The 55,734-nt window shown below is 73.7% G+C and carries 47 protein-coding genes and 3 pseudogenes (1 of these 50 cut by a window edge); 22 read left to right on the forward strand and 28 right to left on the reverse strand.

Annotated elements, in window-relative coordinates; genetic code table 11:
- Positions 1 to 62: 62 nt before the first annotated feature.
- Positions 63 to 968 carry an NAD-dependent protein deacetylase gene (locus ABTZ58_RS27685; RefSeq protein WP_351362128.1) on the forward strand — a complete coding sequence of 302 codons (906 nt, stop codon included), beginning with the start codon at positions 63 to 65 and terminating at the stop codon, positions 966 to 968.
- Positions 969 to 1,000: 32 nt separating this feature from the next.
- Here ABTZ58_RS27685 and ABTZ58_RS27690 read toward each other — a convergent pair whose 3' ends face one another.
- Positions 1,001 to 1,267: a DUF6199 family natural product biosynthesis protein gene (locus ABTZ58_RS27690; protein ID WP_351362131.1), complete on the reverse strand. Its 267-nt coding sequence runs from the start codon at positions 1,265 to 1,267 to the stop codon at positions 1,001 to 1,003.
- A 133-nt stretch (positions 1,268 to 1,400) separates the two neighbouring features.
- Between ABTZ58_RS27690 and ABTZ58_RS27695 the strand changes: the two genes are divergently transcribed.
- Both ABTZ58_RS27695 and ABTZ58_RS27700 read left to right on the forward strand, forming a co-directional pair.
- Entirely contained in the window at positions 1,401 to 3,386 is a 1,986-nt protein-coding gene (locus tag ABTZ58_RS27695; protein ID WP_351362134.1) for a protein-arginine deiminase domain-containing protein, read from the forward strand.
- A gap of 174 nt (positions 3,387 to 3,560) precedes the next feature.
- Positions 3,561 to 4,715: a serine hydrolase domain-containing protein gene (locus tag ABTZ58_RS27700; RefSeq protein WP_351362137.1), complete on the forward strand. Its 1,155-nt coding sequence runs from the start codon at positions 3,561 to 3,563 to the stop codon at positions 4,713 to 4,715.
- Between the two features lie 2 nt (positions 4,716 to 4,717).
- Here the strand turns inward: ABTZ58_RS27700 and ABTZ58_RS27705 are convergent, their stop codons facing one another.
- Both ABTZ58_RS27705 and ABTZ58_RS27710 read right to left on the reverse strand, forming a co-directional pair.
- Entirely contained in the window at positions 4,718 to 5,953 is a 1,236-nt protein-coding gene (locus ABTZ58_RS27705; protein WP_351362139.1) for a PP2C family protein-serine/threonine phosphatase, read from the reverse strand.
- 186 nt (positions 5,954 to 6,139) lie between these two features.
- Complete coding sequence (locus ABTZ58_RS27710) at positions 6,140 to 6,511, reverse strand: STAS domain-containing protein (RefSeq protein ID WP_351362142.1); 372 nt, start codon at positions 6,509 to 6,511, stop codon at positions 6,140 to 6,142.
- Positions 6,512 to 6,648: 137 nt separating this feature from the next.
- Here ABTZ58_RS27710 and ABTZ58_RS27715 point away from each other — a divergent pair, with 137 nt between their 5' ends.
- A complete protein-coding gene (locus tag ABTZ58_RS27715; RefSeq protein ID WP_351362145.1) occupies positions 6,649 to 6,978 on the forward strand; it encodes a helix-turn-helix transcriptional regulator in 330 nt (109 codons plus the stop codon).
- A 17-nt stretch (positions 6,979 to 6,995) separates the two neighbouring features.
- Here the strand turns inward: ABTZ58_RS27715 and ABTZ58_RS27720 are convergent, their stop codons facing one another.
- Positions 6,996 to 8,399 carry a 3-hydroxybutyrate oligomer hydrolase family protein gene (locus ABTZ58_RS27720; RefSeq protein ID WP_351362148.1) on the reverse strand — a complete coding sequence of 468 codons (1,404 nt, stop codon included), beginning with the start codon at positions 8,397 to 8,399 and terminating at the stop codon, positions 6,996 to 6,998.
- 350 nt (positions 8,400 to 8,749) lie between these two features.
- On the opposite strand from ABTZ58_RS27720, the gene ABTZ58_RS27725 reads away from it, so the two are divergent.
- A complete protein-coding gene (locus ABTZ58_RS27725) occupies positions 8,750 to 10,234 on the forward strand; it encodes an extracellular catalytic domain type 1 short-chain-length polyhydroxyalkanoate depolymerase (protein ID WP_351362151.1) in 1,485 nt (494 codons plus the stop codon).
- A 38-nt stretch (positions 10,235 to 10,272) separates the two neighbouring features.
- Here ABTZ58_RS27725 and ABTZ58_RS27730 read toward each other — a convergent pair whose 3' ends face one another.
- The 4 genes and pseudogenes from ABTZ58_RS27730 to ABTZ58_RS40265 form a co-directional block, all read right to left on the reverse strand.
- A complete protein-coding gene (locus ABTZ58_RS27730) occupies positions 10,273 to 10,836 on the reverse strand; it encodes a snapalysin family zinc-dependent metalloprotease (RefSeq protein ID WP_351362154.1) in 564 nt (187 codons plus the stop codon).
- 124 nt (positions 10,837 to 10,960) lie between these two features.
- On the reverse strand, positions 10,961 to 13,018 hold the full coding sequence (locus ABTZ58_RS27735; RefSeq protein ID WP_351362156.1) for a glycosyltransferase: 2,058 nt from the start codon (positions 13,016 to 13,018) through the stop codon (positions 10,961 to 10,963).
- Positions 13,019 to 13,207: 189 nt separating this feature from the next.
- A pseudogene (locus ABTZ58_RS27740) lies at positions 13,208 to 13,592 on the reverse strand (nuclear transport factor 2 family protein).
- A gap of 327 nt (positions 13,593 to 13,919) precedes the next feature.
- Positions 13,920 to 14,237, reverse strand: coding sequence for a hypothetical protein (locus tag ABTZ58_RS40265; RefSeq protein ID WP_502996135.1), 318 nt, complete (start codon positions 14,235 to 14,237; stop codon positions 13,920 to 13,922).
- 426 nt (positions 14,238 to 14,663) lie between these two features.
- Here ABTZ58_RS40265 and ABTZ58_RS27750 point away from each other — a divergent pair, with 426 nt between their 5' ends.
- Entirely contained in the window at positions 14,664 to 15,374 is a 711-nt protein-coding gene (locus ABTZ58_RS27750; RefSeq protein ID WP_351362159.1) for a GAF and ANTAR domain-containing protein, read from the forward strand.
- A gap of 49 nt (positions 15,375 to 15,423) precedes the next feature.
- On the opposite strand, the pseudogene ABTZ58_RS40270 reads toward ABTZ58_RS27750, so the two are convergent.
- Positions 15,424 to 15,534 (reverse strand): annotated as a pseudogene (locus ABTZ58_RS40270) (dihydrofolate reductase family protein); the annotation flags it as partial.
- Positions 15,535 to 15,552: 18 nt separating this feature from the next.
- Positions 15,553 to 16,344, reverse strand: a complete 792-nt coding sequence (locus tag ABTZ58_RS27755) for an SDR family NAD(P)-dependent oxidoreductase (protein WP_351362162.1) — start codon at positions 16,342 to 16,344, stop codon at positions 15,553 to 15,555.
- A gap of 147 nt (positions 16,345 to 16,491) precedes the next feature.
- Between ABTZ58_RS27755 and ABTZ58_RS27760 the strand changes: the two genes are divergently transcribed.
- Both ABTZ58_RS27760 and ABTZ58_RS27765 read left to right on the forward strand, forming a co-directional pair.
- The gene (locus ABTZ58_RS27760; protein ID WP_351362165.1) at positions 16,492 to 17,148 is read left to right on the forward strand and encodes a LysE family translocator; all 657 of its coding nucleotides are present in this window, start codon (positions 16,492 to 16,494) and stop codon (positions 17,146 to 17,148) included.
- A 68-nt stretch (positions 17,149 to 17,216) separates the two neighbouring features.
- Positions 17,217 to 17,642: a DUF6003 family protein gene (locus ABTZ58_RS27765; RefSeq protein ID WP_351362168.1), complete on the forward strand. Its 426-nt coding sequence runs from the start codon at positions 17,217 to 17,219 to the stop codon at positions 17,640 to 17,642.
- Positions 17,643 to 17,682: 40 nt separating this feature from the next.
- On the opposite strand, the gene ABTZ58_RS27770 is transcribed toward ABTZ58_RS27765, so the two are convergent.
- The 5 genes from ABTZ58_RS27770 to ABTZ58_RS27790 form a co-directional block, all read right to left on the reverse strand.
- Positions 17,683 to 18,648, reverse strand: coding sequence for a YihY/virulence factor BrkB family protein (locus ABTZ58_RS27770; protein ID WP_351362171.1), 966 nt, complete (start codon positions 18,646 to 18,648; stop codon positions 17,683 to 17,685).
- 203 nt (positions 18,649 to 18,851) lie between these two features.
- Positions 18,852 to 20,057, reverse strand: a complete 1,206-nt coding sequence (locus tag ABTZ58_RS27775; protein ID WP_351362174.1) for a glycoside hydrolase family 64 protein — start codon at positions 20,055 to 20,057, stop codon at positions 18,852 to 18,854.
- Positions 20,058 to 20,208: 151 nt separating this feature from the next.
- Positions 20,209 to 27,567 carry a non-ribosomal peptide synthetase gene (locus ABTZ58_RS27780; protein ID WP_351362313.1) on the reverse strand — a complete coding sequence of 2,453 codons (7,359 nt, stop codon included), beginning with the start codon at positions 27,565 to 27,567 and terminating at the stop codon, positions 20,209 to 20,211.
- Between the two features lie 50 nt (positions 27,568 to 27,617).
- Positions 27,618 to 31,166, reverse strand: coding sequence for a type I polyketide synthase (locus ABTZ58_RS27785; protein ID WP_351362177.1), 3,549 nt, complete (start codon positions 31,164 to 31,166; stop codon positions 27,618 to 27,620).
- On the reverse strand, positions 31,163 to 32,425 hold the full coding sequence (locus ABTZ58_RS27790) for an MFS transporter (RefSeq protein ID WP_351362180.1): 1,263 nt from the start codon (positions 32,423 to 32,425) through the stop codon (positions 31,163 to 31,165). Before ABTZ58_RS27790 ends, ABTZ58_RS27785 begins: the two co-directional genes overlap by 4 nt.
- Positions 32,426 to 32,658: 233 nt before the next feature.
- On the opposite strand from ABTZ58_RS27790, the gene ABTZ58_RS27795 reads away from it, so the two are divergent.
- Positions 32,659 to 33,507: a restriction endonuclease gene (locus ABTZ58_RS27795; protein ID WP_351362183.1), complete on the forward strand. Its 849-nt coding sequence runs from the start codon at positions 32,659 to 32,661 to the stop codon at positions 33,505 to 33,507.
- A 35-nt stretch (positions 33,508 to 33,542) separates the two neighbouring features.
- On the opposite strand, the gene ABTZ58_RS27800 is transcribed toward ABTZ58_RS27795, so the two are convergent.
- From ABTZ58_RS27800 to ABTZ58_RS27810, 3 genes are all read right to left on the reverse strand, one after another.
- Positions 33,543 to 33,926 carry a hypothetical protein gene (locus tag ABTZ58_RS27800; protein WP_351362186.1) on the reverse strand — a complete coding sequence of 128 codons (384 nt, stop codon included), beginning with the start codon at positions 33,924 to 33,926 and terminating at the stop codon, positions 33,543 to 33,545.
- A gap of 142 nt (positions 33,927 to 34,068) precedes the next feature.
- The gene (locus tag ABTZ58_RS27805; protein ID WP_351362189.1) at positions 34,069 to 34,443 is read right to left on the reverse strand and encodes a TraR/DksA family transcriptional regulator; all 375 of its coding nucleotides are present in this window, start codon (positions 34,441 to 34,443) and stop codon (positions 34,069 to 34,071) included.
- A 50-nt stretch (positions 34,444 to 34,493) separates the two neighbouring features.
- The gene (locus ABTZ58_RS27810; RefSeq protein ID WP_351362192.1) at positions 34,494 to 34,805 is read right to left on the reverse strand and encodes a TraR/DksA family transcriptional regulator; all 312 of its coding nucleotides are present in this window, start codon (positions 34,803 to 34,805) and stop codon (positions 34,494 to 34,496) included.
- Positions 34,806 to 35,329: 524 nt separating this feature from the next.
- Between ABTZ58_RS27810 and ABTZ58_RS27815 the strand changes: the two genes are divergently transcribed.
- From ABTZ58_RS27815 to ABTZ58_RS27835, 5 genes are read left to right on the forward strand one after another with little or no spacing between them, the layout of a single operon-like run.
- Positions 35,330 to 36,283: a HAMP domain-containing sensor histidine kinase gene (locus tag ABTZ58_RS27815; protein WP_351362195.1), complete on the forward strand. Its 954-nt coding sequence runs from the start codon at positions 35,330 to 35,332 to the stop codon at positions 36,281 to 36,283.
- 2 nt (positions 36,284 to 36,285) lie between these two features.
- Positions 36,286 to 36,966 carry a response regulator gene (locus ABTZ58_RS27820; protein ID WP_351362198.1) on the forward strand — a complete coding sequence of 227 codons (681 nt, stop codon included), beginning with the start codon at positions 36,286 to 36,288 and terminating at the stop codon, positions 36,964 to 36,966.
- A 2-nt stretch (positions 36,967 to 36,968) separates the two neighbouring features.
- Positions 36,969 to 37,487 carry a hypothetical protein gene (locus ABTZ58_RS27825; protein ID WP_351362201.1) on the forward strand — a complete coding sequence of 173 codons (519 nt, stop codon included), beginning with the start codon at positions 36,969 to 36,971 and terminating at the stop codon, positions 37,485 to 37,487.
- 51 nt (positions 37,488 to 37,538) lie between these two features.
- A complete protein-coding gene (secD, locus tag ABTZ58_RS27830; RefSeq protein WP_351362204.1) occupies positions 37,539 to 39,743 on the forward strand; it encodes a protein translocase subunit SecD in 2,205 nt (734 codons plus the stop codon).
- Between the two features lie 58 nt (positions 39,744 to 39,801).
- Complete coding sequence (locus ABTZ58_RS27835) at positions 39,802 to 40,485, forward strand: acetoacetate decarboxylase family protein (RefSeq protein ID WP_351362207.1); 684 nt, start codon at positions 39,802 to 39,804, stop codon at positions 40,483 to 40,485.
- 31 nt (positions 40,486 to 40,516) lie between these two features.
- On the opposite strand, the gene ABTZ58_RS27840 is transcribed toward ABTZ58_RS27835, so the two are convergent.
- Positions 40,517 to 41,758 (reverse strand): glycosyltransferase, encoded by a 1,242-nt coding sequence (locus ABTZ58_RS27840; protein WP_351362210.1) that lies wholly within the window; start codon positions 41,756 to 41,758, stop codon positions 40,517 to 40,519.
- Between the two features lie 93 nt (positions 41,759 to 41,851).
- Positions 41,852 to 43,363 carry a HEAT repeat domain-containing protein gene (locus tag ABTZ58_RS27845; RefSeq protein WP_351362213.1) on the reverse strand — a complete coding sequence of 504 codons (1,512 nt, stop codon included), beginning with the start codon at positions 43,361 to 43,363 and terminating at the stop codon, positions 41,852 to 41,854.
- 129 nt (positions 43,364 to 43,492) lie between these two features.
- Here ABTZ58_RS27845 and ABTZ58_RS27850 point away from each other — a divergent pair, with 129 nt between their 5' ends.
- The gene (locus ABTZ58_RS27850; protein ID WP_351362216.1) at positions 43,493 to 44,356 is read left to right on the forward strand and encodes an LLM class flavin-dependent oxidoreductase; all 864 of its coding nucleotides are present in this window, start codon (positions 43,493 to 43,495) and stop codon (positions 44,354 to 44,356) included.
- 145 nt (positions 44,357 to 44,501) lie between these two features.
- Here the strand turns inward: ABTZ58_RS27850 and ABTZ58_RS27855 are convergent, their stop codons facing one another.
- From ABTZ58_RS27855 to ABTZ58_RS27865, 3 genes are all read right to left on the reverse strand, one after another.
- On the reverse strand, positions 44,502 to 45,623 hold the full coding sequence (locus tag ABTZ58_RS27855; RefSeq protein WP_351362219.1) for a DUF7638 domain-containing protein: 1,122 nt from the start codon (positions 45,621 to 45,623) through the stop codon (positions 44,502 to 44,504).
- 128 nt (positions 45,624 to 45,751) lie between these two features.
- Entirely contained in the window at positions 45,752 to 46,756 is a 1,005-nt protein-coding gene (locus ABTZ58_RS27860; protein WP_351362222.1) for a trypsin-like serine peptidase, read from the reverse strand.
- Between the two features lie 254 nt (positions 46,757 to 47,010).
- Entirely contained in the window at positions 47,011 to 47,493 is a 483-nt protein-coding gene (locus tag ABTZ58_RS27865) for an SRPBCC family protein (RefSeq protein WP_351362225.1), read from the reverse strand.
- 171 nt (positions 47,494 to 47,664) lie between these two features.
- Between ABTZ58_RS27865 and ABTZ58_RS27870 the strand changes: the two genes are divergently transcribed.
- Complete coding sequence (locus ABTZ58_RS27870) at positions 47,665 to 48,093, forward strand: hypothetical protein (protein WP_351362228.1); 429 nt, start codon at positions 47,665 to 47,667, stop codon at positions 48,091 to 48,093.
- A gap of 155 nt (positions 48,094 to 48,248) precedes the next feature.
- Here ABTZ58_RS27870 and ABTZ58_RS27875 read toward each other — a convergent pair whose 3' ends face one another.
- Positions 48,249 to 48,527 carry a zinc-ribbon domain-containing protein gene (locus ABTZ58_RS27875; RefSeq protein ID WP_351362231.1) on the reverse strand — a complete coding sequence of 93 codons (279 nt, stop codon included), beginning with the start codon at positions 48,525 to 48,527 and terminating at the stop codon, positions 48,249 to 48,251.
- A 157-nt stretch (positions 48,528 to 48,684) separates the two neighbouring features.
- Between ABTZ58_RS27875 and ABTZ58_RS27880 the strand changes: the two genes are divergently transcribed.
- Positions 48,685 to 48,885: a DUF5949 family protein gene (locus tag ABTZ58_RS27880; protein ID WP_351362234.1), complete on the forward strand. Its 201-nt coding sequence runs from the start codon at positions 48,685 to 48,687 to the stop codon at positions 48,883 to 48,885.
- A gap of 37 nt (positions 48,886 to 48,922) precedes the next feature.
- Positions 48,923 to 48,976, forward strand: a complete 54-nt coding sequence (locus ABTZ58_RS27885; protein WP_351362316.1) for a hypothetical protein — start codon at positions 48,923 to 48,925, stop codon at positions 48,974 to 48,976.
- A 55-nt stretch (positions 48,977 to 49,031) separates the two neighbouring features.
- Here the strand turns inward: ABTZ58_RS27885 and pgm are convergent, their stop codons facing one another.
- Together pgm and ABTZ58_RS27895 are read right to left on the reverse strand one after the other, a co-directional pair.
- The gene (gene pgm / locus ABTZ58_RS27890) at positions 49,032 to 50,672 is read right to left on the reverse strand and encodes a phosphoglucomutase (alpha-D-glucose-1,6-bisphosphate-dependent) (protein ID WP_351362237.1); all 1,641 of its coding nucleotides are present in this window, start codon (positions 50,670 to 50,672) and stop codon (positions 49,032 to 49,034) included.
- 230 nt (positions 50,673 to 50,902) lie between these two features.
- The gene (locus ABTZ58_RS27895; protein WP_351362240.1) at positions 50,903 to 51,331 is read right to left on the reverse strand and encodes a hypothetical protein; all 429 of its coding nucleotides are present in this window, start codon (positions 51,329 to 51,331) and stop codon (positions 50,903 to 50,905) included.
- Positions 51,332 to 51,469: 138 nt separating this feature from the next.
- Here ABTZ58_RS27895 and ABTZ58_RS27900 point away from each other — a divergent pair, with 138 nt between their 5' ends.
- Positions 51,470 to 51,619, forward strand: coding sequence for a hypothetical protein (locus tag ABTZ58_RS27900; protein ID WP_309096045.1), 150 nt, complete (start codon positions 51,470 to 51,472; stop codon positions 51,617 to 51,619).
- A 108-nt stretch (positions 51,620 to 51,727) separates the two neighbouring features.
- The gene (locus ABTZ58_RS27905) at positions 51,728 to 52,606 is read left to right on the forward strand and encodes an SCO4651 family lipoprotein (RefSeq protein ID WP_351362243.1); all 879 of its coding nucleotides are present in this window, start codon (positions 51,728 to 51,730) and stop codon (positions 52,604 to 52,606) included.
- Positions 52,607 to 52,624: 18 nt separating this feature from the next.
- On the opposite strand, the pseudogene ABTZ58_RS27910 reads toward ABTZ58_RS27905, so the two are convergent.
- Positions 52,625 to 53,311: pseudogene (locus tag ABTZ58_RS27910) on the reverse strand (DUF1731 domain-containing protein); the annotation flags it as partial.
- A 139-nt stretch (positions 53,312 to 53,450) separates the two neighbouring features.
- Here ABTZ58_RS27910 and ABTZ58_RS27915 point away from each other — a divergent pair.
- A complete protein-coding gene (locus ABTZ58_RS27915; RefSeq protein WP_351362246.1) occupies positions 53,451 to 53,777 on the forward strand; it encodes an antibiotic biosynthesis monooxygenase family protein in 327 nt (108 codons plus the stop codon).
- Between the two features lie 78 nt (positions 53,778 to 53,855).
- On the opposite strand, the gene ABTZ58_RS27920 is transcribed toward ABTZ58_RS27915, so the two are convergent.
- Positions 53,856 to 55,208 (reverse strand): diacylglycerol/lipid kinase family protein, encoded by a 1,353-nt coding sequence (locus tag ABTZ58_RS27920; protein WP_351362248.1) that lies wholly within the window; start codon positions 55,206 to 55,208, stop codon positions 53,856 to 53,858.
- Between the two features lie 311 nt (positions 55,209 to 55,519).
- Here ABTZ58_RS27920 and ABTZ58_RS27925 point away from each other — a divergent pair, with 311 nt between their 5' ends.
- Positions 55,520 to 55,734, forward strand: the start of a protein-coding gene (locus ABTZ58_RS27925; RefSeq protein WP_502996136.1) for an SRPBCC family protein. It continues 241 nt past the right edge of the window; 215 of the gene's 456 nt are visible here — the first part of the coding sequence; the start codon lies at positions 55,520 to 55,522; its stop codon lies beyond the right edge, outside the window.

Raw genomic sequence — 55,734 nt, forward strand, 5'->3', positions numbered from 1 at the left:
CACCCGGTCACGGCGCAGACCGCGCCGCCCCGCCGGGGGCCGCGGTTCCGTACCCTGACGGCATGCGCATGCGCCCCACCCTGAGCTGGACGCCCGGCGAGGACCTGCCGCCGGGCAGCACGGACCTGGAGCCGGTCGCCGACGCGCTGGGCACCGGCGGTGTGCTGGTGCTGAGCGGTGCGGGTCTCTCCACCGAGTCGGGCATTCCCGACTACCGGGGCGAGGGCGGGAGCCTGAGCCGGCACACGCCGATGACCTACCAGGACTTCGTCGCCGGGGCGCAGGCCAGGCGCCGGTACTGGGCGCGCAGCCACCTCGGCTGGCGCACCTTCGGCCGGGCCCGCCCCAACGCCGGGCACCGGGCCGTGGCCGCGTTCGGGCGGCACGGCCTGCTCTCGGGCGTCATCACCCAGAACGTGGACGGCCTGCACCAGGCCGCCGGCAGCGAGGACGTCGTGGAACTCCACGGGGCCCTGGACCGGGTGGTCTGCCTGTCCTGCGGCGCGCGCAGCCCGCGCCGTGAGCTGGCGCGGCGCCTGGAGGAGGCCAATCCGGGGTTCGAGCCCGTGGCCGCCGGCATCAACCCGGACGGCGACGCCGACCTCACGGACGACCAGGTCGCCGGTTTCCGGGTGGTGCCGTGCGCGGCCTGCGGCGGCGTCCTCAAACCGGACGTGGTGTTCTTCGGCGAGGCCGTTCCGCCGCAGCGCGTCGAGCACTGCCGCGAGCTGGTCCGGGCTGCGTCCTCGGTGCTGGTCCTGGGGTCCTCGCTGACGGTGATGTCCGGGCTCCGCTTCGTCCGTCAGGCGGCGCGGGCCGGAAAGCCGGTGCTGATCGTCAACCGGGACCCGACCCGAGGCGACCAGCACGCTCTCACCCGGGTCTCCCTTCCGCTGGGCACGGCCCTGACGAGCGTGGCGGACCGGCTGGGCATCGCCGTCGACCAGCAGGCGGCGACCGGCCCGTGACCGGTGCGGGGTTCAGCACGGCTCGCCCGTGCTCACACCGCCCGCACCAGCATCCAGACGGCCATGGCGAGGAAGAGCACCCCGACCACGCGCTCCATGGCGTACCCCTTGGCCGTGGGTTCGGCGGCCTCCGGGTTCTTCACCCAGCCTCGCTGGAGCCGGCTGTTCAGCCGCCAGAGCAGTTGGGGGCGTATCACCTGGACCAGGCCCATGACGAGGAAGAGACACAGGATCGGGACGAGGGCGGGACTGGAACCGCCGTCCCCGGAAGCGGCCTGCACCATCGACTCGTGAGACATGGACGGCGGATGTCCTGATTTTCCGTCAGGAAACCGAAGTCGCGGAAGGTAGGCAACTCCGGCCCCACAGTGAACGCACAGCCACTCCCCCTCCTCTTTCAGGGCGAAAACCCGCAACTGAGAGGAACGTGCTGTGCGTTCACGTATACGTATACGTCCGCGCCTGTACCCGGCCGGATCGGTGGTGCTGGCCATCGCCGCCGCGGGGTCCGTACTGGCCGGTCCGGCCGGACCCGCGTCCGCCGCCGACGCGGCGGGACGTGCCGACCTACGGGCGGATGTGAACCGCGACGGGCGGGTCGACGTCACCGGTGGCAGCGACAAGAGGGGTGAGGACGGCTGGTCCGTCGAGCGTGGCGCCGTCTTCCTGCCCAACATCGACGACGACGCCAAGCGGTGCCCGGTCACCGGGCCCGGCGGCAGCCCGCTGTCCGACGCGAAGCTGGCCGCGTGCGACGACGGTTCCGACACGCAGGTCAACGGCACCGCGGACGCCGCCGACCTCGCCCGGGTCCGATCCGTGCCCCTGCCGGGCCTTCCGGCGGACGCCAAGGGCACACTGAAGATCACCACGGGAGGGGACCACGCGCATCTCTTCCTCAGGCGTGCCGGGAAGTGGGTGCCGGTGACGGCCCGGACCCGGCTGACCGCAGCCGAGTTGCGTGCCGGGGCGGAGTTCGGTGTCGAGGCCACCGACGTCGTCCGGGACAGAGCCAGGTGGGACGGCCGCGCGGTGGTCCGGCTGACGGTGACGTCCGGCGGGAGAACCACCTCCGACGCCGTGACCCTGCGCGTCGCACCGCTGCTGACCCACCATCACCTGCAGAACACCCAGCAGGTGATGGTCACGGAGGTCCAGGGCCAGGGGCCGTACAGCCGGCTGCAGCAGAAGTTCGTCGCCGAACTCGCGAAGGAGGTCGGGAAGGCCGGGATCACCACGCCGCTGGTCAAGTTCACCAAGTACGCCGACCCCTGGGCCCAGGACTTCGTCGAACCGGCCTATGTCAGCATGACCGGGCCGGGCGGCCGGCGGCACGTGATGCGCGTGATGCTGCGCTCCGCCCAGCCGGACCGCGACGCCGGCCGGGAGCTGTTCGAGAAGGTGCGCGGCCGGGACATCGGGGTCGTGCAGGTCACCGACCGGGCGGAGCCCGACGACTGGTCGCTGAACTCCATGGGGAACCTGGAGACCATCCCGCCCTACACGCACAACGGCCGCTCGTTCCCGGCCGGGCGGATCATCATGGGCGAGCGCAGGGACAGCGGGGCGCGGCCGTCGAAGGTGATGCGGACGCTGCTCGCGTCGCAGGGCATGCAGGACCCGTTGCTGCTGGACACCTCCTGGCTGGGCGTGGGCCACGTCGACGAGTTCGTGCAGTTCCTGCCCGCCGACACCCCGCGCGGCTGGCGCCTCGGCGTCGCGGACCCGCGGGCGGGGCTGCAACTGCTGCGCGACGCCCAGCGCGACGGCCACGGCAGCACGAAGATGTTCTCCGTCCCCGGCCGCAGTGACAGCCCGGCGCCCGAGGAGACCATCGACCAGGCGCTCGCCTCCCGCCACCTGGTGGCCGACAACGAGATGGCGGCGCGGCGCATCGCGGCCAACCTGGAGGTCCTCAAGCGTGAGACGGGGGTCACCGACGAGGAGATCGTCCGCGTGCCCGCCCTGTACACCCGTGACTCGGAGGCCCTGACCGCCGACGGCCGGGAGGTTCCCGTGCCTCGGCTGACGCGCATGGGCGCCGGCTCCGGCCTGGTGGACAGCCTCAAAGACTTCGGCCAGCAGAAGTGGCTCGCCGAGAACCCGGCCGGCCGGCGTGTGGCGGCTCCGGACACGGTGACGACCAGCGCGTACGTTCCGGGCGCGGTCAACGGCGTACTCCTGACCCGCGACCGCTACCTCGCCCCGCGCCAGTGGGGACCGGTCGTCGACGGCGAGGACGTCTTCACCGAGGCCGTGTCCGCCGCCTACCAGCGGACCGGCATGCGGGTGTCGTACATCGACGACTGGTACACGTACCACCTCGGTATGGGTGAGGTGCACTGCGGCACCAACACCCTCCGGGACGCGACGGCCGCCTGGTGGCAGCGTCCGGCGGCGCACCCCGACGGGGCGTAGGCGACGGGCGGTTCAGCCCGGCGGTCCCGGGCCGGATCCGCCGTCGGCGTCGCCGCGGCCGATCCGGCCCGGGTGGTGCCAGGTACACCCCGTCTTCGGTGCCCAACCCCAGTGATCTCGGCGGTAGTTCCTGGAAACGTCTCCGGTGCCGAACCCGACGACGGAGGAACGCCGATGAACCGGAAGATCACCTCGAGGCTGCACAAGGCCCTGTTGGCCACGGCGGCGGCGGTCCTGGTGGGCGCCACCGTGACCGACGCGGCGGTGGCACGCCCGCCGTCCGCGTCGCCCCTGCAGAAGAGCATCGACTCGCTGGTGAGCGAGGAGAAGTTCCCTGCCGTGATGGCCTGGGTGAACAAGGACGGCCGGACGAGGTCGCTGGTGGCCGGGTCCGCCCGGCTGGGCGAGCGCGCGCCGGTGCCCCGTGACGGCTACGTCCGGGCGGGCAGCAACACGAAGACGTTCACCGCGGTCGTGGTCCTGCAGCTGGTGGCCGAGGGCAAAGTCCGCCTGGACGAGTCCGTCGAGACGTACCTGCCCGGTCTGGTGCGCGGCAGGGGCATCGACGGCCGCCGCATCACCGTGCGGCAGCTCCTGCAGCACACCAGCGGCCTCCCCAACTACACCGACCACCTGGGGCTGGAGGACTTCGCGAAGGTCCAGCACAGGTTCTTCCAGCCCCACGACCTGCTCGCCGCCGCCCTGGCCCACCCTGCGGAGTTCGCCCCCGGCACCCGGTGGAAGTACAGCAACACCAACTACCTGCTGGCCGGGCTCCTGATCGAGCGCGTCACCGACCGCCCGGTGCAGGAGCAGATAGCCGAACGCGTCATCAGCAAGGCCGGGTTGCGCCACACCTACTGGCCGCAAGCGGGCGACCAGACCCTCCGCCGGCCCCACGCGCACGGCTACGCCCTGAGCGACCCGCACAGCCGCAGGGTCATCGACGTGACCGAGATCGACCCGTCCTGGGGCGGGGCAGCCGGCCAGTTGATCTCAACGCCCGGCGATCTGGCGAAGTTCGCGCGTGTCCTCATCGAGGGCAGGCTGCTGCCGGCCCGGGAACTGGCCGAGATGCGCAGGACGGTCGACGCCCCGCTGCTCCCGGGCTGGCGGTACGGGCTCGGCGTGTTCAGCGTCCCGCTCAGCTGCGGGGGCGTCTACTGGGGGCACGGCGGCGACATCGACGGGTACGAGACCCGTGGGGGCGCCACGGACGACGGGCGTTCCGTCGGGCTCGCGGTGACCGCCCTGCCGGGGACCTTCGGCGACGCCACGAAGGGGGCCCTGGCGGTGATGAAGTCCGTGGACACCGCGTTCTGCGGCTGAAGTCAGCGGGGCTGCCGGGGCGCGTGGACGGCGAGGACGGCGGCGTCGTCCTCCACGCCGGGGCCGAGGTCGGCGAGAAGGTCGCGGACGGCTGCGACGGTGTGCCGCGCGGTGGTCGGCGCCAGCGCCCGGACGAAGTCGAGAAGGGCGTCGTCACCGTAGCGGTCGCTGCCGTTCGCGGCGGTGTGCGCCTCGGTGAGGCCGTCGGTGTACAGGAGCAGGGTGTCTCCGGGGGCGAGGCGGAAGGCGGTGGTGGCGATGTGGGCGTCGGGGATCACGCCGATGAGCTGGCCGCCGGGGGTGGGCAGATGGTCGGCGGTTCCGTCGGCGCGGAGCAGCAGAGCGGGCGGGTGGCCGCCGCCGGCCAGGGTGATGTGGAAGCCGCTGCGGTCGTCGTCGGGGGTGAGCAGGCCGAAGACGACGGTGCAGAACCGGGGGTCGTCGGCGCTGGAGTACTCGTGGTGGAGGACGGTGTTGAGGGTCCTCAGCACGGCGGCCGGGGAGGGGTCGTAGACGGCCGCGGCGCGCAGGGTGTAGCGGGCCAGGGAGGTGACGGCCGCGGCGGTGGCGCCCTTGCCGCAGACGTCGCCCAGGAAGAGGCCCCAGGCGCCCGCGGCGAGCGGGAAGAGGTCGTAGAAGTCGCCGCCGACCTCGTCCGCCGAGGCGATGTGGTAGTAGGCGGCCACGTCCAGGCCCGGCACGTTCTCCAGGGCCGGTGGCAGCAGCGTCGCCTGCAGGGTGGCGGCGAGCTGCTTGAGCCGTTCGCGTTCGCGCTCGGACTCCTGGCGGGCGCGCAGCAGCTCCTCCTCGTAGGAGCGGCGGTCGCGGGCGTCGAAGACGGTGGTGCGGATCAGCAGGGGCTCACCGTCGCTGCCCCGCTTGACGGTCGAGGTCACCAGCACCGGAAGCCGGCTGCCGTCGGCCGCCCTCAGCTCCAGCGCGATGCCGCTGATCTCGCCCTGCATGCGCAGCAGCGGCGCGAAGTGCGTCTCGTGGTACAGCCTGCCGCCGGCGGTGAGGAGGTCGGCGAAGGTCCGGCGGCCGACCAGGTCCGCGCGCCGGTAGCCGAGCCAGTCCAGCAGGGTGGTGTTGACCTTGGCGATCTTTCCGTCGAGCAGGGTGGAGAGGAACCCGCACGGGGCGTTCTCGTACAGGTCCTCGGCGCTCTCCTCCAGCAGGGCGGAGAACGTCCGGTCGTCGGGCTCGGAGCCCGGGGCGTCGCCGGTCGCGCCCGTCATCGGAGCACTCCGCAGGAGACGGTGACCGCCCGGGAGGACGCCACCGCTCCCGGATCGGGCTCACGGCAGAGCTCCAGCACGTCCTCCACGGTAACCGTAGGGGCCGGGGGACCGCTCCCCGGTCCGCGGCGAACGGTTCCGGCCCGCTCTCCCTGCGGGCCGATCAGTGCTCGGCCCGGGCCGCGCTCAGGAGGCGACGGCGTCCTCGACGGTGGCTCGCAGCTCCAGGAGGCCGTCGACCCCGGTGATCTCGCAGAGCCGCCGCACCTGGGGGGACGGTGCGACCACGCGCAGGGTGCCCGCCTGGTGGGTGAGGATCAGCAGGTTCAGGAACGTCGAGTCCGCGAAGGTCACGCCTGAGGCGTCCAGGATCACCTTCGGATGCTTCCGGGCCGCTTCCCGCAGCGCGTCGGCCAGGGGCGTGATCGAGTCCATGTCGTAGGCCCCGCGCGCGACGACGACGCAGGCCTCTCGGTGTGCGTACCGCTCCACGGCAGTCCCGGACGTGGCGGGCCCGGTGCGCTGCTCGGGAAGGGACGCCCCACTGCGGTTGCTCATGACTGCCGGTGCGGCGGCTTCCTCCCAGGGCACCTCGGGCTCCTCCCTGCGGCTCCCTCACGGGAGCACGACATCTGTTGCCGGAAAAGTATGTCATGTATCTGCGTTCCGGCAACGCCCCCCTTAAAATGCCGGGCATGGTTGGAGTGCCCGAATCACACACCGGATGGACGTTCATCACCAGCCACGCGCGGGTCCTGGCGGCCATCGCCGACAACCCGAACATCCGCATCCGCGAGATCGCCGCCCGCTGCCGGCTCACCGAGCGGGCCGTGTCGCGGATCATCTCCGATCTGAAGCAGGCCGGGTACCTCTCGCACACCCGCGAGGGACGCACCAACACCTACCGAGTCGAGCCCGACAAGGTACTGCGGCACCCGGCCGAAGCCGGCCTCCCGGTGGCGTCCCTGCTCTCCCTGCTGGTCCAGGACGAGAGCGAGCGCACCAGGAAGCCGGTCGCTCCCTGAGGGCGACGGCCCGGCGATCACGTCAGGGAGCAGCTGTTCGCCAGGGTCGCCGGGTCGCTCCCGGGGGGCCGGGGGACCGTGCGGGAGGCGGGTGGGCGGTGCCCTGAGGCGAGCCAGTCCTCCAGCGCGGTGAAGGCCGACCGGTGGCACGGAGTGAGCGGGCGCAGGCGGTCCGGGTGGGTGTCGGCCAGGGCGTCGGTGTGGGTGCCGCCCTCGATGCGGTAGTAGCGGTGCGCAGGCCCGCGGCCCGCCTCGCGCACCATGCGGGCGTAGACGTCGGAGTCGCGGCTGATCGGCAGCAGGACGTCCAGGGTGCCGTGCAGGGTGATGAGCGGCTTGCCGATCCGCCCGGTCAGCCCGATCCTCGCCACGGCTGCTCTCACCTCGTCGGGCCGGGAGGCGTAGTCGTAGTCGGCGTCACAGGCCGGTGTGCCCGGCGCGCAGAAGGGTGTGCCGGCCTCGGCCGGCCCGTCGAAGCCGGGGTCCAGTTCCTCGCGGTAGAGGCGCTGGGTCAGGTCCCAGTACACCTGGTGGTGGTACGGCCACAGGAACTCCGACCCGGCCGGGAAACCGGCGGCGTGCAGGGCCGCGCGCGCCGGGCCGGTCTGCGCTCCCCCGGCGGCGTACCCGGGGTAGTGGCGCAGCGCCAGCGGCAGGAAGTCCAGGAGGGTGGGGCCGTCGGAGCGCCACAGGGTGCCCTCCCAGTCCACTCCCCCGTCGTACAGCTCGGGGTGGTTCTCCAGCTGCCAGCGCACGAGGTAACCGCCGTTGGACACGCCGGTCACCAGCGTGCGGGCCGGCGGGCGGTGGTAGTGCCGGGCGACCGTGGCGCGGGCGGCCCGGGTGAGCTGGGTGAGCCGGTCGTTCCATTCGGCGATGGCGTCGCCCGGCTTCCTTCCGTCCCGGTGGAAGGCGAGGCCGGTGTTGCCCTTGTCGGTGGCCGCGTAGGCATAGCCGCGGGAGAGCACCCAGTCGGCGATGGCCCGGTCGTTGGCGTACTGCTCGCGGTTGCCGGGGGTGCCCGCGACCACCAGGCCGCCGTTCCAGCGGTCGGGCAGGCGGATGACGAACTGGGCGTCGTGCCGCCAGCCGTGGTTGGTGTTGGTGATCGAGGTGTCGGGGAAGTAGCCGTCGATCTGGACGCCGGGCACCCCGCTGGGGACGGCCAGGTCCTTCGGTGTCAGTCCGGCCCAGTCGGCCGGATCGGTGTGCCCCGAGGCGACCGTGCCGGCCGTGGTCAACTCCGCCAGGCAGGACGCCCGTTGGTGCTCGGCTCCCGGTACCCGCACGCCCGGGGGGTGGGCGCAGCGATCCGGTGCCGCCGTGGCGGGCGCGGGGGTGAGGGCGAGGGCGGCCAGCGCCAGGGCTGCCGCCGCCCACCGTCCCCGGGGGCGGGGCAGTGGGCGGATGGAACGATGCATGCGGGTGCCTCCGCGGTCGCGGTCTGCGTACAGGGATGCGCGGGAGGCTATGACGGCGATCCGCCGCGACCTATGGGCCCGGCGACCACCTTCCACCGCCACACCATGGGTGCCGGCGCCAGGGCGGCTCGCCAGCGGGGAGATCCTTCGCCCAGGTGCTCCGGCCCTACACGACCGGTCACCGACCGGGCCATAGAGCGCCGTCACACAGGTCCCCGCCACACATGGTGGTCCGGCCCATGTCGACGCCGGCGAGCGCGCCCCGATGATGCACGGCACGCCGGTCCTCCGGGCCTCTCCCGGACCGGCGACGCGAAGCGTTTCCCCCCACCAGGAGGCAGGCAGTCGTCATGGGACAGTCGCACACCGCGTTCCGCTTCTCCGGAAGCCGCCGCGTCATCGCAGGCGTACGCCGCTGGGTCACAGCCGTCGCCGGGGCTCTGGCCCTGACCGGCGGCCTGATCGCCGCGGGTCCGCAGGCATCCGCCGCGGGTCTCACCCAGGTCACCGGCTTCGGTACCAACCCCGGCAACCTCTCGATGTACACCTATGCGCCCGACGGGCTGCCGGCGGGCGCTCCGCTCGTCCTCGCGCTGCACGGCTGCACGCAGAGCGCCCAGGACTACTACGCCCACTCCGGCTGGCCGAAGCTCGCCGACGCGTACGGCTTCGCGCTGGTCTTCCCGCAGACGAGCGGTGCCAACAACGCCAACTCCTGCTTCAACTGGTTCGAGCCGGGCGACAGCGGGCGCGGCCAGGGCGAGGCCCTGTCGCTGCGGCAGATGGTCGACAAGGCCCTGACGCTGTACGGCGGCGACCCCCGGCGGGTCCACATCACCGGCCTGTCCGCGGGCGGCGCCATGACCGCGAACATGCTCGCCGCCTACCCCGACGTGTTCGCGGGCGGGTCCATCGCCTCCGGGCTGCCCGCGCGCTGTGCGAGCAGTGTGTCGGCGGCGTACACCTGCATGTACGGCCCGCCGGACAAGAGCCCCGCGCAGTGGGGGGACCTGGTGCGCTCCGCCGCCCCGGCCGGCACGGGATCCTGGCCGCGCGTCGCGATCTGGCAGGGCACCGCCGACACCACCGTCGTCCCCGCCAACGCCGGTGAGTTGCGCGACCAGTGGACGAACGTGTGGGGCCTCGGCCAGACCCCCTCACGCACCGAGAGCCTCGGCGCGGGCACCTCGCGAAGCGTCTACGACGACGCCTCGGGCCGTCCCGCCGTCGAGGTCTACTCGGTCTCCGGCATGGGGCACGGGCTCGCGGTCGACCCGGGCAGCGGCCCCGGGCAGTGCGGCAGCACCGGCACGTACTACCTCGACACCGTCTGCTCCAGCTACCACACCGCACGGTTCTGGGGACTCGACGGCGACGAGGGCAGCGGCGCCCTGCCCGCGCCCACGGGCCTGACGGTCACCCGGACCACCGACTCCGCCGTCTCCCTGAGCTGGCAGGCGGTCGACGGCGCCGCCTCGTACGTCGTCCACCGTGACGGCACGCGGGTGGGCACCACGACCTCGGCCGCCTACACCGACACCGGCCTGGCCACGGGCACCACGTACCGCTACAGCGTGGCGGCCGTGGACGCGGCGGGTGCGGCGGGCGGCGTCTCCCCGGTGGTGTCCGCGACCACCACCGGGTTCACACCCACCTGCCACACGGCCAGCAACTACGACCACACGGTCGCCGGACGGGCCTACCAGAGCGGCGGCAACACGTACGCCAAGGGTTCGAACCAGGCCATGGGGCTGTGGAACACGTTCACCCGCCACACCCTCAGGCAGACCGCGCCCGGCCACTACGTGGTGGACGACACCGGCTGCCCGGTCTGAGCAGCGCGGCGTCGTCCACCGGTGGGCAGCGGTGCGCGTCAGTCCACGACGAGCTCGGCGCGGAGGGCCGGGGACCGCCCGGCGAGGGCGCCGCTGAAGTTGCCTTCGACCTCCGCCTTCTCCGCCGCGTTCGGATACGGGTTCGTGCACGAAGTCCCCGCGCTGGAGCCGGACATCAGGCTGGAGCACGGTCCCGGCTTGCGGTCGGGCAGGCCCAGGATGTGGCCGAGTTCGTGGGACGAGATCCGGATCGTGTCGTAGCCCTGGTTCACGGCTTGGCGCCCGATGTAGACCGTGCCGTTGCCCAGGGTGGTGGGCAGGGCGCGCGGCCAGCCGTTGTCCGCCAGGACCCGGATGTTCGCGCGTTGTCCGGCGGCTACGGGCCGCAGTTCGACGGAGTCGACACTCGCGTTCCAGATCGCCGCGCCCCGGTCGACGGCGGCCTTGAACTCCGCGGCGCCGGCGGCGTCGTAGGTCAGGACCCGGGCGGCGAGGGGCGCCGCGGCCTGGCCGGGGGAAGCGGCCGCGGCCTGGCCGCCCGTCAGGGACAGGGTGATCAGACAGGCGGCGGCCAGGCCGCCGGTCAGCGTGCGCACGTGCATGATCGACCTCCTTGTGGGGGAAGGGCAGTCGTGCTCATGACATTCACGGTGCTCACTGCCCAGCGGCGAGCGAGCTGAATCCGTCAATTCGCGCAATGAACCACCGTGCCCGGCCGGGGGAAGGTCAGTTCAGGAGCCCTCGGACACGCCGGCGCAGGGCGGCCGCCGGCCTGACCGGCGCCACGCGCAGCACCAGGGCGCCTTGTGCGGCGTGCGGCAGGGGTTTGGCGTAGTAGGGGCGGCCGAGCCGGGAGGCGCGGAACCAGTGTGTACCGGTGAGGGTTGGCGTGGGCGGGACGGGAATCCGGCCGCTCGGGTCGTCCGCGCCGTGCGCTGTTCCGGTTGTGAGGGTCAATGTCCAGCGTCCCGGGGGCAGTTCCCTGACCGGAAGCCGGGCGGTGAAGACGGTGTGGCCGTCGGCCGGGGCGAGGCGCAGGGGCGTCTCCCGCACCCGTCCGGTGCCGTCCTCCGCTCGTAGCGTCATGGCCTCGGGGTTGCGGGCGGCTTCGGCAGTCAGGCGTCCGCCGACGACGAGCGTGCCGGGGGCGGTCGGGTCCCAGGCGACCTGGGTCACGCGGCAGGGCGGTTCGACGGGCGTGGGCCGGATCTCCACGGAGAGGTTGCCGTGCGGGGTGAAGAAGGGCCGCGCGGTGACGGGGTCCCGCCCGTGCCGGGAGGCGGCCGGCAGCTCTCGCGGGGGCGGTTCCGCCCGGCGGCCGTCGCCGTCCGTCCGGGCCTGCCGGAGCCTGACGGTCCGGGCGACCCCGTCGGCGCGCACCTCCAGGTGCAGGTCCCAGACGCCCTCGCCAAGCGGGGCGCCGGCGTCCACGGTGCCGAGGTCCAGGACGGCGGTGAAGTCGCCTGGCGGCTCCGCGTTTTCGCCCGGCCGCGCGTCGAGCCGGTGCGGGACGGCGCCGACGATCACGGGCAGGCGGAGGTCGGGGTGTGGGCCGCCGCGCGGGCGCAGGATCAGGCGGGTGGTGGGCTCCAGCGGGCCGAGGGACTCGATGCGGGCGTGGCCCGACAGGCGGAGTCGGCCGCCGGCGCCCGTCCATGCCGCTTCGGTCAGTTCGTGGTGGACCGGCAGCCTGTCCGTGACGTCGAAGCAGGCGTCCGGTACCGCCTTCGCGGGGTCCCGGAAGAAGGGATGGAGCCAGTAGACGCGTCCCTTGTCGACGACGTGGCCGCGCGTCTCGTCCTCCTCGGCGTGCCGGGCCACGGTCATGAGGTCCTCGTACCGGTCGGCGCGCAGGAGGTGGACGATCAGCCGGTCGGGCGGGGCGATCCGCTGGAACACGCCGTCGGTCACGTAGCGCACGGCCCACTCCCGGAACTGCGGGTAGAACCGCTCCCGCGCCTCCCGCTCGTCCTCCCGGGGCAGCAGGGCGCGCAGGGGGCCGCACAGTTCCCACTCGACGTGGCGGCGCATGATCTGGTCCCGGCGCGGGCCGGGTTCCACGTAGCGGGCGACCGTCTCGAAGCACAGCCGGGTGCCGTCCATGCGGTGGACGAGGCCGGCGGCGGTGCGGGTGAGGTTGTTGCCGTTGCCGCGGTCGCGCGAGTAGTAGCAGTCGTAGTCGGCGACCACGGAGATGCCGTCGGCGTTGAGGTAGGCCGCGGCGGTGAACGGCTTGTCCTCGCAGTTGCGGTACGGCGGGAAGCGCAGCCCCAGCCGCTCGATCAGGGAGCGCCGGAACAGCTTCCAGCAGCCCAGGGTGCGGTAGGCGAGGGAGGAGAAGACGTCGGTGCGGGGCTGGTTGTGCGAGAAGACGGCCGTCGGTACGGCCCGTCCGCCGACGGACACCATCTTGCCGAGGACGACGTCGGTGCGGTTCTCGTCCGCCATCGCGACCATGCGGCGCAGGGCGTCGGGGCCCAGGTAGTCGTCGGAGTCGAGGAAGAAGACGAAGTCGCCGGTGGCCAGGTCGAGGCCGGTGTTGCGCGGGGCTCCGGCTCCTTTGCTGTTGGCCTGGTGGACCACGCGCAGGTTGGAGCAGGTGCGGGCGAGCCGGTCCAGTTCGTCCGCAGTGCCGTCGGTGGAGCCGTCGTCGATCGCGATGATCTCGGTCCGGTCCGGGCCGAGGGTCTGTTCCATGGCGGAGGTGACGCACGTGGTCAGCTCCGGCATGGAGTTGTACGCGGGAATGATCACGCTGACGCGCGGCGGGGTGGTACGCGACATGATCACTCCCGGGCCGGTGCTTTCCGGTGGTGGAGGCCGTCGGGTGCCGGCCGCTCCTCACGCCGAGTCTCCGACGGGGCTCGGTGGCGCCGCCCGGCGTGCGGGGTGCTCGTTACGCCGTCGGGGGTACGAACCACCGGTTCGGGCGTGCCGGGCACCGGGCGGCGGCCGGTCCGGGCGGCACCTTCGCTAGTCGCTCTCGGGCGGGACGGGAGTGGCCTGGTGGTAGTACAACCGCCAGCCCGTGCCGTCACCCGGCTTGCGCCAGAGCGAGCTGCGGCGCGCCCGTCCGCCGTCGAGCAGCGTCTCGTACGTGAGGTGCACCAGCCCGGGGGCGAGGGCCACGCCCCTGATCTCCGACGGCCGGTAGCGGGGGCCCTCGTCCGAGCCGCCCGCTGTCCGGCAACGCGGCGAGCAGTTGCTCCCTGGTCCACCGCCGGCCGGAGGCACCGACCTCGACGAACTCGGGGTCCAGCAGTTCCGCCGCCTGGGATCGCGCGGCCCTCACCCGGGGGTCGACGAGCCGCAGTTCGGCCGCGATCGCCTGGCTGACGTCATCTGTCGCACTGTTCATGCGCACATCGTCACCGGATGCGCCGACCCCGCCGCAACCGGATTCCGCCGGGCCTTCGGCAGGGGCCACGGCCGGGGCGGGAAGCGCGATGGCCCACGCCCGCTCGGCGGCGTCGCGGGCTGCTGCCGGGGGCATAGCGCGGGTCCGGGCGAGGGCGATGCCCTGGCCGTGGACGAGGAGGTCGCGGAGCGGCTCCTGGGGTCCGCACGGCACCCGCCTGACCGAACTCGCCGAGCAGGCGCCGCCGGTCCGGTGCCCGCCGGGTTCCGGTCGCGGACGGACCGCACGGACCGCCGGCGGACGCATCGCCCGAGGACGGGAACGGGGTCACAGGGTAGTGGCTCGGTAGAGGTACAGCAGCTCGTGGTACTCCACGAGCTGCCCTCCATCAACGCGCAGGGCGTTGACCGCCTTCTTCGACCCGTTGCCGCCGATCCGGTCGTCGAGGAAGGAGGCCAGGGTGTACTGCGCCGAAGCGGAGCGGTCGAGTATGGCCCTGCGCAGCTGCGGGCCGCCGCCCGACGTCTCGAACTGCTCGCTGCGCCGGTCCGCGCGGACGGCCCCGACGATCGGCACCGCCGGCTCCGGGAAGCCGGTCAGCAGCAGGAGCGCCGACACGCGGTGGCCGGCGAGCGCGTCGCACACGGCCGTGGGGGTGAGCGCGCGGGCTGTCGAGTTCGAGCACGGGACCGGCTGCTTCTACGAGCCGTCCCACAGCCCGAGCCGCATGCCAGGCGGGTGAACCCCCGGCCCGGCGGGCTGCACTGGTCGGCGCTGACGGCTCGCCCGGAGAGGAAGCGGAGCCGCGTGCCGTCGGTGGGCATCGACCCCTGAGCACTCCGGGCCCTGCCCCAGGGGTGCGCCGACGGCACCTTGTGCGGTGGTCACCCGAGGTCGAGGAGTCGCGAGCCCGCCGCCCTGTGGCGGGCCCGGGCGGTGCCCAGGCGCTCGGCGGCGGTCCGCCCCGGCACCCCGAGCCGTGGTCCGGCGGCATCGCCCCGGCCGGGCTGGGTACCTCGCCCGCATGGTCTTTCATGAACACGAGCGGTTCCCGGCGTACGGGGAGGCCGGATGACCGCCGCGGACAAGGCGGCACGGATGGTCGTCGAATCCGCGGCGAACGCGCCCGCCGAAGAGGTGCCGCGACGGGTGTGCGAGGCCGTGTGCGAGGGGCTCGGCATGGACGGAGCCACCCTCGCGCTGCTCACGGACACCCCTTCCCGGCAACTGCTCGCCGCGTCGGACGACGCCGCGCTCACGCTGGAGGACATCCAGTTCACCCTGCTGGAAGGACCCTGCATCAGCGCCGCGCGCAGCGGTGAGCCCGTGGCGGTGCACGACCTGCGCCACGACGTCACGCCGTGGCCCCTGTTCGGCGCGACCCTGCGCGAGAGACTGCCCCGGGTCGTGTCCGTGTACGCCCTGCCCCTCTTCTTCGGCGACTACGTCCTCGGCACGGTCGACCTGCTGGCGCTCCGGCCCCACGCGCTCGACGAGGAGGCGCTGGAGCAGGCCTCCGGCGTGGCCGACGCGGTGACGGCCGCCCTCATGACGACCCGCGAGATGCTCCTCACCGGATCGCGGGCACCGGCCTGGGAACCGCAGGACGTCGTCCGTGCCCACTGGTTCGACACGGCGCGTGCCGTCGGCGCCCTGGTGGCGCGGCAGGGGATCAGCCAGGAGGACGCGCTGGCCCTGATGCGTGCCGAGGCTTTCCGCACCGGCAAGCCGCTGGCGGACATCACCACGGACATCCTGCGCGATCCGCCCAGACGGCCATAGGGAGCCTCCGCCGCCGGGCCGGGCCCTTGCACGGTGGCGTGCTCTCCCGTCACAGGACGTCGTAGGTCAGATGCGTCGCCGTGGTCGTCGGGACGACGCTCCGCTGCACCAGGGTGCGGGACGCGCCGCCACTGAAGAGGGGCGTTCCGGCGCCCAGCACCCGATCCCCCGCCCGGACTCATCGCTCGGGCCGGAGCGCCTGGTGGAATCCGGTGCTGACGGCGGTGAGGCCGCCGTCGACGACCAGGGTGGTGCCGGTGATCCAGGACGCGTCGGACGAGGCGAGGAAGGCGACCGCCGCCGCGATGTCCTCCGGCTCGCCGACCCGGCCCAGCGGGTACAGCCCGCGCACCGCCTCCAGGTCCTCGTCGCGGCCCTCCCAGGCGCTGGTGCGCACCGTGCCCGGCGCGACCAGGTTGACACGGACGCCACGGCCGGCGGCGTGCCCCGCGAGCGTGCGGGTGAGGGAGCCCAGGCCTGCCTTGGCCGCGCTGTAGGCGTGGTTGCCGAAGTCCTGCAGGCCGTTGACCGAGCCGATGGAGACGATCGCGCCGCGGCCTGAGGCGGCCAGGTGCGGCAGTGCGGCACGGCAGCAGCGGTAGGCGCCGGTCAGGGTGACGTCCAGGTCGCGGGCCCACGACTCGTCCGGTCCGTCCTCGAAGAGGGGCGCGTCGGGCGAGCAGTGGGCGGCGCAGTTGACCAGCACGTCGAGCGAGCCGAACGCGTCCACGGCGTGGGTGACGGCGGCCTCGACCGCCTCCCGGTCGGCCACGTCGCACGCGATCCCCTCGGCGTGCAGCCCCGCCTCGCCCAGTGCCCGCGCGGTCCGGGTCGCCGCCGCCGGGTCCCGGTCGGCCACCAGGACCCGCGCTCCCTCCCGTGCCAGCCGCCGCGCGGTGGCGGCGCCGATGCCGCGGGCCCCACCGGTGACCAGTACCCCGTACCCCTCGAAACGTCTGGTGTCCGTCATGCGCCGACCGTACAAGCCCGCGGGCGAGGCCGGTTCCGGGAGCGCGGGCCGGGCCTGTCGTTCGGCAACGGCATGTCCATGCTGCCCGTCCAAGATGGGGGTACTCGACCCGGCCGTCACCTCACGGGCGGCGAGCGGAGGCTTCGGATGACGGTCGACCTGGTCGGTTTCCTCGGTGTGGTGCTGGTCGCCTATGTGGTGCCCGGGCCCGATTTCCTCGTCGTCGTCAGATCGGCGGCGGAGGATCCCTCGAAGGGCAGGGCCGCGGCCCTGGGCGCCCAGACCGGGCTGTGTGTGCACATGCTGGCCGCTGCCGCCGGGCTGTCGGTGGTGGCCACGCGCTCGCCGCTGGTGTTCGACGGGATCCGGCTGCTGGGTGCGGCCTATCTCGTTTTCCTCGGTGTACGGGCCGTGCTGGCGGCCCGCCGGGCCGCACGGGAGCACACCCGTGCGCCCGGTCCGGCGGAGCCGGCGTCCGCTGCGGCTCCGGCGGACGGGTCGGGGCCGGGGCGCCGACGGGCGGCTTTCACGCAGGGGTTTCTCACCAACGTGCTCAATCCCAAGGCAGCGCTGTTCTTCCTGAGCGTGCTCCCCCAGTTCGTCGACGGCGACGCCTCCGTGGCGCGCCAGATCTTCCTGCTGGGCGTCCTGGACATCGTGATCGGCGTCGGGTACTGGTTCGCGCTCGTGGGCGTCGCCGCGCGGCTGCGTGCGGTGCTGGCCAGGCCGCGGATCCGGCACCGGTGGGAGCTGGGCACCGGCTGGCTGTTCATCGCCATCGGTGTCACGGTCGCAGCCGTGTGAACCGGGCGGTAATCCGGGCGCGGCGGGGTAAGGGGACGTCGATCACATCCCGTTGGAAGGAGCCGAGGATGACCGACGACGCCTACCTGTTCCTGCTGGACGACCCGTCCGTGCCGCTCGGGGTGGCCCCCGCCGCCGTCGGTGATGTCGCGTGCATGGAGACGCCCGCGGTGCGTGCCTGGCTGGACGCCCACGGCAGCGCGCCGACCTCCCCGCAGCTGCGCCTGCTGCCGCCGGAGGAGACGGCGGCCGTGCCCGAGGAGGCGGAGCGGCTGCCCGTGCCGCTGAGCGACGAGGAGCTGAGCCGGGTGCGTCACCGGATGGCGCCGGAGTCGCTCGCCGGGATCGAGGAGGAGCTGCTGGCCTACCGCGACTGCGCGGACGGCCGGGACGGTCTGATCGGACGGGCGCTGGCCGCCGGTGTGCCCCCGCACCGCGTCGTCGAGCTGACCGGCGTGGATCCCGCGACGGTGACCGCGGCGGCCGGCCGCTGAGGGCCGGGGTCCAGGCGAGCGGCCCGCGTCCGTCCTCCCCTCACCTGCCCGGCCCGGGATCCGGCCGGACGGCTGAGGTGATGCCGGCGCGGGCCGCTTCCAGCTGGGCGGCGAAGGCGATGCCCAGAAAGAGGGCGACGGCGGTGAGATTGGCCCACAGCAGCAGCGCGATGAACGCGGTGAGCGGCCCGTACACGGCGCCGAAGGCACCGCTCTCCTCGACGTAGAACGCGAGCAGCCAGGTCGCCGACACCCACAGCAGCAGGTGCACGGCCGAGCCGAAGGCCAGCCAGGTGTAGCCGGGCTGGACGCGGCGGGGTGACCAGCGGAAGATCACGGCGGAGGCGATCCAGGCGAGCGCGAGTCCCACGGGGATGTCGAGCACGCCCCACCACGGCAGGGCGCTGTCCTCCCAGCCGGCGGTGTCCGCCACCGCGTCGCCCACGGCCTCGCCGGCGACGAGCACGACGAAGCCGAGGCCCAGGGGCAGACCGGCGGCGAGCGCGAGCAGGATCGCCCGCCCGTACTTGCGCGGGAAGGGCCGGTCGCGCTCGATGCCGTAGATGCGGTTGGCGCCGCGTTCGATCTGGCCCATCGCCGAGGCGAGGTTCAGCAGGGCGAAGCCCAGGCCGAGGCAGAGCGCCACGGTGCCCCAGACGTCGCCGTGTGCGGTGCGCCGCGTCCCGTCGAAGGCGTCCTGGACGATCTCCGCGCTGGCGCCCGGCACGATCCGGCCGAGGGTGAGCTCGACGACCCGGCCCACGCCCTCGGTGTGCGCGGACGTGGCGAGTCCGACGAGCGCCACCGTGCAGGGCACCAGTCCGAGGACCACCTGGAAGGCGAGGGCCCGTGCGTTGGTGAACCCGTCGGCGTAACGGAACCGGGCGAAGGAGTCGATCAGCAGCCGCAGTCCCCCGTAGTGGCGCAACGCGGTGAACGCCTCGTCTCCGGAGAGCTCCTCCCCGATCATGTCCCGGGTCTGGGGGACGTGGACGGCAGTTCCCATGGCGTGGACGCTCCCTGGTCGTACGGCTGCTCCCTGTGCGGTTGCCCCGTAAGCCTTCCCGTGCGACCTCGGAGTTCCGACGACTTGGCGGGCCGGTCCCCCGGTTGCGCCCCCGCGTGTCCCTGACACCCTCGATGCCCCCGCCGCAGCGCACGGCAGATGGCCGGCTGCGCCTGCGGCGAGGGCACTGCAGGAACGGGACGTCAGTTGAGGGGGTCGAGGGTGAGGTAGGCCTGGCGCGGGTTGCCGTCGTGGACGAGGGACTCGTGGTGGCCCACGTCGTCGAAGGCGAACGCGTAGGCCTTGCCGTCGGCCATCTGGGCGTGGATCTTGCGGGCGTAGTGGTTGGTGACGTTGTCCTGGTAGAAGGCGGCGGAGCTGGTGTCCGGCTGGTTGGGGTTGGTCAGGAGCGTGGATCGGTTGAAGCCGGCGCACAGGGTCCGGGAGATCGGTCCGCGCACCTGGTCGTTGGGCGCGTCGAGCAGCCGGTGGCAGCCGAAGACGGAGGACGCGTCAGGCTTCTGGAAGCTGGTGACGACGGCGTCGGCGCTGTTGGTGAAGTTCATGACACCGCCGGAGACGCGGCCGTAGTACTTGGTGCCCGGCTGGTCGGCGAAGGGGGTGACCGTCAGCGTGGAGGTGGAGTACTTCTGCCAGACACGGTTGATGTAGTCGTCCATGACGTTGGCGGGCAGCGCGCCGGTCTCCAGGCCGTACAGCGGCGACAGGGCACGCAGGACGGTGCCGTCGGAGCGGGTCTGGATCAGGTTGGCCCAGCCTCCGGGCTGCCCCCTCAGGGCGTTGAAGAAGCCGTTGTAGCCGCCGGGCTTCAGCCGGCCGGTGGTCGCGGTGGTGCCGTCGGAGCGCTGCACCCCGACCGCGTACGGCACGGAGAACATGTCGACCTGGGTGCTGTTGATCCACAGCCCGGAGTCGTTGAGCGTGTACTCCGACCAGTTGAACAGGATGTTGCGGTTGGGGTCGGTCGGGTTCTGCACGGCGGGCTGGACGAGGCCGCCGGTGGTGAGCTTGAAGACCAGTTTCTGGCCGTAGGAGAAGTACACCCGGCCGGAGAACTTGGGGAGGCGGATGGTGGTCGACTGTCCCGCGGCCGGGCCGGGGATGGAGGCGTCGGGGGCGGGCGTCGGGGGGTTTCCGCCCGCGGGCCAGGGGTGGAAGGTGCCGTTGGCGTCGGCCCAGCCCTGGCGTCCGGTCGCCAGGTCCGTTCCGAGGTTGTAGATGTACACCTGCTCGCCGCGGGCCGAGTTGTTGGTGATCTTGAAGGGGATGGTCGCGGGGACCGCGGCGTGGGCCGGTGTGCCTGTTCCGGCCATGAGCAGGGAGCCGGTGAGGGTCGCCGCCAGGGCGAGGCCCATGGCTCTGACCCGGTGTCCGAGTGTCCGTAGCACGCTCTGTCTCCATTCGACGAGTGGGGCGTTCCAGGAGTTTTTGAGAGCGCTCTCAGAGTTGCGCTTTGGTCCGGACCTGTCAATGGCTTGAACCATGCCGTGGTGGAGGTGCGCCGGTGTCGGCGCACCTCCGGGCGGCGGCGCGGCGGGGTCAGTCCTCCGGTGCCCCGTCGGTCTCCTCACGCAGGAGGCCGACGTAGTCGCGGGTCCAGCCCTCGATCGTGGCGCGGTCCCACAGGTCGGACGAGTACTCCACGAAGCCTCGCAGTTCGTCGCCTGCCGGGACGAGGCCGAAGGTCAGTTCCGTGCGGGCGGCGGCAGGGGCGAGATCCTCCACGGCCGTGGTCAGGCCGGGCAGTTCGACCTCGGCGTCCAGGGAGCTCTGGTAGGCGAAGCCGACGTCGAGCCGGTCCGGCACCTCGGTGCCGGTGCGCTCCCTCAGGGCGGGGGCGATCCGGCGCACCGGCAGGGCGTGGTCCATGCACTCCACCGCCGTGCGGGCCAGCCGGTCCGTCAGGGCGGTGAACGGACCGGCGGCCCCGTCCCGCACGGGCAGGGCGAACCCGGTGATCGTGCAGGCCAGCAGGGACTCGAACGCGCGGCGCTCGCGGTTGGCGTAGGAGACGTTGAACACGACGTCGGCCTGTCCGGACTTGCGGGCCAGCAGCCGGCCCAGGGCCGCCGCCGTGACCACGAACGGTGTCGTGCCCCGCCCGCGCGCCAGTCGCTCGACGGCGGCCCGCACCTCGGCCGGCACGGTGAAGGGCACGGCTCCGCCCCGGCCGCTCGGGGTGTCGGGCCTGGGACGGTCCAGGGGCAGCCCGACGGTGAACGGCACCGAGTCGAGTTCACGCAGCCAGAACTGCACCTTTCGCTCCTCGGCCGCCTCGTCGGCCCGCTCCCGCTGCCAGCGGGCGTATGCCACGGGCTGGCACTCCACCTCCGGCAGCGGGTCGGGCTCGCCCTGCCGGGCGGAGCCGTAGAGGGCGGCGAGTTCCTTCAGCAGCAGGCTGACGGACCAGCCGTCGCAGGCGGAGTGGTGCAGGACCAGAAGCAGGACCCAGCTGTCGTCGCCGGTGCGCAGGAGGCGCAGGCGCATCGGCGTCCCGCGGGTGGGGTCGACGGGTGTCTCGGTGGCCTCCGCGCTCGCCCGGTCGAGGGCGGCCCGTCGTTCGGGTGCGGGCCGTGCGGTGAGGTCCTCCAGGGGCAGGTGCACGGGGCCCGGCCGCAGAACCTGCTGCTCCCAGCCGTCAGCGACCGCCGCGAGGCGGGTGCGCAGTCCCTCGTGCCGCTCGACGAGCCGGGTCAGGGCGGTGCGCAGGGCCGGTACGTCCAGGGCGCCGGTGAGGGTGATCCGCAGGGCGACGTTGAAGACCTGGGGCAGTCGGTGGTCGGCGTGCACCGTGGCGAAGCGCGCCTGCTGGAGGGTGGCGGGTGCCCGGCGCTCGACCGCACCGGGGACGTCGCCGGGCTCGGGTGCCGCATCATCCGGCGCCGCCGCCGCGGCCGCCGTGGTCAGGTGGGCCGTCATGGCCCGCAGGGTGGGCTCCTGGTAGAAGCTCAGCATCGGATACTCGGTGCCGAACTCCTCCCGGACCTGGTTGACCAGCCGCATCGCGGTGATCGAGTGACCGCCCAGGTCGAAGAAGGACGCGTCCGCCGTGAGGGCGTCGGCGTCGATGCCGAACTCGGCCGCCCACAGCGACCGCAGGCGCCGTTCGACGTCCGCCGGGTGACCGGCCGGCGGCTCACCGGTGGTGACGGGAGCAGGGGCGGGCGCCGGGGCCGTGGAGACGAGGTCGGGTGCCGGCAGCGCGGAGCGGTCCAGCTTGCCGTTGCCGGTCACCGGCATGGCGGGCAGGATCCGCCAGGCGCGCGGCACCAGGTACTCCGGCAGACGGGCCGCCAGTTCCCCGGCCAGCAGGTCGGCGCACGCCTGCCGGCCGTCGGCCGCCGCTCCGACCGGGTCGGCGGGCACCGCGTAGGCCGCGAGGTAGGCCTCGCCGTGGTCGTTGCGGCGGGCCAGGACGGCCGCCTCCCGCACGGCGTCCAGGGAGTTGAGGACGTGGGAGACCTCCTCCGGTTCGACCCGGAAGCCCCGGATCTTCACCTGGTCGTCGACCCGGCCCCGGAACTCCAGCGCCCCCTGAGCGGTCCAGCGGACCAGGTCGCCGGTGCGGTACCTGCGGGCGTCGGGGGCGCCGTCCGGGTCCGGCGTGAAGCGCTCGGCCGTCAGCCCGGGGCGGTGCAGGTAGCCGAGGGCCACACCGGGGCCGCCGACGTGCAACTCCCCCACGGTTCCCACCGGCACCGGGCGGCCGGAGACGTCGAGGACGCTCAGCGTCACGTTGTCGACGGGGCGTCCGATCGGGATGGGCGCGTCGGGCTCCGGGACCGGGTCGACCGTCTGCGTGGTGCACAGCACGGTGGTCTCGGTCGGCCCGTACACGTTCACCGTCTCGTACGGCGCCTCGGGCCGCGGCCGGGCGCGCAGGACATCGCCGCCGAGCAGCAGCTGACGCAGCGGCGGCTGGTCGGCCGGGGGCAGGCGCAGGACCTGTTCGCCGAGGGCGGTGGGGAGGATGGAGAAGGTGACGCCCTGCTCGGCGTACCAGCGGGCCAGGGCGAGGGGATCCCTGCGCAGGTCGTCCCCGGCGATCGTCACCGACGCGCCCCCGGTCAGCGCCGGCCAGATCTCCAGCAGGGAGGCGTCGAAGCTCTGGCTGCACACGGCTGCGCTGCGGTCGGCCGGGGTGAGCGCGAAGCGGCGGTGCTGCCAGGCGCACAGGTCGACGATCCCGCGGTGCGGCACCACGACGCCCTTGGGAGTGCCGGTGCTGCCGGAGGTGTAGAGCACGCAGCACGCGGAGGCCGGGCCGATGGCGGGCGGAGTGCTGCCCGGCGTCCGGCGTGGCGTCGCGTCGGGCGGCAGTACGGTCACCGCTCCGGGCAGCGTCAGGACGGCGGCCGCCTCCGGCGTGGACACCACGACCCGGGCTCCGCACTCGGCGATGACCTGCTCGGCCCGGGCCCGGCCGAGAGACGGGTCGAGCGGCACGTAGGCGCGGCCCGCCTTCAGTACGGCGAGCATGGCGACCACGAGGCCGGCGGAGCGCGGCAGCCACAGCGCCACCGGCGACTCCTCGTCCGGGGCGAGCCGTTCCCGCAGGGCGGCGGCCAGCCGTCCGGCCTGTTCGTCCAGTTCGCGGTAGGTCAGCCGGCGGTCGCCGCCGACGACGGCGGTGCTGTCGGGCTGGGCGGCGGCCCGCCGGGAGACCAGCTCGTGGACGGTGCTGTCCGCGACCGGGCGGACCGGGCCGTGCCGCCAGGACGGTGGTACGGGGTCGCTCTCGGCCGCGGTCGCCACGGGGTCCGGGGCGAGCCGTGACAGCGGTGCCTCGGGCGTGTCGGCCGCCGCCGCGAGGAGGTCCCGGAACGTCGCGAAGAACCGGTCGACGGTGCGCCGGTCGAACAGGTCGGTGTTGTACTCCAGATGGCAGCGGATGCCGTCCGGCTGGTCGGTGAAGTAGACGGTGAGCTCCGTCAGGGACTTGTCGGGCCCGGCGTCCAGCGGGGTGGCCTCAATGCCGGGCAGGTCGAAGCGGAACGGTTCGGCGCGCTGGAACTCGGCGAACGCCTGGAACACCGGAGTCCGGTCGACCGCCCGGTCCGGGGCGAGTTCGCGCACCACCTGCTCGAAGGGCACGCGGGCGTGGTCGTACGCGTCGAGAGCGACCGTGCGCACCCGGTCGAGCAGGGTGGCGAACGCCGGGTCGCCGGACAGGTCCAGACGCAGGGCGAGGGTGTTGACGAAGAACCCGAGCAGGTGCTCGGCCCGCTCGGGCCGGTCCGAGAACGGGGTGCCCACGACGAGGTCCGTCTGGCCGGTGACCCGGTGCAGCATCGCCGCGTATCCGGCGAGCAGGGTCATGAAGAGGGTGCTGCGCCGGGCCCGGCTCATCTCACGCAGCCGGTCGGAGAGTTCGGGGTCGAGGGTGTGGAACACGGCCCGGCCGTGGGAGGTCATGACGGCGGGGCGCGGCCGGTCGGCGGGCAGCGCGAGGACGGGCAGCTCACCACCGAGGGTCCGGCGCCAGTACGCCAGCTCCTGCTCGGTCTCCGGGCTGTGCGCGGACGCGGCCAGTTCCCTGGCGTGGTCGGCGTAACTCCAGGTGAGGGCCGGGAGGCCGGGGGGCGTTCCGTCGCGTTCGGCCCGGTAGAGCGCGGACAGGTCGCGGGCCAGGACGGTGGCCGAGGCGGCGTCGATCACGATGTGGTGCAGGGACAGGACGAGGACGTGCTCCGCCTCGGCCGTCCTGACCAGCCGGGTGACGAACAGCGGGCCGTTCGCCAGGTCGAAGCGGCGGCCGCTCTCGGCCGCCAGGACGTCGCGCAGGGTGTCCTCGGGCGCGTGGGTGGCGTCCACGACCTCGAAGTCGGGCTCCGCCGTGGCCCGTACGACCTGCCGGGGCTTCCCTGCCCGGTCCTCGAAGACCGTGCGCAGGCTCTCGTGGCGGGCGACGAGGCCGCGCAGGGCCGCGCGCAGGGCCGGCACGTCGAGGGGACCGGCGAGACGGATCGCCTTGATTTCGTTGTAGGCGGTGCGTCCGGGCAGCAGGCGCTCCAGGAACCAGATGCGTTCCTGACCGGGTGTCAAGGGAGCGTCGCCGGACGTGGAGCGGGCGGGTGCGGGGGCCCGGGGCGGCGAGCCGGGCGTGTCCCCGGGGCCGTGGTGCCGGCGGTCGTAGTGCCGGCGGAGCGCGTCCAGGCGCGGGAGTCCCTCGCGCAGCCGGTCCGCGTCGACCCCGAAGTCGACGAGGGCGACGATCTCGTCGGCACCGGCGGCCGTGACCGCGTCCACCACGGGGCGGACGCTGTCGGCCGTGCCGATCAGGGCGCGCTGGTCGCAGTAGCGGCCGTAGGCCCGGCGGAAGACCGCCTCCAGGTCGTCCTCGCTCAGGGCGGCCAGGTCGATACTGTGCCCGAGGCTGTTGGTGACGCCGCTGAACACGGACAGGGAGGCCCGCATGTAGCGGGACAGCGGCTCGTACGCCTCCGTGCGCGCGGTGTCGTGGTCTCCGGCGAGATAGGTGTGCAGCAGGACGGCCACCCGCCCGGCGTCCGGGTCCAGGCCGTGCCGGGCACGGGTGCGCCGGTAGCGCGCGATGTTGTCGCCGAGCTGCTGAACTGTCTGGGTCATCAGGTTGGTGACGATGCCCAGGTCGTGGCGGGCGGCGAGCTCGAAGGAGGCGGGGTTGCCGACGACCGCGGTGTACAGGGGCGGGGCGTCCTGCACCGGCCGCGGGAAGAGCTTCACCTCGGTCTGGCCGTCGCCGCCGGCCCGGCGCAGGGACTCGCCGCGCCACAACTTCCGTACGTCCGCGAGCTGTTCGTACATCAGCTCCTTGTGCCGGCCGAACCGGTCGGGGAAGAAGACGAAGTCGTTGGCGCTCCAGCCGCCGGCGACGCCGATGCCCACGCGTCCGCCGGAGAGGTTGTCGACCATCGACCACTCCTCGGCGACCCGGATCGGATCGTGGAGCGGCAGGACGACGGAACCGGCGTTGAGGCGGATGCGCCCGGTCTCCCGGGACAGCGCGGCGGCGAGCACCGCCGGGTTGGGGAAGAGACCGCCGAAGGAGTGGAAGTGGCGCTCGGGCATCCACAGCGCGTGGAAGCCGTGCCGGTCGGCGAACCGGGCGATCTCCATGAGGAGTTCGTACTGGCCGTGGCGGGGGGCGGGGGTGTCCTGCGGGTAGTCGCCGAAGAAGTAGACGCTGAAGTCGGGGGTGCGCGCGGGCGGTCGGCCCGCCGGGGCCGGGCCGGGGTCGGTCTTCACGGCGGCGGCGTTCCAGGCCATGGAGGCCACGGGGGCGGGTTCCGCCGTGGGTGGCACCGAAGATGTCGCTGGGGGTGCCGCTGGGGGTGTCACTGGAGGTGCCGCCGGAGGCGCCACTGTAGGTGACGCTGCGCGGGTCGGCGCGGGTGACGCTGCGCGGGTCGGCGCGGGTGCGGCCGGGGCCCGTCCCAGGGCGACGGCCTTCCCGCCCGGGAAGAACCCCGCCGACCGCAACTCGCGCAGCGACTCCCGCACGGCGTCCGCCACGAACTCGATGTCACCGTCCGAGTGGGCGGTGGACAGGAAGAAGTTGCGCCACTCCCAGACGTGCACGCCGCGCAGCATCAGGTGGTGGTAGAGGAGCTCCATGTCGGCGCGGTGCTCGAAGCGGAACTGGGAGCCGAAGTGGCTCATCCGCAGCGGGTACTCCTCGGCCTCGAAGAAGCCGTTGAGCGTCGCGGCCAGTTCCGCGGTGCGCGCGTTCAGCCGCTCCTGGAGACGAGGGCTGTGCTCCTTGAGGTGGGCCAGGACGGCACGGGCCGCGACCATCGACACCGGGTGCTGGATGTACGTGCCGCCGAAGAAGGTCGTGTCGGCGGGCGGGTAGCTGTCGTCGCCGTAGGACCAGTAGCCGCCGTCGACGCCGTCCATGATGTCGGCACGGCCCGCGATCGCGCCGATGGGGAAGCCGCCGCCGAGGAGCTTGCCGTAGGTCGCCAGGTCGGGTGTGACGCCGTACAGCTCCTGCGCGCCGCGCGGGGCGGGGCGGAAGCCGGTCAGCATCTCGTCGAAGAGCAGGACGATGCCGTGGCGGCGGGTCAGCTCGCGCAGCTTGCGGACGAACTCGACCGGCTGCAGCGACGGGTGTCTGCTCTGCACCGGCTCCACGACGACCGCGGCGATGTCGCCGGCGTGCCGGGCGATCGTCTCCAGGGCGGTGTCGCTGCCGTAGTCCAGGACCAGCAGGTCGGAGACGGCGCTGCGCGGTATGCCCCGGGAGACCGGGACGGTGAGCTGCTCGGTGCCGCTGCCCGAGGCGCGGCCCAGGACGTTGTCGGCGTGGCCGTGGTACGCGCCGAGGAAGGTGACGATCTTGTCGCGGCCGGTGGCGGCCCGGGCCAGGCGGATGGCGGCCGAGTTCGCCTCGGTGCCGGAGTTGGCGAAGGCCACGCGCTCCAGTCCGGTGAGCTCGGCGAGGAGTTCCGCCGCCTCGCCGGTCTCGACGTTGCGGGGGCCGAGCTGGATGCCGCGGGAGAGGTGCTCGCGGACGGCCTCGGTGACGAAGTCCGGCTCGTGGCCGAAGAGGAGGACACCGAAGCCCATCGTGATGTCGACGTACTCGTTGCCGTCGACGTCCTCCAGGCGCGCGCCGCCGGCCCGGCGGCCGGCGATCGGGTAGAGCATCTCCTTCGTGGCGCTGCGGAAGCCGACGACGGCACGGCTGTCGGCCAGGACGCGGCGGTGGCGCTGGGCGATCCGCTTGGAGGTCGGCGTCTTCGCGGTGTAGCGGCGGACCAGGTCGGCGAGGTGCTCCTGCTGGGAGTGGGGCGAGGCGTCCCGCACCATGCCGGAGGTCCTGGTGACCGACACGCGGGGGCCGTGGACGCGGGGCGTTTCCGGGGCGGCGGCCGCGCCCATCTGCTCGCTGATGCGCCGGGAGAGCTCCGCCATCGCCGCCAGGTCCCGGTCCAGGGCGGCGGACACGCCGTTCAGCCCGCTGCTCACTTGGCCACCGTGCCGTTGTGGCCGTTGACGCCGTTGAGCTGGGCCGTCGCCGCGGCGGTCTGGAGCGCGAGAAGCTGGGAGAGCTGGGACATCATCTGCAGCTGTATCTGGGACAGCTGCTGGATCTTCTGCGCCAGATCCTCCAGTTCCTGCCGGGTGGCGTACGCGGGAGCCGGCGCGGCCGGCGACGCGGGCTCGGAAACCGGCGCCGTGACGGGCGGCTTGACGAGCGGGGCGGCGGGCGGGGTGAGGGCCGGGGGGTACGCGGCAGCCGACGGTGCCGCGGGCGCGGCGGGCTCGGGAAGCGGCGGGGCGGCGGGCGGTGCCGGCTCGGGAGCGAGCCGAGGGGCCTGTCCGGCAGCGGGACCGGAGTTCACGGCGTCGGAGGACGCGGGGTCCACGGCGTCGAAGGACGCGGGGTCCACGGCGTCGGAGGACGCGGGGTCCACGGCGTCGGAGGACGCGGGGTCCATGGCGTCGGATGAGGTGGTGGCCTGTGGTGGCCCGGGTCGCTCCGCTCCTGACTGCGGTGGCTCGGCCCCGGCGTCCGGCGTGCGCGCGGCGATGAACTCCGCGAGCCGCCGCGGTGTCCCGGTCTCCTCCAGCAGCTGCCGCATGGTCACCTTGACGCGGTGCTGCTGCTCCAGTTCCCGCAGCACGCTGATCATCTGCAGCGAGTCGGCACCCAGGTCGAAGAAGTTCGCGTCGTTGTCGATCGCCGACGGATCCCCGCCGAGGTGCCGGGCGGTCGCCTCGACGATGCTGTGCAGTACCCGCGCGACCACTGCCTCTTGCTGAACCACGTCGGTTCCCCTTCTCACTGCTCTCGCTGTTCTCGCTGCTGTTCCCGTGCCGGGGGCCGCCGGCCGCGGCCCGGTCCAGTGGTCCTGGTGCTGGAAGCGGTAGCCGGGCAGCGGGACGCGCCTGCCCCCGCTGCCGGCCAGGAGCGTCTCCCAGCCGAGGTCCGCTCCGGCGCAGTGCAGTGCCGCGGCCGCGCCCCAGAGCGTGTCGAGCGCGGCGCCGCGCCGCAGGGACGGCACCGCCGGTACGCCGGGCAGCGCACGGCGGGCCAGGCCGCTGAGGGTGGTGTGCGGTCCGATCTCCAGCAGGAGGCCGGGCCGTTGTCCGGCCAGGCCGCGCAACGCCTCGTCGTAGCGGACGGGCCGGCGGGTGTGCCGCAGCAAGTGGTCCGTGCCGGGGATCCATCCGGGCGGGCGGGTCGCACCGTCCAGGGCGCTGACGAGCGGGATCCGCACCGGGCGGAACTCCACCTCGCCGAGGGCCTTCCGGAACTCCTCCAGCATCGGTTCCATCAGGGCGGTGTGGAAGGCGCGGGTCACCGGCAGCCGCCGGCCCGGTGTGCCGCGCTCGTCCAGCAGGGCGCAGGCCCGGTCGACGGCCGCGACGGGCCCGGCGAGCACCTGGGCGCGGTCTCCGTTGCTGACGGCCGGTTCCAGTCCGGGGATCTCGGCGGCCAGCGCGAGGGCGGCGGCCCGGTCGAGCGGCGCGGCCACCATCGCGCCCGGCGCGCAACGCTGCCGCATCAGCCGGCCGCGCGCGGTGGTGAGGCGCAGTCCGTCCTCCAGCGACAGGGCTCCGGCCGCGTACAGCGCCGCGTACTCGCCGACGCTGTGCCCGGTCACGACGGACGGCGCGACGCCCGTGTCGTGCCACAGCCGGACGAGGGCGCACTGCAGGGCGAACAGCGCGGGCTGTGCGATGTCGGTGTCCGCGACGGGGCTCTCCCCCGGCGCGCCCGGGGGGTGCTCGGTGGTCAGCGCGGCGAGCAGCGAGTCGCCCGTGAGGTCGCGGTGGTGGCGCTCGCAGACGTCGAGGACCTCGCCTGCGGCGGGGAAGCGCGCGTGCAGGGCGGCTGCCATGCCGGGGTACTGGCTGCCCTGGCCGGTGAACTGGAACGCCACGCGCAGCGGGCCCTCCGCCGGTGCCGTGCCCGAGGTGACGGGCGCTGGGGCGGTGCCGGCGAGCCAGGCGTCGAGGGCGTCGGCGAGGGCCCGCGGGGTGGCGCCGCGGGCCGCGAGCCGGTGGCGGCCGTGGGCGCGCCCGACGGCGGCGGTGGTGACGAGGTCCGCCGGGTGCGGTGCAGGAGGCCGGCGTAACCGGTCGCGGAAGGCGCGGGCGTTGGCGGCGAGGGCCTGCGGGCTGCTTCCCGAGACGAGCAGCACGTCCGGAGGCGGGAGCGCGGCGGTCCTGGGCGCCGGTTCGGGGGCCTGTTCGAGGATCAGGTGGACGTTGGTGCCGCCGACACCGAGTGAGGTGAGGCCCGCCCGGCGCGGCACGTCACCGGCCGGCCAGGGCCGGGCGGTGCGGGGGATGTAGAACGGGCTGCCGTCCAGGTCGAGCATGGGGTTGGGCCGGGTGAAGTTCGCCATCGGCGGGATCACGCCGTGGCGCAGTACCAGCAGGGCCTTGACCAGGCCCGCGAGTCCGGAAGCGGCGTCCAGGTGACCGATGTTGGCCTTGACCGAGCCGAGGGCGCAGTAGCCGGTGCGGTCGGTGTCCTCGCGATAGGCGCCGGCCGCACCGTCGAACTCGATCGGGTCGCCCTTGAGGGTGCCGGTGCCGTGGGTCTCCAGGTAGCCGATGGTGTCCGCGCCGACGCCGGCCCGCCGCAGGGCCTGCCGGACGGCGGCGCGCTGCCCTTCGGCGCTGGGGGCGGCGTACGCCGTCTTGCCGGCGCCGTCGTTGGCGATGCCCCAGCCGAGGACGACGCCGTGCACGGTGTCGCCGTCGGCGACGGCCCTGCTCAGCCGTTTCAGCACGACCGCCAGCACGCCCGTGCCACCCACGGTGCCGTCGGCGTCCGCGTCGAAGGCCCTGAGACGGCCCGACCTGGACAGGATCGAGCCCTTGACGTAGCGGTAGCCCAGGACCTGCGGCACGTGGACGGCGGTGGCTCCGACGAGGGCGATGTCGCAGTCGTCCATGAGCAGTGCCTGGGCGGCCGCCTGCACGCCGACCAGGGAACTGGAGCAGCCCGTCTGGATGTTGACGGCGGGGCCGGTCAGGCCCAGGCGGTAGGCGACGCGGGTGGCGGTGAAGTCGGCGTAGTTGCCGATGATCGTCTGCATGCCGGTGGGCCAGTCGGACGGGGGCCGGCTGGGCAGGACGTTGTTCAGCAGGTAGTTCTGCAGGGTGTACAGGTGGTAGCCGGTGCTGGCCCAGACGCCGACCCGGGTGCCGTTCCGCTCCGACGGGTAGCCCGCGTTCTCCAGGGCGTGCTGGGCGCATTCCAGGAACAGGCGCTGCTGGGGGTCGGTGATCCGGGCCTCGTGGGGGCTCATCGCGAAGTGCCGGGCGTCGAAGCCGGCGAGGTCGTCGAGGACGCCGGAGGCCCCGACGAAGTCCTCGGCTCCGTACTCCTCGGCCGGGACGCCGGCGGCGGCCAGTTCCTCGTCGGTGAAGCGGGTGATGCGGTCGGTGCCGTCCCGGACGATCCGCCAGAGGTCCTCGGGCGTGTCGGCGCCGGGCAGCCGGAAGGCCATGCCGATGACGGCCATGCGCGGGTCGGGAGTGTGCGTGCTCATCGGCCGTGTCCTTCCGTCACCGCGGGCCGGTCAGGTCCGGGCGGTTGGTCCGGCGGAGCGGGCGTTTGCCTGACGCGCAGGGTCAGCAGCAGGAACAGCGCCCCGCACAGGACGATGGCGAGGCCGTGGAAGGCGGCCACCACCTGCAGCGGCGAGAAGCGCTCCAGGAGGGCGCCGCTGACGAGCATGCCCAGGCCGAAGCCGGTGTTCTCGGCCGAGGCGGAGAGCCCGAAGAGCCGGCCGCGCTGCTCGTCCGGGGTGTTCTGCAGCCGCGAGACGTAGACGGTCTCGGTGAATCCGTCGGCGGCTCCGGCGACGAGCGCGGCGATGACGGCGGGCACGGTCGGCAGGCCGCTGAAGACGACGATGAACCCGGCCGACATCACACAGGCGCCGAGCGCGAAGGCCCGCTCCCCCGGGGTCCGCCCGGTCTTCTTCGTGACGCGCCCGATCACCTGCTGGGCGACGATGTTGCCGAGCGCCCACGTGGCCCAGAACTGGCTGATGAACGTGGCCGGATGGTCGGGGTCGAGGCTGCTGGAGTAGAGAGGCAGGGCCACGTTGTGGGACGAGGAGCCCAGCCCGTCCACGGCCCGGACCGCGATCATCGCCATCAGCAGCGGGGCCGTGGCCAGCAGCATCCGCACCGTCCAGCGCGGGGGTCCGGCGGCGGGTGCGGAGCCGCCGCCCTGCGGGTCCTCGGCCGCCCGGGTGCGCACGGGAAGCAGGAACAGCACGGTGGCGGAGACCAGGAAGGTCGCCGCGTCCAGGGCGAACGCGGCGGAGTAGCCGAGTTGGGCCACGACCACGCCCGAGGAGGCGAAGCCGGCGATCATGGCGAGGGAACGCCCCGTGACCAGGAGCCCGTTGGCCCGGACCCGGTGCTCCGCCCCGACGATCTCGGGGATGCTGCTGCGCAGGGCGACCTGGGAGAGCGTCGAGCAGCCGCCCGTCACCACGGCCAGGACGTAGAGCAGTCCGGGGCGCACACCGTCCGGGGCGAGCAGCAGGCTCAGCAGGGCCACGGCCTGGCACAGATCGGCGCCGACCATCAGGCGCTTGCGGTCGTGGACCGAGACGAGCCGTCCGCTGATCCAGCCCGAGACGACGCTGGTCGCCAGGCGCACGGCCATGAAGAGGCCCGCGGCGAGCGCGCTGCCGGTGGCGTCGTAGACGAAGACGTTCAGCGCCACCATGTTCAGGTAACTGCCGTACGCCGAGATGCCGTTGCCCAGGACGAGCAGACGGAAGTACTTCATGCGCCTTCCCCTGGTCTGCATGAAGGGTGTGACCATCGCGGGCCCGGGACCGGACCGCCCCCCTTTGGTTCGCCACCCAAGCAGAATCGATCAGGCGTGTTCAAGGCATGACGGTGGTCCATACAACTTCCGGTCGGCTTTTGGCGATTTCGAAGCGCTCCGTATGAGATCGGATCCCGATCTTGGGAAGACGGTGGAAACGATCTTCCATCGATCCCTGAGGGGGGCACACCGTGACCGCACCCACGCGTCCGATACCACCGGCGAACCGCCGGCGCCGCTTCGACCTCCGCTCGACCGCGCTGTTCTTCGTGTTCCTCGCGGTGGTCCTGTGCGTCCTCGGCCTCACGGCACGCATGGTCGCGGACGCCGTCGAGCGGCGGCCCGCCTGGATGTTCGTCCTGGCCGTGCTGGGTGTCGCGGCATGCATGGGACTGAGGCGCCGGGTGCACGTGGCGAGAGCGGCGCGCCGGGCGGCGGCGGCGCTGGACAAGGCGGCGCGGGAGGCGGCCGACGAGCTCGACGCCCGGCAAGCGCCTGCCGATCACCCTGCGGTCGAGGTCATCGCCGATCAGGGGGTCCTGGTGGCCGCGGAGTTCGAGACCGTCACCGAGCACGGCCCCCCGGCTCCCGTGGAGTTGGAGACCGTCACCGACTACGAGGCGCTGACGCCCGAGGAGTTCGAGGAGGCCGTCGCCGCCCTCTGCGAACGCGACGGCTGCTCCGCCGTCGAGGTCGTGGGCGGCGCCGGGGACCTGGGCGCCGACGTCGTGGCCCTCACCCCCGACGGGCGGCGGATCGTCATCCAGTGCAAGTACTACGCCACCTCCCATCGAGTCGGCTCCCAGGACCTGCAGCGCTTCGGCGGCACCTGCTTCACCGTCCACGAGGCCGACGTCGCCGCACTGGTCACCACGAGCGACTTCACCGCGCCCGCGGAGGAGTACGCCGAGCAGTGCGGCATCGTGTGCGTGGACGGGGAGGCCCTGCGGGCCTGGACGGACGGCACCGGCCCCCGCCCCTGGGACACCGCTCCCGGCGGCCGGACGGCGGGGTGGGACCTGGCCGGCGCGGGATCGTGAGCCGCCGCCGGCCGGCCGAGCCGGTGCGCCGGGCCTCAGATCACGCAGCCGTTGATGCCGGGCACGCCGTCGATCCAGTTGGTGTTGTTCTCCACGTAGTAGCTCGACATGATCCCGTACTTGGTCCAGCCGCGCGGCGCGACCATCAGCCAGTACGGGTTGCCGCCGACCGACTGGCCCGGGATCTGGCAGTACACCAGGACCTCGTCCCAGGAGTTGATCTGGCCGATGACCGTCGGGCAGTTCGCGGTGCTCGGGGCGTGGATGCAGTTGCCCTCGTTGATGTCACGGACGTTGACCCCGTCCGCCCAGACGCCGTACCACCCGCGGCCGTGCCCGTCGGCGGCGGCGCTCTGTGCGGTGGTGACCACGAGGGCGAGTGCTCCAGCGGCGGCGAGTGCCGCGGTCGTCTTGCGCATGGCCGTCCTTTCGATGCCGTGCCGGGTGGCTCGCGGGAGGAATCCCGCCCCTGGCGCCCCGCACTCTAGGCAAGCCGGCGAGGCTCTGGTCCCTGACAGGTGTCAGGGCCAGGGCCTCGCACCGGGGGCGGCGCCCGGCCACTCAGCGTGCGGTGCCCCCGGCCCGCTGGCAGCGGGCGCAGTAGCGGGCCTGCGGCACGATCATCAGGCGCTCCCGGTCGAGGGGGCGCCGGCAGCGGCCGCAGGAGCCGTACACACCCGCGTCCATGCGGGCGAGGGCCGCTTCGACGTCGGCGAGGACCATACGGGCCGAGGCGGCCAGCTTGACGCTGACCTCCAGCTGCGCGGAGGCCCGCTGGCCGCACCGGTCCTCGGCGCGGGAGGCGACCGGGCCGGCGAGCCGGCGCAGCTGCTCCCGGCGGAACAGGCGCTGCTCGCGCAGGTTCTCGCGGAGAGCGGCGAGGTCCTCGGCCGACAGGTGCGGCGCGCTCCTGGCGGCGGTCTGCTGGTTCACCACGTCACCCCTTCTTCCTGAGCAGGACGCAGGCGATCGGAACGGGAGGGCGGTCAGACGGCGCGGCGCCGGCAGGCGACGCAGTGTCGGGTGTAGGGGAGGATCTCCAGCCGTTCCGCGGGAATGGGCTTGCGGCAGCCCAGGCAAGTGCCGTAAGTCCCCTGCTCGACACGCCCGAAGGCCTCGTCGATCTCCTTGAGGACCCGCCGCATCGCGGTCCTCTGCTCGGACAGCAGGTAGTCGTCCGGAGCCGGACCGCTCTCGTCGAGGGCCCGCAGCTGCGCCAGCCGCGAAGTGCGGGCGTGCTCCAGGCGCTGACGGGCTTCGTGCGGGTCGGGCTCGGCCCGGGGAACCTCCAGGGTCATGATCGTCCTCTTCTCGGCTGCCCGGCGGCAGAACGGCTGGGGGTCGCTGGGTGGTCTCGGGCTCCAGCCTGGCCCGATCCGCCGCGAAGTCCCATCGGGCGCGGGCCCCATTCCCACCGGGTCGGGCGCCCCACACGGCCGGTCGTGGGTAGGGCGCGCCCCGGGGAAATGGGGGCTGACCCCCATCGACGCGAAGTCGGTGACGGGGAAGGCTGGCGGAGAAGCCACCCCGCCGACCCGGGACTCGACGCCGAGGCACCTCGTACCGCCGGGGACGGGCCCCACCGCCAGGGACGGGCCGCACCGCCGCGGTCCGGACCGGCACCGCCGCGAACGGGCCGCACGGCCGCGTCGGCCTGTCGCTGCGGCGCCGGTCCGGACCGCGTCGTCCGGTCCATGCTGCGGCGACGGCCCCGACGGCGGCGTCCGGCACGTCGCTGCGGGCGGGCCGGCCGGAGGTCCGGCGCGCCGGGACCCCTCGGTGGCGGCGGTCCGAGCACGTCAGAAGAGGAGTCGTGGGTCCGGTGTCGCTGTTCTGGCGGATCTTCGCCCTCAACGCCCTGGTGCTCGGCGCGGCCACGGCGCTGCTGCTGTGGGCTCCGGTGACGGTGTCGGTGCCGATCCTGCTCACCGAGGCCGTGATCCTGGTCGGCGGCCTCGCCGTGATGCTGGTCGCCAACGCGGCCCTGCTGCGGCTCGGCCTGGCGCCCCTGGTGCGGCTCAGGAGGCTGATGACCACGGTCGACCTGCTCCGCCCGGGTCAGCGCCTGCCCGTGTCGGGCGGCGGCGAGGTCCCGGAGGTGATCCGTACCTTCAACGCGATGCTGGAGCGGCTGGAGCAGGAGCGGGCCACCAGCAGCGCCCGGGCCCTGCTGGCGCAGGAGGCCGAGCGCCGCCGTATCGCGCAGGAGCTGCACGACGAGGTCGGGCAGAGCATGACCGCGATCCTGCTGGGCCTCAAGCACAGCGCGGACGAGGCGCCCCCGCGGCTGCGCGAGGAGCTGCACGAGGTGCAGGAGATCACCCGGCAGTCCCTGGACGAGGTCCGCCGCCTGGTGCGCCGGCTGCGCCCGGGGGTGCTGGACGACCTGGGCCTGGTCAGCGCGATCACCTCGCTCACCGAGGACTTCGCCACCCACACCCGGATGCAGGTCACCCGCCGCTTCGACACGGACCTGCCCGCCTTGACGCCGGAGACGGAACTGGTGCTCTACCGCGTCGCCCAGGAGTCCCTGACCAACGCCGCCCGCCACGCGGACGCCGAACGCGTCACCGTCGCCCTGCGCCACGCCGACGATCGCGTGGTGCTGACCGTCACCGACGACGGCCGGGGCATCCCGGCACCCCGCGAGGGCGCCGGCATGCGCGGGATGCGCGAGCGGGCCCTGCTGATCGGCGGCAGCCTCGACATCACCCCGGCACCGCCCGCCGGCACCAGCGTCCAGCTCACCGCCCCCGTTCCCAGGAAGCAGCTCTGACCATGCCCGACACGATCACGCCCGAGACGCGGACCGGCACGATCCGGATCCTGCTCGCCGACGACCACTCCCTGGTCCGGCGCGGTGTGCGGCTCATCCTCCAGCAGGAACCGGACCTGAACGTGGTCGCCGAGGCCGGTGACGGCGCAGAGGCCGTCGAGCTGGCCCGGACGCATGAGGTCGACCTGGCCGTGCTCGACATCTCCATGCCACGCCTGACCGGCTTGCAGGCCGCCCGTGAGCTGGCCGCCCGCAAGCCGGGGCTGCGGATCCTGATGCTCACCATGCACGACAACGAGCAGTACTTCTTCCAGGCCCTCAAAGCCGGGGCCTGCGGCTATGTGCTGAAGTCCGTCGCCGACCGCGACCTGGTCGCCGCGTGCCGGGCCGCCGTCCGGGACGAGCCCTTCCTGTACCCGGGCGCGGTCACGGCGCTGATCCGCAACTACCTCGACCGGGCGCGCCACGGCGAGGAGACCCCCGACCAGGTGCTCACCCCGCGCGAGGAGGAGGTCCTGAAGCTGGTGGCCGAGGGGCACTCGTCCAAGGAGATCGCCGACCTGCTGTTCATCAGCATCAAGACGGTGCAGCGGCACCGCGCCAACCTGCTGCACAAGCTCGGCCTGCGCGACCGCCTGGAGCTCACCCGCTACGCGATCCGCGCCGGGCTGATCGAACCCTGAAGGTGGCACACACCTCCCGGTGGCGCTCCCGGGCCTTCCTCGTCGCGCTCCTGACGGCCGTCGCCCTGACCCTGCTGACCGCGTTCACCGCGGGGTCCCCACCCGTCCCGACGGCCCACCAGGCGTCCGGCCCGACGACCGACCCGACGCCCAGCTCGACGCCTGACCCGACGGCCGACCCAACGGCCGGTGCGTCGGCCGACCCGACGCCTGCCCCTGCGCCCGACCCGGCGGCGGCAGCGGGCGGGCCCCCGGAGTCCGGGACACACGTCGACGAGGGTTGCGACGGCGGCTGCGCGGCCCGGGTGGCGGCCCGCCAGGAGTCGCAGGGCGAGCACCCGGCCCCGCGCTGCCATCCGGCCGGCGGCGCGCGGCGCACGGCCGTCGCGCCCGCGGGCGCCGGGGCGCGGCCTGCCGCACCGGACCCGCCCCTCGCCTGCGCACGACCACCGCTCTCCCCCGACCTGGAACGGGCACCTCCGCATCGTCCGGCACCCGACGCTCCCTTCCCTTCTTCCTGACAGCGCCCGGCCGCATCCTCCGTGCCCGGGTGCGCCCGCCGGAGGCTTGTCGTGACCCGTTCCGCCCGGGTGAGGGCCCTGCTGGCCCTCGCCCTGCTCGCCGTATCGCTGTACATCGCCGTCACCGTGCCGGTCCGCCTGGGGCTGGATCTGCGCGGCGGTACGCAGATCGTGCTGGAGACCCGCTCCACCCCGGCCGCCGAGGCCGGCCGTGAGGCCACCGACCGCACCCTGGAGGTGCTGCGCGGCCGCATCGACGCGCTCGGCATCGCCGAACCCACCCTCGTCCGCTCCGGTGAGAACCGGATCATCGCCGAACTGCCCGGAGTGCAGGACCCGCGCAGGGCCGCCGACGTCCTGGGCCGCACCGCGCAGCTCACCTTCCACCCCGTGTCCGCGGCCGGGGACGACGCCTCCCGCACCCTGCCCGACGAGTCCGGCACACCGCTGCGCCTCGGGCCCGCGGCCCTGACCGGCGAGCACGTCGGGGAGGCCGCCGCCCGCTTCGACGACCGGGGCGGCGCGGGTTGGCACGTCACCGTGGACTTCGAGGGCGCGGGCCGCGACCGCTGGGCCCGCCTGACCGGCGAGGCCGCCTGCCACCCGGCGGGAGACCCCGCGCGGCGGATCGCCATCGTCCTCGACGACAAGGTCGTCTCCTCCCCGCAGGTCGACCCGTCCGTCGCCTGCGGCGGCGGCATCCGCGACGGCGCCACGCAGATCACGGGCTCCTTCGCTCCGGCGCAGGCCCGTGAGCTGTCCCTGCTCATCAACGGCGGAGCCCTGCCCGTGCCCGTCGAGACCGTCGAGCAGCGCACCGTCGGCCCCACCCTCGGCGCGCAGGCCGTCACCGCGAGCGCCTGGGCCGCCGCCATCGGCACGACACTGACCGCGCTGTACGTCATCGTCGTCTACCGGCTGATGGGCCTGCTCGCCGTGCTCGCCCTGGCCTGCTACGGCCTCGTCTCCTACGCCGCCCTGGCCGCGCTCGGCGCCGCCCTCACCCTGCCGGGCCTGGCCGGTTTCGTCCTGGCGATCGGGATGGCCGTGGACGCCAACGTGCTGGTCTTCGAACGGGCCCGAGAGGAGTACACGGCCGGTCGGCGCCCCAGTGCCCGCTCGGCCCTCGCCGCCGGGTTCCGCAACGCCTTCAGCGCGATCGCCGACTCCAACATCACCACGCTGATCGCGGCCGCGCTGCTGTTCTTCCTGGCCTCCGGGCCGGTGCGGGGCTTCGGGGTCACCCTCGGCATCGGGCTGCTCGCCTCCATGTTCAGCTCCCTGGTGATCACCCGGGTGCTCGCCGAGTTCGCCGCGAGCCGCCCCCGGGTCCGCCGCTCCCCCGCGCTGACCGGCATCGCGACCACGGGTGCCGTCCGCGCCCACCTCACCCGGCGCGACCCGCAGCTGATGCGCCGCCCGCGCCGCTGGCTCGCCACCTGCGCCGCCGTGCTGGTCCTGGCCGGGGCGGGCACCGTCGTACGCGGGGTGGACCTCGGCGTGGAGTTCACCGGGGGCCGCCTCATCGAGTACGCGACGAACTCCCCCGTCGACGCCGACCGGGTCCGCACCGCCCTCGCCGACGCCGGGTTCCCCCGGGCCGTCGTGCAGTCCTCCGGTGCCACGGGCCTGACGGTGCGGACGGAGCCGATGAGCAACGCGCGGGAGGCGGAGGTCACCGGGGCCGTGCGGGAGCTGGCCGGCGAGGCGGTGAAGGTCCGCGACGAACTCGTCGGCCCCAGCCTCGGCGACGAACTGCGCCGCAACGCCCTGGTCGCCCTCGCCGTCGCCCTGGGCGCGCAACTGCTGTATCTCGCGGTCCGTTTCCGCTGGGTGTTCGGCACCGCCGCGGTGACCGCACTCACCCACGACGTGGTCATCCTCGTCGGCGTCTTCGCCTGGCTGGGCAAGCCCCTGGACGGGGTGTTCCTCGCGGCCCTGCTCACCGTCGTGGGCTACTCGGTCAACGACTCGGTGATCCTCTTCGACCGTGTCCGGGAACTGGCCGGGCGCCACCGGGACAAACCCTGGCCCGACCTGGTCAATCCGGCCGTCCTGCAGACCCTCCCCCGCACGGTCAACACCGGCATGGGCGCCGCACTGGTCCTCACCGCCCTCGCCGTGCTCGGCGGGTCCTCCCTCACCGACTTCGCCCTGGCGCTGCTCATCGGCGTCGCCGTCGGTACGTACTCGTCGGTCTTCACGGCCGCTCCGCTCGCGATCGTGCTCGGGCGGCGTCGTCCCCGCTCGGGTTGACCGGTGGCGGGTACCCGTACGGGGCCGGGAAGGCCGGCGAGCGAGGGGAGGCACCGCCGTGGCCCAGCCGTTTCCACCGGAGCCATGGCATCTGCGGGGCGAGATGTTCACGGCGCTCTGGCGGGTGCCGCGGCGTGAGGTGCCCGACTGGCGGCTGCCGGCCGGGGCCCGTCCGCTGCGGCTGGGCCGGTCCTGCCTGGTGGTCACGTTCTGGGTGGACTACCGGCCGGGCGGGACGCTGGCCTACCGGGAACTGCTGGTGGCCCTGGCGGTGCGGGACCGGCGGGGCCCTGCGGCGTGCGCGGTCGAGGCGTGGGTGGACGACCCGCGCTCGCTGGCCGGCGGCCGCACGCTGTGGGGCATCCCCAAGAAGCTCGGCTCCTTCGTCTTCGGCCCCGCGACCCGGCCCTCGTCGCGCCCCGGCCGGGCCGCGGTGAGTACGCGCCTGGTCGTGGAGGAGGGCGGCCCCGGCCCCGATCCGGTGGTGACCGGGCTGCACCGGGACCTGCTGCCCTTGCCGGGCCGCCTGCCCGTGCGCGGCCGGCTGCTGCAGCCGCATCCCGTGCACGGGACGTGCGAAGTGCCGCTGAGGCTCTCGGGGCGCGCCCGGCTGGGGCGGGCGCGGATGACGGTTGGGCCCGGCGGCCCGCTGTCCTGCCTCGACGGGCGGGGAACCGTGGCGGCGGTCTCGATCCGCGACTTCCGGATGACCGTGGGCACAGCCGGAGGGCGGCCGGTGTGACCGGCCGGTGTGCGGTGTCCCGAGCGCGGGGTCACGACGGCGGCCTGTCCAAAGCCGCCAGGACCGCTGCCACGCCGTCCTCCTCGGCCAGCCGCCGCGACAGCTCCCGGGCGCGGGCGCGGTGACGGGCGTCGCCCGTGGCGCGGCGCAGGGCGCAGGCGAGGGCGTCGGCGGTGAGGTTCCGCAGCGGCACCGCGCACGGCGCGGTGCCGAGGGCCACCAGGCGCGCCGCCCAGAAACCGCCGTCGAACTGCACGGGCACCGGCACGGTGGGGACGCCCGCGCGCAGGACGGCGGCCGTGGTCCCGGCGCCCGCGTGGTGCACCACCGCTGCCGTGCGGGGGAACAGCAGGGCGTGCGGCACGTCCCCGACGGTGAGGACGTCGTCGGTCCGTGCGCCGAGATCGGCCCACCCCCGCTGGATCACCCCGCGCAGCCCCGCCGCGCGCAGGGCGCGCACGATCTCGGCACTGACGCGCTCGGGGTCCGGCACCGTCGCGCTGCCCAGCCCGACGAAGACCGGCGCGGGGCCGGCGGCGAGGAACTCCTCCACTTCCGCGGGCAGTGGCCGCGTGTCGTACGGCCACCAGTACCCGGCCAGGTCGAGTCCGGGCCGCCAGTCCCGGGGGCGGGGCACCACCAGTTCACTGAATCCGTGCAGCACGGGCCAGTGGGCCCGCTCCTGGGCCCGGCGGAGCGCTGCCGGGCCGCGCAGGATCATGCCGTGCCGGGTGCGCAGCCGGTCCATGGCCCGGGTGTGGACCCGGTCGACGGCGGCGGCGACGGCCCGTCCGCCCAGGTGGTTGGCGACGCTGCCGAGTGAGCGTCCGCCCAGCATGGGGGCGCCGAAGTCCCTGGTCGGATGCTGGGGTTGCAGGAACACGCCGAGGCTGGGCAATCCCAGCCCCTCGGCGATGGCACGGCCCAGGGGTGCCACGGCACCGGCGGCCAGGACGACGTCGGCGCTCCGGGCCGCCTGGACGAGGGCGTCGGTCATCTCCTCCGCCGCCGACCGGGCCATCGACGCCGCCCGCAGCAGCTTGCCGGGCCCGGTACGGCTGGCGTGCAGACCGCGACCGCGATCGGAGTGCGACAGGGCGTACGGGTCGACCGGCGTCGGGTGGAACCGCACCCCGGAACCGTCGGTCAGGGGCGCGAAGACGGCGTGGGTGGCGAGCGTGACGTCGTGACCGCTCCGCGCCAGCCCCGCGCCCAGACCGGTGAACGGGGCCACGTCTCCACGCGATCCCGCCGTCATGATCACCACTCGCATGGTCCCAGTCTGGACCGGCCGAGAAGGCGACACGCTGTCCCCGCCGGTACGTGGACGAAAATCGCCGGTCCAGGTGACGGCCGGCGCGCTCCGTCACACCGGGCCGGACGGGGCGGTGCCGGGTCCGGAGTCCAGGGCGGCGAGCAGTCCGGTGGCGGCGTCACGCAGGCGGGGTGAGGGATCGGCGGTGAGGGCGGTCAACCGGTCACGAGAGGGTTCGGCGCCCGGCGGCCACGATCCGTTGGCGTCCACCCAGCGCCGGAGTCCGAGCACGGCTTCGTGCCGGACCGGCTCGTGCGGATCGTCCAGGCCCCGCAGGAAACGCCGTACGTCGTGCCGGACGTGCTCGTCGGTCGCGTCGTCGCCGTCGAGGAGCGACAGCGCGGCGGCCCGGACCTCGCCCGAACCGGCGGTGTCCGCCAGCCGCCGTACGGCGGGGAGTGCCTGGGTGAGGCCCCAGAGCGCGTCGCGGGTGCGCCAGGTGTGCCGGGCGTCGGTCTCCAGGTGGGCCGAGAGGGCCCAGGCCACGGGGTGGCGCTCCCAGGGGCGCAGGCCGTTGTCGACCAGGTGCTCCAGTCCGTTGAGGACCCCGGCGCGCAGGTCGTCGTCCGGGTCGTCCAGGAGGGGCAGCAGCAGCCACACCGCGTCCCATCGGCCACCGGCCCCGATCGCGGTGGCGCAGGCGGCCCGGGTTCGGGCGGGGATGGTCTCGTCGGCCAGGGCGGTGCGCAGGTGCGTGGCGGCAGGGCCCCGGTCCAGGGCGCCCAGCACGCGCGCCGCCGGCGGTCCGGCGACCGGATCGCGCAGCCAGCGCGCCGCCGCGTCGCTCAGGCGCTCGTCGGCCTGATCGCCGAGGCCGCTCAGCAGGGCGGCGGCGACCTGGGGGTCCCGCTCGGTCCGCAGGGCCGCCGCCAACGTGTCCTGTAGCTGTCGTTGTTCCACGTGGCACAAGCGCCGGGCGGCTTGCAGGCGGACCTGCGGGGACGGATCGTGCAGGCCGTCGAGCAGCGAGTCGAGAAGCGGCTCGGTGCACTGCCGCGGCAGCCGTTCCAGGACCCGGGCGCGGGCGGCGCCCCGGCCCTGGCGGGCCGTGCGGATCACTTCCGCGCGCACGTCCTCGTCGTCCTCGCAGACGTACAGCAGACTGCCGGCCCGCCCCCATACGGCGGGGTCGGGGTCGCCGAGGAGAGCGACGAGGGCCGCGGCGTCCCCGGGGACGCCCAGCACGGCCAGTCCCTCCAGGGCGAGGATGCGCACGTGGTGGTCCGGATCGGACAGCAGCCGGGCGAAGACCCCGACGACCGCGGGTCCTCGGAGCCCGAGCCGGGTCGCCGCGACACACGCCCTGCGCCGCACGTCCGGATCGGCGTCGCCCATGAGACGCGGCAGGACCTCGCGGCCCGCCTCCGGAATGCCGAGCCGGCCCAGAGCCCGGGCGGCGGCCGCGCGTACGGAGGGCTCGGGGTCGGCGGCCGCCTCGGTGAGGACGGGGACGTGGGCGGCCCAGCCCCGCCTCCCCAGGCCCTTCAGCGCCGCGGCGCGCCGCTCCGGCTCCGGCGCCGCCGACTCCCGCACGAAGAAGACGATCTGATGGTCCGCTCCCATGGCCACCCCCGGCAAGGAAGACGTCCGAGGCCGGGGAAGGTTGCCCTCCCCGGCCCGTGAACCATGCGTCACACCCGGCCGGTTGGGCAGGGAGTGGGTACAGGTTCCCTCGCGTGACCGGAGGTATGGATGGACATCGGCATAGGCCTTCCCAACACGGTTCCCGGCACCGACGGCCGGATGCTCGTGGAGTGGGCGCGGCGGGCCGAGGAGGCGGGGTTCAGCACGCTCGGGACGATCGGGCGGCTGGTCTACCCGGGCTACGAGGAGTTGGTCGCGCTGAGTGCCGCCGCGGCCGTGACCAGCAGGATCCGGCTGACGACGAGTGTGCTGCTGGGGCCGCTGTACACGAACGCCGCGCTGCTCGCGAAGCAGGCGGCCTCCGTCGACCGGCTGTCCGGGGGGCGGTTCGTGCTCGGCGTGGGGCTGGGCGGGCGGGACGACGACTTCACGGCGAGCGGTCTGCCGACCCGGGGCCGGGGGCGCCTGCTGGAGGAGCAGCTGGTGGAACTGAAGCGCGTCTGGGCCGGCGAGGAGCGGGGGTTCGCCGGTGCGATCGGCCCCGAGCCCGTGCGCGAGGGCGGGCCCGAGCTGATCCTGGGCGGCTCGACCGAAACCACTTTCCGGCGGGTGGCCCGGCTGGGTGACGGCTGGATCATGGGCGGCGGCACCCCGGACACGTTCGCCCGGGCCGCGGCCGGCGTCGACACCGCGTGGAAGGAGGCGGGGCGGACGGGTACGCCCCGCAAGCTGGCGCTGGCCTACTTCGCGCTCGGCCCGGACGCCCGGGCCCACGCGGACGGCTATCTCCGGCACTACTACGGCTTCCTCGGCGATGCCGCCGCGCAGGTCGCGTCCGGTGCGGCGGTGACCGCGGAGATGGCCGCGTCCTACGCCGAGGCCTTCGCCGCGGCCGGCTGCGACGAGCTGATCTTCATCCCGGCGGCGTCGAACCTGCACCAGGTCGAGTGGCTGGCCGAGGCGACGCGCTGAACCGCCCGCCCCTCCAGGCGATCGGGCCGAGGCACACGCTTCGCCCACCGCTCCAGGCGACTGGGGCCGAGGCGACCCCCTGAACCGCCCACCGTTCCGGACGAGCGAGCGGGGTGGAGCGACGCGTTGGGCCGCGCCCGTCGTTCTAGGCGAGCGGGGTGATTCCCGCCTGGTCGGCCCGGAGTTGCGCGCGGACGAGCTCCAGCAGGCGGCCGGTCCAGTTGCGGCCGCGGCCGCCGTTGTCGCCCCAGTGACCTGAGTCGGACTCGTCGTAGACGAGGGTCGCGTCGGCCGTGTCCAGGAGGATGCGCGCGAGGGCCGGGTGCTGGGTGTACTTGGCCTTCAGCAGCGCCGTCATGACCGCGGTCCTGGCCTGTTCCCACCCCTCGCGCCGAGGGGCGGCGGCCGCCGCCTCGCGGGCGGCGAACACCGTGTCCGCGTCCCGCGCGGCGGCCCGGGCCACGGGGTCGGCGGTGGACAGGGCCCAGTACGCGTGGGTGACCGAGGGGTAGGTGTCGCCGTCGACCAGGAGGGGCGCGGGGTAGTCGTTGCGGAGGGCCTGCGTGCCGGGGTCGTCCGAGGTCCTGACCGGGTAGCTCTGACAGAGGTGGATCGCGGGGGCCATCGGGGTCGCGGGTCCGTCCGCCGGCACCCGCGTGGGGCGTTCGGCCCGCCACTTCGCCCGGTCCTCGAAGTAGGCGACCGCCTCGTCGTACTCCTCCTGGTCGACGGTTTCGCCCGGCAGGGTTTCCAACTCCCCGCCGGGGCCGGTCACCAGGACCTGCAGCGGCCCGTCCTTGCGATCCATGTCGCCCAGCGCGTAGTGGCGTTGGGTCTCGGGGATGGCGTAGTAGGCGGCGCGGGCGACGGCCCGGTTCTCCTCGGTGGGCTCGGCGAGGAACGCGTCGACGGCGGCGAGGCAGCGCTCCGTGGAGTCGGGGCGGCCGTTGAGCTGGTCGATCGTGTCGCGGACCTCGGCGAGCAGCAGCTCGGGGGTGAGCCAGGCGCACGGCTCGCTGAATCTCCACGCGGCCAGGTCGTGGGCGGAGACCCAGGCGCCGTCCGGGAGTTCGGTGGCGACCCAGCCGCTGCGCAGCTTCCGCTCGAACTCCTCCAGGGTGACCAGGCCCCAGCAGTCGATCAGCCCGTCCGCGTAGATGAACAGGTCGGTGAGGAAGTAGTCGCCGTTGCGGATGAAGGCGTGACGCCAGGTTCCGGGGACGCGGATGCCGTCCGCCATGCGGGAGGTGATGCGGTTGCCGATCATTCAGGCCATTGTGTCGGGACCGGTGATCCGCGCAACGGGTTTGTCGCCGAGGGGCGTACCGCACGCACCCGGAGCCGGGTCCTCCGTCACGGCTCGGCGGAGGACCCGGCTCCCGGCTCGCCGGCGGTTCAGGAGGACTGGGCGCTCTGGTACAGGTTCTGCGCGTCGGCCCCGAAGTACGGGCCGTACATGGCGTTGGGCAGGAAGTTGTACTTGAAGCTGTTCACCGACGACTGCAGTCCGGTGCCGGTGGCCTCGTCGAACTGGGTGAACCACGGGCCGCCGCTGGAGCCGCCGGTCATGTTGCAGGTCAGACCGTGGTCGCCGGAGAGCAGGAAGTCCCGGAAGGTGGTGCCGCTGCAGTAGATGAACTTCTCGCCGTCGTACGGAGCGGCGGCCGGGAAGCCGAAGGAGTACATGGCCTTGTTGTAGCCGGTGTTGAAGGCAAGACCCTGGCCGCCGACGACGTCGGTCAGCCGCTTTCCGTCGAGCGGGGCGACGACGGCCGCGCCGATGTCGTAGTTGATGTCCTCACTGGCCGTCCACTGCGGCGTGGACAGGGTCCTGGCCGCCGCCCAGGTGCCGTACGGCCGCTGCCCGTCGTGATAGCCCGGCACGAACACCCAGTTGGTGTGCCATGCGCCCTGCATCTTCACGCAGTGGCCGGCGGTCAGCACCGTGCTCTTGTTGGCGCTGGTGACGGCGTTGCCGGAGCAGGACGCGGTGCGTCCCTGGTAGGTGAAGAACACGCGTCCCGCCGTCTTGGTGACCGCTCCCCCGCCCGACCAGGGGCCGCCGCCGTGCGGGAAGGCGAGGGGGCCGACGGCGGAGGCGGGTGCGCTGGGTGCCACGACGGTCGCCTTGCCCTTGCGCGGTGCCGCGGCCCGCACCTCGGAGCGGTCGACGGTCAGGACGTCGAGCGGGGTGGCCGCGCGCATCCGTTCCGGGGTCCAGAAGGCCAGGGCGCGCTCCTGCGCCGAGAGGGCCGCCGTGCCCGGTTCCGGGGCGGCGCCGGCCGGTGCGGCGGTGACGCCGGTCGCGAGCAGCGCGGCGACGCCGGCGAGTGCGCCGAGGACGCTGCGGCGCACGGAGGCGGTGCCGGACAGGTGGAGGCTACGGGGTCTGCCTATCACGCGGTCTCCTTCTGCTGTGGGGGCCGGGCGGCGGGAACCGTCGCCCGGTCAGGCAGGGGTCTCACTGCGGACAGTCAGAGGGCAGCGTGCCACCGCGAAGCCGATATGGACAGGTGCATGTCAGAACGATGGCCGAAACGTCACCGGCTCCGCGCGCGAAGCGCACAACCCGGGCGGGCACGACGCGACGCACGCGGGCATACAGAAAACCCGGCCTCCTCGCGGAGGCCGGGTGCCCTGGTGAAGCCGTGGGTTCAGAGGGCGGGGCCGGCGCCGCCGCCACCCGGCTGGACCCGGCCACGCCAGGCGCCGGACTCCGCGCCGCGCTCCTCGATGTACTGCTTGAAGCGCTTCATGTCGCCCTTGACCCGGCGGTCGACGGTGCCCATCATGTCCGCGGCCTTCTCGGCCATCCCGCTGGGCTCGAACTCCATCACGAGCTCCACGCGCGTGTGGGTGTCGTCCACGCGCTCGAAGCGGACGGAGCCCTTCTGGTGGGTGTCTCCGCTGGTGGTACGCCAGGTGACGCGCTCGTCGGGCAGTTGGTCGACGATCTCGGTGTCGAACTCGCGCCGTACGCCGCCGACCTTCGTCGTCCAGTGGTTGTGGCGGTCGTCGACCTGCCTGACCTCCTCGACGCCCTCCATGAAGTTCGGGAACTCCTCGAACTGCGTCCACTGGTTGTAGGCGGTGTGCAGGGGGACGTCGACTTCCACGGTTTCCCTGACGGTGCTCATCTGCATGCCTCCGTTTTCACTGATCGGCTGCGGGAGGCCCATCGGCCCACGCACAGGTCCGGGCTCGTGGCGGTCGAGTACCCGGGATGCCGCGGATGCCACCTCGCGAATGATCCACAGCCGATCGGAAACCGGCCACACCGGACGGTCGAACACCGGTACGATCCCGGCGTGCGCTTTCCCCGCTCCGCCCCGGGCTGGACCATCGCCGTCTTCGGCGTGCTCGCCGCCGCCCTCGGGGCGCTGGGCCTGGTCTCACCGAACGCCCAGCTGTCGCTGCTCGGTCTCACCGCACCGCAGGAGCGCGCGGCCGGGGACTTCACCCCCGCGTTCCAGACGGCGTCGTCCATGGCGGCCCTCAACATGGGCGTGTACTACGTGCTGGCGGCCCTCGCCGACTGGCGGGCCTTCTTCCGCTGGACCGTGCCGTTCCGGCTGCTGACGTGCACGGTCTTCGTCGTCGCCGCGATCGGCGGCAGGGCGCCGGACGTCTTCGTCGGGGTCGGGGTGTGGGAGGGGCTGGGAGCGGCGGCGACGGCCGCGGCGCTGCGGTCCGACCGCCGCCGGGCCGGAGGACCGGCCGCCGCGACCGGCCCGTGAACCGGTCGCCGTCCCGGGGACGGGAGGGCGCCTCGGCCCGGGGCGGTTCGGGCGGCAAACGGGGTGGCCCCGGCCGTCTCGGAGCGGAAGCCGTGGCCGAGTTCGGGGGCCAGGCCGTGACAGTGGCGGAAGTCGTAGATCTGAGACCGCCGGGCTCAGAACCGGTTCTGCTGCTGCGGCTGCCCGTACGGCTGGCCGCCCGCGTCCTGGGCCTGCAACTGCTCCGCCTGCTCCTTGGTCACCTTCTGTTCGGCACCGCAGAAGGTGCACTGCGTCAGGTACTTCGTCGAGACGGGGAACAGCGGCACGAAGAACAGGGTGAACTTCGTGACGCGCTTGCGGAGCGTGTGAGCCGCGGGGTTGCCGCACTGGCCGCACACCAGCGTGAGTATCGCCAGCTGGTACAGGTATCCCTTGGTGCCAAAGATGATCACGTGTCGGTCCTCCCGGGTCGGATCTTCATCCAGTGTCCTGTATCGGGGGCCGGTGCGGCGCGCGGGCCCCTCGTTCGTGTGGAGAGCCCCGGCGGGGTGTGGTCCAGCGGGTGACAGCGGGCCGGGTGTCCCCGGGTGCGCCGGATACGGTGCCGCGGTGACCTCGATCTCAGCCGGAACGCGGCCCGTGCGCACCGACGACCTGGGCTCCCTCGTCGTCCTGTCCTGGCGGGGCACCACCCCCGAAGGTGTCGACGTCCCCTACCTGCTGGCCCGTCCCCTCGGAGACGGCGCGAACGGTCCCGAGGCGACCGCGAAGGCCATCGAGCAGTTGCCGGAGGGCACCGAACCCGGGTGACGTCGAGACGCTGGCCGCCTTCACCTCCGACGGGGACGTGCTCACCTCGGCGGTGCACGTGGTGCTGCCCGCCCGCAGCCTGCGCGGCTGACTCCCCCGGCGGCCCGGGCCAGGTGACGGTGGCCCGGGCCGCGACGTGCCGGCGGTCAGGCCGACAGGGCCGCCAGCACCACGCTCTTGGCCTCCTCCTGGACCCGCCGCAGGTGGTCGGGGCCGAGGAACGACTCGGCGTAGATCTTGTAGACGTCCTCGGTGCCGGACGGGCGGGCCGCGAACCAGGCGTTGTCCGTCGTCACCTTGATGCCGCCGATGGGGGCACCGTTGCCGGGGGCCTCGGTGAGCACCGCGGTGACCGCGTCGCCGGCCAGGGTGTCCGCGCTGACCTGGGCCGGGGAGAGCTTGGCGAGCAGGGCCTTCTCCTCGCGGGTCGCCGGGGCGTCGATCCGCGCGTAGGCCGGCTCGCCGAAGCGGGCGGTCAGGCCCGCGTAGTGCTCGGAGGGGGTCCTGCCGGTGACGGCGGTGATCTCGGAGGCGAGCAGCGCCAGCAGGATGCCGTCCTTGTCGGTGGTCCACACGGAGCCGTCGCGGCGCAGGAAGGACGCCCCGGCCGACTCCTCACCGCCGAAGCCGATGGTGCCGCCGGCGAGCCCGTCCACGAACCACTTGAACCCGACCGGCACCTCGACCAGTTCGCGGCCCAGGTCGGCGGCGACCCGGTCGATCATGGCGGAGGACACCAGCGTCTTGCCGACGCCGGTGGCGGCCGGCCAGTTCTCGCGGTGGGCGTACAGGTAGGAGATGGCGACCGCGAGGTAGTGGTTGGGGTTCATCAGGCCCGCGTCCGGGGTGACGATGCCGTGCCGGTCGGCGTCGGCGTCGTTGCCGGTGGCGATCTGGAACCGCTCGCGCTGCTCGATCAGCGACGCCATGGCGTACGGCGAGGAGCAGTCCATGCGGATCCTGCCGTCCCAGTCCAGCGTCATGAAGCGCCAGGTGGGGTCGGTGTGCGGGTTGACCACGGTGAGGTCGAGGCCGTGCTGCTCGGCGATGCGGCCCCAGTAGGCGACCGAGGCCCCACCGAGCGGGTCGGCTCCGATGCGCACGCCGGCCGAGCGGACCGCGTCCAGGTCGAGGACGGCCGGCAGATCGGCGACGTAGGTGCCGAGGAAGTCGTAGCGGCCGGTGGTGGGAGCGGCGAGGGCGCGGGCGAGCGGGACGCGCCGTACGTCCTTCAGGCCGCCGCGGATGATCTCGTTGGCGCGGTCCTGGATCCAGGAGGTCGCGTCGGAGGCGGCGGGGCCGCCGCTGGGCGGGTTGTACTTGAAGCCGCCGTCGGCGGGCGGGTTGTGGGAGGGGGTGACCACGACACCGTCCGCGAGGCCGGTGGTGCGGCCGCGGTTGTGGGTCAGGATGGCGTGCGAGACGGCCGGGGTCGGCGTGTAACCGTCCGCGGCGTCGATCAGCACCGTCACCTCGTTGGCGGCGAACACCTCCAGGGCCGTGACCCGCGCCGGCTCGGACAGGGCGTGGGTGTCGGCGCCCAGGAACAGGGGGCCGTCGACGCCCTGTTCGGCGCGGTACTCGCAGATGGCCTGGCTGGTCGCGGCGATGTGGTCGTCGTTGAACGCGCTCGCCAGCGACGATCCGCGGTGTCCGGAGGTTCCGAACGCGACGCGCTGCCCCGGGTCGTCGAGGTCGGGGTGGAGCGCGTAGTACGCGGTCACCAGCCGAGCGACGTCGACGAGATCCTCGGGTCCGGCCGGACTGCCCGCTCGCTCGTGCTGCATGGGCCCGCTCCTCCACATGGGTCGATCCTTCGTGTGCGCATCCATCCTTCCTCGTCACAGCGGTGCCGCGCGAGGGGGGCACCCCGGTGGGGGCCGGATGTGCGCCATGCCACGCGCGGCCGTGGGCGCGCGGGCACGCGAGAGGGCGGCGCTACGGGCCACCGGACGTCCGGTGGCGCGCCGCGCCGCCTGCTGCCTCGTGGCCGGCACGCCGCGCGTGCCGGCCGTGGTCAGATCCGCCCGCCGGTGAGCCGGGTGAGCGGGCCGTGCGCACCGCGTTCCGCGCGGCGGCCCACGGCGTACGACGCGGCGCTCAGGGCGGTCAGTCCGGCCCCGACGCCCGCGGCGACGAGCTTGCGGTGCGCGATGACCGTCCAGGCCGTCTTCGCCGTGGCGGCTACGTGACCCGAGGCCGTGACGACCGCCTGGCGGCCCGCCTCCACGCCCTTGGCGGCTGTCTGCGCGGCCGTCTTCGCCGTCTCCGCGGAGCGCTCCGCGCCGGACCTGGCGGCTGACGCCGCTTCACCGGCCTTGCCGGCGGCCCCCTTGGCGGCCTGCGACGCCGGGGCGGTCGCCTTGTCCGTCGCGCTGCGGGCCTTGGACTGCGTCGCACGGACGGTGGTCGACTTCTGATTCGTGCGCTTGTTCTCCTCAGTCATGTCACACCGCTTTGCCTCGGAGCCGAGCGCCAAACACATTCGGTCGCGCACCGACCGGGCGGCAGGTGCCTGAGCACCCCGTCCAGGGGGTAGGCGAGCTACAGAGATCCTCACCCCGATCACGAAGGAAGGTGCGTCATGGCCGGAATGCTCAACCGACTCAAGGAATTCGCCCGGAGCCCGCAGGGGCGGCGGGCCGCGGAGCAGGCCCGGCGGGCGGCGGCCGACCCCCGCAAGCGGGCCCAGGCCCAGCGGCTGCTCGGCAAGCTCCGCGGACGCCGCCACTGAACCGCGGGGGACGACTCCTCCCGGTATCCAACTCCTCGCACCCATAGGTGTGTTCGCGTCCCTTCCGGGCACCTGGGTCGCACCACACACCTGAGAGGAGCTGGTTCGATGAGCAGCACAGTCAACGGCAGCAAGCTCTGCGCCTTAGGCGTCGCCGGAGTCCTGGCCGGCACGGTGCTGGTCGGCTGCGGTGACGGAGGTGACACCAAACAGGAGGCGGGCGCCTCCTCGGCGAAGACGAGCGCCGGGGCCGAGGAGCAGGGCACGCGTGCGGTGCGCTCGGCCTACGACCGCACCGCCGAGGAGGACACCGCGAAGGTCGAGCTGCGCGTGCGGACCTCGGCCCAGGGCCGCTCGGAGACGGCGAACGGGCAGGGCGTCGTTGACCTGGAGGACGGCGACAGCGTCATGACGCTCACGGCGCAGGGGCAGCGGATCGAGCAGCGCGTGATCGACCAGGTGCTGTACCAGAAGATGCCCGCGGGGCAGGCTCCGGGCGGCAAGCCCTGGATCAGGATCGACCTGGGGAAGGTCGCCGGCCGGCAGGGCGCCGGTGACCAGGGCGTGAGCGATCCGGCGCAGTCCGCGGCCTACGCCAAGGCCATCACCGACCAGGACGTGACCGAGAAGGGCACGGCCATGATCAACGGCGTGCGGACCACGCACTACCGCGTCGGCGTCGACGTCGCCGAGCTGCCCAACGGCGACACGCTGCGCAAGCAGGTCGGCCCGACCCTGCCGATGGAGGTGTGGCTCGACGAGGAGGGCCGGCTGCGGAGGCAGCAGATCGACATGACCGTCAAGGCCGCGCCGCAGTCGGCCGGCCGGTCCTCCGGCTCCGCCTCGTCCGCGCCGGAGAAGGTCACGGTGCGCACCGTCATGGACTTCACCGGCTTCGGCGCCGAGGTCGAGGCTGAGAAGCCGCCGGCCGGGCAGGTCACCGACATGACCGGCAAGGCACTCAAGCAGGGCAAGCGGCAGAGCTGACCGGGTTCCTCGCACGTCACGGCCGCGGAGCCGCCGTACGAGGTCGTCCGCGGCCGCCGGCCACTGCGGGTGGTCGAAGGTGAAGCCCGCTTCGAGGAGGCGGCCGGGGACGTCGCGGCGGCTCTCGAGCAGCGGTTCGGTGTCCGAGCGCAGGAGGAAGGCCCCGATCTCGGCCGTCCAGCGCGTCGTGGGCAGGCCCACCGGGACGCCCCAGGCGGCGCGCAGGTTCCGCATGAAGGCTCGCCGCGGCAGAGGCCCGGGGGGGCGAGGCTGACCGGCCCGGCGACGTCGTCGCGGGCCACGAGGAAGTCGACGGCGCGGACGAAGTCCCGGTCGTGGATCCGGGACACGTACTGCGCGCCACCGGCGACCGGTCCGCCCAGTCCGGCCCGGGCCATCCGGAGCAGGACATCGAAGCCACCTCCGCGGTCGGCACTCATCACCATGGCGGCGCGCAGGGCCGCCTTGCGGGTGTGCGGGGTGGCGGCGGCCTGCTGGGCGTGCTCCCAGGCCTCGGCGATGTCGACGCTGTGGGACCAGTGGCCGGGTGGCCGGGGACGCCGGGTTCGCTCCCGCCGAGCACGCCGGCGGCCTCGTCGTCCGGGGCGTCGAGGCGGTGGGCGTAGACGGTCGCGGTGCTCATCTGCAGCCACACCCCGGGGGCCGGGCGGCGGACGCGGTCGCCTCGCCCTCGGGGCGCCGGCTCAGTACCACGACACGAACTCCACGCAGGCCTCCCCCGTCGACATGTGGAAGCACCCCTGGCCGGCATTCGAACGTGTTCAGACCTCGTCGGGTGCGGGGCTCGGTCCGTGCGGATGGGCCGTCGGGCAAGATGGGGCCCATGAGCGTAGTCAAGATCAACGTGCTGACCGTGCCCGCCGAGCAGCGGGAGACGCTGGAGAAGCGCTTCGCCTCCCGCGCACACGCCGTGGAGAGCTCCGACGGATTCGAGTGGTTCGAGCTGCTCCGTCCGGTGGAGGGCACCGACACCTACCTCGTCTACACGCGCTGGCGTGACGAGGAGTCGTTCCAGGCCTGGATGGAAGGGCCGATGAAGTCCGCGCACCAGGGTGGCGGCGAGGGCGGCGAGCGGCCCAGGCCCGCGGCGAGCGGTTCGACCCTGTGGTCCTTCGAGGTCGTGCAGCAGGCCGGGCCGAAGAACGCCTAGTCCGCGACGGCGTACAGCGTGAGGTCCCCCGCACCGGCGGTGCGGGGGACCTCACGCATGCCGAGGCCGTGCCGGCGTTCAGCTCTGCCGGGAGCGGCCGGGCGCGGCCGTGCGGCCGACCGCGGCCGCCAGCTTGCGCAGCCGGCGCCAGTCCAGCCGCGGGGGCGCCTCGGGGACCCCGGGCCGGTCGCGGGGCACCCGGACCCGCAGGGCGCGCCGGGCGACGCGGCAGTGGACGGGAGCGGGCATGGTGAGCGCCTCACCGTCGAGGCCGACCTCCAGCTGCGGTTCGTCGGCCTGCACGACGACGTGCTGGGCGGTGAGCACCGTGAGCCCCTCGGGCCGCGGCGACAGCAGCAGCTCGGCCGCTTCCACGGCACTGTCGACGCGTACCGCGAGGACGCCCAGCCGCCCGGAGTTGAGCCGCTCGCGACGGCCAAAGCCGAACGGGTCGTCCATGCGGTACGCGTTGTTGCTGACCAGGACGGCCTGCGGGTCGGCGATGGTCGTGCCGTCGGCCACGGCCGTCAGGCGCGGGCCGCTCTGCCGGGTGAGCAGCTCGGGCAGCCGCTCCAGCGCCGCGCCGACCTTGTCCTCGCGGTAGCCGGGGCTCTGGACGACGGCGCCGTACACGCCGAACGAGGCGTTGTTGACGAACGGCCGGCCACCGGCGAAGCCGAGGTCGACACGGAGTTCGACGCCGTCCGTGAGGGCGTCCAGGCAGGTGGCCGGGTCGTCCCGGTCCAGGCCCAGGTCCATCGCGAAGTGGTTGCGGGTACCGGCCGCGATGACGAGGAACGGCAGGCCGTACTCGGCCGCGACGGCGGCGACCAGGGCCTGGGTGCCGTCCCCGCCCGCCACCCCGAGCAGGTCGGCTCCGTCGGCCACGGCGGCCCGGGCCAGGGCGGTGACGTCCTGGCGCCGGTCCGGGTCGAGCAGGACGACCCGGGCCCCCAGCGCCTCGGCCTTCTCCTTCAGCTGGAACTTTTCGACCTTGCCGCCGCCGGAACGCGGGTTGAGCAGCAGGAAGGGGCGCCGCGGCGGCGGGGTGCGGTACTCCCTGGCCCGGACCGGCCGCAGGCCCGTGCTGCGCAGCGCGTACCGGCCGCTCCAGACGGCCGCGCACCACAGCAGCAGCGACAGGAAAACCACCCACAGCAGGTTGGCGGCGGCGAAGAGGGTGACGAGGCTGACGGGTGCGACCAGGGCCAGCGTGGCGGCGGCCATGCGGACCGCTCCGCGCCGGGACAGCACCCACCACAGGGCGGCCGCGGTCAGCGCGAGACCCACGAGCGTGACCGCGAGCAGCAGCAGTCCTCGCAGGCCACCGGTGACGAGGGGCAGCAACACCGCCGACGCGGCCGCGGCCAGGGCCCCCCGGGCGGCCCATCGCTGGCGGCGGTGCTGCCGTTCGGTCATCGCCGATCCCATCTCGCTCCTCCGCTCGAACCGGCGCGTGCGGGCCTTCGAGACCGCGCCCGGCCGTGAACATCGTGCCCGCCGACGGCTCGGCTCGGCCACTGCCGTCCCCATGGCTCTCCCCCCCGACGGTCCTGTCAGACGCGAAGATCCTCCGGGGCGGAGCCATCGGTAGCGTACGCGGCTTGCGTTGCGCGTCCGCGCGCACCGGGGCACGCGGCGGCCCGCCCTCGCCGCCCGGGGCGTCCCGCCTCCTTGATCCAGTGAGTCTCATTACGCAACTTTGCTGGCACAGTCGCTGTAGACGAGGAGACGGACACACGATGGAGTGGACGGGCGCGCGGTACGCGGACCGGCCGACGGTGGAGGTGACGACCTGGATCGCCGCCGCGCCGGAGCGGGTGTGGCCGCTGGTGTCGGACATGACACGGCTGCCGGAATGCAGCGAGGAGTCGCAGTCGGCGCGCTGGATCGAGGGCGCCCGCGGGCCGGCCGTCGGTGCCCGGTTCGCCGGCCGCAACCGGCACGACGCGTTCGG

This window comes from Streptomyces sp. NPDC094143 (assembly GCF_040303825.1).
Lineage (GTDB): Bacteria > Actinomycetota > Actinomycetes > Streptomycetales > Streptomycetaceae > Streptomyces.

What these genes read in the sequence shown, in the direction of transcription:
- ABTZ58_RS27800 (WP_351362186.1), bottom strand. Translation starts at nt 33,926, where the DNA reads ATGCGCAAGACGACCGCGGCACTCGCCGCCGCTGGAGCACTCGCCCTC.
- ABTZ58_RS27865 (WP_351362225.1), bottom strand. Translation starts at nt 47,493, where the DNA reads ATGAGCACCGTCAGGGAAACCGTGGAAGTCGACGTCCCCCTGCACACC.
- ABTZ58_RS27685 (WP_351362128.1), top strand. Translation starts at nt 63, where the DNA reads ATGCGCATGCGCCCCACCCTGAGCTGGACGCCCGGCGAGGACCTGCCG.
- ABTZ58_RS27725 (WP_351362151.1), top strand. Translation starts at nt 8,750, where the DNA reads ATGGGACAGTCGCACACCGCGTTCCGCTTCTCCGGAAGCCGCCGCGTC.
- ABTZ58_RS27905 (WP_351362243.1), top strand. Translation starts at nt 51,728, where the DNA reads ATGAGCAGCACAGTCAACGGCAGCAAGCTCTGCGCCTTAGGCGTCGCC.
- ABTZ58_RS27715 (WP_351362145.1), top strand. Translation starts at nt 6,649, where the DNA reads ATGGTTGGAGTGCCCGAATCACACACCGGATGGACGTTCATCACCAGC.
- ABTZ58_RS27735 (WP_351362156.1), bottom strand. Translation starts at nt 13,018, where the DNA reads ATGTCGCGTACCACCCCGCCGCGCGTCAGCGTGATCATTCCCGCGTAC.
- ABTZ58_RS27840 (WP_351362210.1), bottom strand. Translation starts at nt 41,758, where the DNA reads ATGCGAGTGGTGATCATGACGGCGGGATCGCGTGGAGACGTGGCCCCG.
- ABTZ58_RS27705 (WP_351362139.1), bottom strand. Translation starts at nt 5,953, where the DNA reads ATGACGGGCGCGACCGGCGACGCCCCGGGCTCCGAGCCCGACGACCGG.
- ABTZ58_RS27810 (WP_351362192.1), bottom strand. Translation starts at nt 34,805, where the DNA reads ATGACCCTGGAGGTTCCCCGGGCCGAGCCCGACCCGCACGAAGCCCGT.
- ABTZ58_RS27900 (WP_309096045.1), top strand. Translation starts at nt 51,470, where the DNA reads ATGGCCGGAATGCTCAACCGACTCAAGGAATTCGCCCGGAGCCCGCAG.
- ABTZ58_RS27920 (WP_351362248.1), bottom strand. Translation starts at nt 55,208, where the DNA reads ATGGGATCGGCGATGACCGAACGGCAGCACCGCCGCCAGCGATGGGCC.
- ABTZ58_RS27750 (WP_351362159.1), top strand. Translation starts at nt 14,664, where the DNA reads ATGACCGCCGCGGACAAGGCGGCACGGATGGTCGTCGAATCCGCGGCG.
- ABTZ58_RS27770 (WP_351362171.1), bottom strand. Translation starts at nt 18,648, where the DNA reads ATGGGAACTGCCGTCCACGTCCCCCAGACCCGGGACATGATCGGGGAG.
- ABTZ58_RS27790 (WP_351362180.1), bottom strand. Translation starts at nt 32,425, where the DNA reads ATGAAGTACTTCCGTCTGCTCGTCCTGGGCAACGGCATCTCGGCGTAC.
- ABTZ58_RS27755 (WP_351362162.1), bottom strand. Translation starts at nt 16,344, where the DNA reads ATGACGGACACCAGACGTTTCGAGGGGTACGGGGTACTGGTCACCGGT.
- ABTZ58_RS27845 (WP_351362213.1), bottom strand. Translation starts at nt 43,363, where the DNA reads ATGGGAGCGGACCATCAGATCGTCTTCTTCGTGCGGGAGTCGGCGGCG.
- ABTZ58_RS27785 (WP_351362177.1), bottom strand. Translation starts at nt 31,166, where the DNA reads ATGAGCACGCACACTCCCGACCCGCGCATGGCCGTCATCGGCATGGCC.
- ABTZ58_RS27720 (WP_351362148.1), bottom strand. Translation starts at nt 8,399, where the DNA reads ATGCATCGTTCCATCCGCCCACTGCCCCGCCCCCGGGGACGGTGGGCG.
- ABTZ58_RS27915 (WP_351362246.1), top strand. Translation starts at nt 53,451, where the DNA reads ATGAGCGTAGTCAAGATCAACGTGCTGACCGTGCCCGCCGAGCAGCGG.
- ABTZ58_RS27780 (WP_351362313.1), bottom strand. Translation starts at nt 27,567, where the DNA reads ATGGCGGAGCTCTCCCGGCGCATCAGCGAGCAGATGGGCGCGGCCGCC.
- ABTZ58_RS27820 (WP_351362198.1), top strand. Translation starts at nt 36,286, where the DNA reads ATGCCCGACACGATCACGCCCGAGACGCGGACCGGCACGATCCGGATC.
- ABTZ58_RS27700 (WP_351362137.1), top strand. Translation starts at nt 3,561, where the DNA reads ATGAACCGGAAGATCACCTCGAGGCTGCACAAGGCCCTGTTGGCCACG.
- ABTZ58_RS27895 (WP_351362240.1), bottom strand. Translation starts at nt 51,331, where the DNA reads ATGACTGAGGAGAACAAGCGCACGAATCAGAAGTCGACCACCGTCCGT.
- ABTZ58_RS27760 (WP_351362165.1), top strand. Translation starts at nt 16,492, where the DNA reads ATGACGGTCGACCTGGTCGGTTTCCTCGGTGTGGTGCTGGTCGCCTAT.
- ABTZ58_RS27850 (WP_351362216.1), top strand. Translation starts at nt 43,493, where the DNA reads ATGGACATCGGCATAGGCCTTCCCAACACGGTTCCCGGCACCGACGGC.
- ABTZ58_RS27690 (WP_351362131.1), bottom strand. Translation starts at nt 1,267, where the DNA reads ATGTCTCACGAGTCGATGGTGCAGGCCGCTTCCGGGGACGGCGGTTCC.
- ABTZ58_RS27710 (WP_351362142.1), bottom strand. Translation starts at nt 6,511, where the DNA reads ATGAGCAACCGCAGTGGGGCGTCCCTTCCCGAGCAGCGCACCGGGCCC.
- pgm (WP_351362237.1), bottom strand. Translation starts at nt 50,672, where the DNA reads ATGCAGCACGAGCGAGCGGGCAGTCCGGCCGGACCCGAGGATCTCGTC.
- ABTZ58_RS27855 (WP_351362219.1), bottom strand. Translation starts at nt 45,623, where the DNA reads ATGATCGGCAACCGCATCACCTCCCGCATGGCGGACGGCATCCGCGTC.
- ABTZ58_RS27765 (WP_351362168.1), top strand. Translation starts at nt 17,217, where the DNA reads ATGACCGACGACGCCTACCTGTTCCTGCTGGACGACCCGTCCGTGCCG.
- ABTZ58_RS27730 (WP_351362154.1), bottom strand. Translation starts at nt 10,836, where the DNA reads ATGCACGTGCGCACGCTGACCGGCGGCCTGGCCGCCGCCTGTCTGATC.